The sequence below is a fragment of the Thalassospira profundimaris genome (assembly GCF_003326755.1).
Classification (GTDB): Bacteria; Pseudomonadota; Alphaproteobacteria; order Rhodospirillales; family Thalassospiraceae; genus Thalassospira; species Thalassospira profundimaris_B.
In genome coordinates this window covers 1-55931 of record NZ_JPWH01000008.1, presented here as the reverse complement: position 1 = coordinate 55931, position 55931 = coordinate 1, and the positions used below count along the sequence as shown (strand labels likewise).

Genomic DNA, 55931 nt, shown 5'->3' with positions numbered 1-55931 from the left:
ATTTTGCAACTCCAGAGAACCACCCCTTCAAATTAATTAAAATTATAGACCCAAAAGCCATTATAAAAAACCACAATAAAATCATGCCAATGGCCAAAGGCAACCACAATAAAGATAGATTCAAGAAATCCCATACAGACATCAGCGCCCACATCCCGCCTCCAATAGCATGAAAATAGAACCATTCATGCACAACTGACAGACAAAACGCGACTAAAGAAAAACCCAAAGAAATTTCAGAGATAGAACTTATCTTCATGCAGAGATCCCCACAGAAAACGATGTCTTTTTCATTTTACCTCAACCAGATATTCATCACATACTGATTTTCACGACCATAACACCGAGTTCACTCATGACTGTCATTCGCCCTGCCGCCATCGCCGGTCGTTTTTACCCCGCCGATGCCCAAACCCTGCGCAGCACCATTGCCAGCCTGATGGCACAGGCCGGGCAGCCGGGTGCGGATGCCGCCAGTCCCAAGGCGATTATCGTGCCCCATGCCGGGCTGGTTTATTCCGGGACCATCGCGGCCGATGGCTTTGCCACCATTCTGCCTGCGGCAGATAGCATTCGCCGCATCGTTATTATCGGCCCGGCGCACCGCATGGCGTTTCAGGGCATTGCCGTTGCCGATGCCACCGCCTTTGCCACCCCGCTGGGGAATGTGCCGGTGGATGAAGGGGCGATTAATGCCCTATTGGCCCTGCCACAGGTACAGCGACTGAATGCCGCGCATGTGCAGGAACACGGGCTGGAAATTGAACTGCCCTTTATCCAGCATATTTTTGCCCACCAGCCCGATGTCACCATCGTGCCCCTGCTGGTCAGCCGCTGTGCCGCGCATCAGGTGGAGGAAGTGGTTGAAAAATTGTGGGGCGGGCCGGAGACGCTGATTGTCATTTCATCGGATCTTTCGCATTTCCATGATGATGCCACCGCCCGCAAAATGGATGACCGCACACGGCAGTTGATCGAGAATTTCACCGCCGAAGAACTGGGTTTTGACGATGCCTGTGGGTGCCTGCCGATTGTCGGTTTGCTACGCGTCGCCCGCAAACGGGCAATGAAAGTGAAAACGCTTTCAATGCAAAATTCCAGCACTGCCAGCGGCGATACGTCTCGCGTGGTGGGCTATGGTGCCTGGGCGTTTTTTGACGGCAAAGCTGATGCTGCCCCACAAGACAGTCCGGAAGATGCCGCCGAAACAGATTTCGCCCACGGGACAGAGGCCATCATCAAACAACATGGGCGCGATATGCTGCGCCTTGCCAGTGCATCCATTCAGCATGGCCTTGCAAATAATGCGCCGCTGGCACCGGATATGGCGATGCTGCCGCCCGCGTTGCACAACGATGGGGCGTGTTTTGTCACGCTCAAACAGCAGGGCAATTTGCGCGGCTGCATTGGCTCCATCCTCGCCCATCGGCCCCTGGGGCAGGATATTTGTGAAAACGCTTTCAAGGCGGCCTTTGCTGATCCGCGTTTTGACAAAATCAGCGCGGCGGACCTGACAGGCGATCTTGCCATGTCGATTTCCGTGCTCTCCGCGCCCAAGCCCTTCCCGTTTCGCGACGAGGCCGATTTGATCGCCCGGCTGACCCCGTTTGAGGATGGCATTATATTAAGCGATGGCACCCGCCGGGGCCTGTTCTTACCGCAAGTGTGGGATCAATTACCCGACCCGCGCGACTTTTTGCGCCATCTAAAACGCAAGGCGGGGCTTTCGATGGATTACTGGTCCGATAGTTTACGCGCCCAGCGTTTTGTCACCCGTGGCATTGAAAGCAGCGATATTTTCCCCGGCGACAGCCTGTGGGCGCAATCCGGGCTGGAATAGGGGCTGGACCTTTGCCTGAAAATTGCCTAGGTCATCCCCATATATCCGCAAAGATCGTTGCCAAACCGCATGTCAGACAAAGGATTTCCCATGCCCCACGGCCTGCCCGCTGATGCCCAAGCCCTTGAAAACGGCCTGATCGAAATTGCCCGCAGGGCTGGCGCCGCGATCATGGAAATTTACAAAACCGAATTTGAAGTTCGCTCCAAGGACGATGCCTCGCCGGTGACAGAGGCAGATGAAGCTGCCGAAGCCATTATTCTGCCTGGTCTTCGTGCCCTGACACCCGATGTTAAAATCGTATCCGAGGAAAGCGTTGCGGCAGGCAATGTGCCCGATGTTTCCGCTGAGACGGATTTTTTCTGGCTGGTGGACCCGCTGGATGGCACCAAGGAATTTATCAAGCGTAATGGCGAATTCACCGTCAATATCGCGCTGATTGCCCAGGGTGTGCCGGTGATGGGCGTGGTCTATGCCCCGGCAATCGAAAAGCTGTATTTCGGCGGGCCGGATGGGGCCAGATTGATTGAAAATGACCTTGAACCGAAAATCACCGACATTTCCGTGCGCGACATACCCGATGCCGGGGTTGTGGTGGTGGGCTCCCGATCGCATGGCGACCCGGAGGCGATGAAGGCGTTCCTCGGCGATCTCAAGGTTCAGGAAATGCGCCCTGCGGGAAGCTCGCTTAAACTCTGCCTGGTCGCGCAAGGCGAGGCAGACCTTTACCCGCGCCTGGGTCGGACGATGGAATGGGATATTGGGGCCGGTCATGCCGTGCTGGCTGCGGCGGGCGGTGTGGTTGAAAACCTGGATGGCAGCCCGTTTGTCTATGGCAAGGATGGTTTCGCCAACCCGTTTTTCATCGCGCGCAGCCCGTCTGTACCCGTGACATATCAGGACTAGGCAACAAATTTTCATTTATTCGGCAGGGTGTTAACAATCCTGCCGAATAAAGGCCGATACGCGACAGCGCAAAAACATCAATCCGCCAGCAACCCGGCAACCATTTGGCGCAGCCATAGATGTGCCGGGTCGCTATCGCGCCTTTGATGCCAAATCTGGCGAAAGGCGAAGCTGGGAATATCAAAGGGTGGCGCAAAAACAAAAAGCCCGTCCAGATGATCCGGGGCTGGCACAATGCTGCGCGCCACGGTTAAAATCAAATCGGTCCCGCGCACCAGATCCACCGCAAGACTCCAGTGCGGAACAATCACCACATTACGACGAAATGCCCCCAATCGGCCCAGGGCGGCTTCAATTTCGTTCGCACTGGCACTATCGGCGTGCAAAGACACCAGAATATGGTCACAGGCCAAATAACGATCCAGGTTAATGTCCGCGCTCTCGGGAAAGTGGCCCTTGTCCGCCACACAAATGAATTCCTCGCGAAACAGCACCTGGTCACATATATCCACCCGCCTTTCGGGAAACACCCCGAGCGCCAGATCAATTTCGCCTTCAATAACCTGCGACTGCATGACCTCGCGCCCGGCCTGACCAACCACCAGGTCACAAAAAGGCGCATCCTTGCGCAACATCCTGATCAAGCGCGGCAATAAAAGGGTGGCCCCATAATCGGACATGGCAAGGCGGAAGGTACGGCGCGCTGTTGCCGGGTCAAAACCCGGAGTTTCCAACAGTTCCTGAAGCTGGCCCAAAATCGCGGCCAGTTCCGGTGCCAGGCTGCGGGCAAAGGGGGTGGCCTCCAGCCTTCCACCGCGCCGCACCAGCAACGGATCATCCAGCAACAGCCGCAACCGCCCCAGCGCGTGACTGACGGCAGGCTGGCTTTTATTGAGGCGCAGGGCCGCACGCGAAACATGCCGTTCCGCCAAAAGCGCATCAAGCACCACCAGAAGATTAAGATCAATCGCAGACAAGTTATTCATAAATCATATAATACAGGTTTGAAATACGAATTTCCATTCATCATTTGAATGATAGATAACATCCCGCATTGGCATTTCACCTTCGGGAGTTATCATCATGCAAAATATCTCGTCCGTTCTTTTGTTGGGATTTGCCCTTTTGGCCGGGGCTGTTGTGCCATTTCAGGCGGGGGCCAATGCGACCTTGGGCCGGATGCTGGGCCACCCGCTATGGGCGACACTGGTGTCACTTGCGGTCAGTATCGCCATTATCATTCCGGTGATGATGGGTTTTAAGGTCTCCGCCCCCACATTTTCCGGCACCTTCAAAGGGCCCTGGTGGATCTGGCTGGGCGGTGCGGCAGGCGTTATTTACATCACGGCTGCCTTGCTGCTGGCCCCCAAACTGGGCGCTACCAACTTCATTGTTGCCGTCATTGCCGGGCAAATGATTGCATCGCTTCTGATTGACCATTTTGGTCTGGTTGGCCTGCCGATAAAGCCGGTCAATCTGGCACGCATTTCCGGTGTGGTGATGATTTTACTGGGCCTGATCGTCACACAATGGGCAACGCAGCCTTCCCGTATATCTTCTCCGCCCTCAAAATCGATGTTCTCGCAATAAGGGTGCGGAAAAATTTTCACCTTCGACACGGCGCAAATATGCCGCATCGCAGCAAAACACCCGGATTCCATTTCACTATCATCACCCTATTCTGTTGGCGATGCACCATTTCGCGGGCAGATAAAAAGGCCATAGAACCCGCAGAAAACTTGACTTTTTGGCGGTTTTGTCGCACCATATAGTCATCGCCACACATTGTTGTAGGTGACGTAAACAGCCGCCGGAATCACGGCGACGCGGTTCGGGTCACTACCGCGGAGCGATACCGAACTAGAGCGTAAAAAGAGCCGTCCTTTAGGGGCGGCTCTGCGCTGTTTGGGTCACATTTTTGCCCGTTCTGTCATATGCCGTATCCACAGCAGCAATACCGACAGGCTGCCTGAAGACAAAACCAGCACCGGCAAGGCCCAACTGCCCATGATCACCAAAAGTGCTGTTCCCGCCGATGGGCCGACAATCGCACCCAGCGTATAACTTTGCGACACCAGCACCAAAACACCAACCTGATAACCTTCATTGCCGCGTCCGCTGGCCGCGATCAGCACCGCAGCGGTATAAAGGCCCGCCACCGCCATGCCGATGGCAAATTGTACCATTCCGGCAAAAACGCCATATCCCGACAGGGCCAAAGGCACAGCGCCCGCCAGCAACAGGGCAAAACACAGCCAGGCCAGTTTCACCGGCCCCGCTTTGTCAGACAGATAACCAATAACAGGCTGGCACACCGTGCCCCCAAAGACAAAAATTGCTGCCAACCACAGTCCGGCATCGGCAAGGCCGGTGTCGCGCTGCGCCTGCAGGGGCAAAACGGACAAAAAGCAAATCTCGATAAAGCCTGCAACAAAGGCGATTAACACCAGATCCCAATGATCAATCCAGCGCCGCAAGGTCGCCCCGGCCCCCTTTTTTGTTGAGGCCATTTCAAGGCGCGGAAAGGCAAAACCGCATAAAAGCGCAATAATCGCCGCCGCCAGCGCCAGGCCCGACATCATCCGAGCATCATCGCCAAACCAGCCAATCAGGATCGGTCCCAAAACAATGCCAAGGCCCATCAGGGTTTCATGAAAACCCACCACCCGACCGACTTTATTGGCCGGGGCCAATTGTACAATCAGGCCATCACACACCACCCAGCGCAAGATCAACCCCAACCCGGCAAACAGCGTTGCCGGAAGCACCCAAAGCGATTGCGGCGCAACCATCACCACCACGATCAGGGTAAAAAACGACACACCGCTGATCAAAAGCGGAATAACCGGGTGGGTTTTGCGCAAAATCGCCGCAACAAAAAAGCCGCCCATCAAATCGGCCAGCCAGTAAAGCGATAACATCATCCCGCCATGCCGCTCGCCCAACCCGGCATTGGTCAACGCCAGTGGCAACAGCGTATCGATCACGCCAATCTGAATGATTTGCGAGACAAACGACGCCAGATTAACCAGCGCCAATGGCAGGGCACCAGACGCCGAAAAGCTGAATTTCAAAAAATTAGACCCACGCACAGGCATCCGCGGCCCTCCTTGCGATGAATGACACCGTTGGGGGACCTGAGCGGGTGTTTGCAGCAGGCCAAAAAACAGGCAACACAGGCCTTCACACGCACCACGCGCGAACCATGATCAACCAGATGGTTCTTCCTGTGGCAAATACCTTAAATTGTAAGGATCATTCGATCAATTCAAACATCAATAAAGTCGGTTCCAGCTTGTCATTGCGGGCCATCATCGCTAGGTATTTCAGTATATTGCAATTTCATTGATGGTGGTGCCATGTCCCCCGCCCTGACCATACGTCCCTATTCCGAAGGTGCCCTGGCCCAGGCTGCGGGCAAATTGCGTGCGGGGGAGCTGGTGGCATTTCCCACCGAAACGGTTTACGGGCTGGGTGCGGATGCCACCAACAAGGATGCCGTTGCCGGTATTTTTGCCGCCAAGCAACGCCCGTCCTTTAACCCGCTGATCAGCCATTTCCCGGACCGTGACGCCGCCGCAAACCATGCGGTGTTTGATGAACGGGCCGATAAACTGGCGGCAGCCTTCTGGCCCGGTGCCCTGTCGCTGGTATTGCCCAAGCGCGATGACAGCACGATTTGCGAACTCACCACTGCTGGCTTGCCCAGCATTGCCGTGCGTGTGCCCGCCCACGATATGGCGCGTGCCCTTTTGCGCGCTGCCGGGCGCCCCATTGCCGCACCCTCGGCCAACCGCTCCGGGCGCATCAGCCCCACGACTGCCGGGCATGTTGCCGCATCGCTTGGAAATGCGGTTTCGATGATTCTGGATGGCGGACCGTGTGGCGTGGGCCTGGAAAGCACGGTGATTGACCTGACGACGGAGCGCGTTGTGATGTTGCGCCCCGGTGGCATCACCGCCGAGCAGATCAAGGCCGTGCTGGATTGCGATGTTGTGATGGCCGAAACCGACGACAACGCCCCCAAATCGCCAGGCATGATGACCAGCCATTATGCGCCGGGCCTGCCGGTGCGCCTGAATGCGACCGAACCCGATGCCGCGATTGGCGATGAAGCGTTGCTGGCCTTTGGCCCGGAATGCGCCACACGCGGCTTTGCCAAAATATTGTGGCTATCCAAAACCGGGGATGACCGCGAGGCCGCGGCCAACCTGTTTGCCCTGCTCCATCAGGCGGATCAAAGCCGGGTCAAGGGCATTGCCGTGGCCCCGATTCCCGATCACGGGCTGGGCATTGCCATTAATGACCGCATGAAACGCGCGGCTGCCCCGCGCATAGCAGCACAGGGCTAATCATCCGGCATTTGGCACTTGGCACTTGGCACTTGGCACTTAGTACATAGCCGTCCGTTACTGATTGCGCATATCCAAACACATATTCCACGATCACGGGGCTTTTCATGCCATCTTCGGTTCCGCCTAAGGGTTCCCATCCTGCCAGTTTCCTGCCCGCCGCACTTGTTAAACAGTTGCAGGCCGTTGTCGGGCCGCGCGGCTGGAGTATGGCCCCGGATGTGCTGGAAAAGCATAACAGCGAGGCACGCAATAAATTTACCGGGCAGGCAGAGCTTGTGCTTTATCCGGCCAGCACCCTTGAGGTCGCTAAATGTGTAAAGCTGTGCCACGACGCAGGCATTGCCCTGGTACCGCAGGGGGGCAATACCGGGCGTTGCGGCGGCGCGGTTGCCGATCAGGGGCAAATCCTGATCAATCTGGCGCGGATGGATAAAATCCTGGAAACCGATGCCCGCGACTTCACCATGACGGTGCAGTCTGGTGCCATCCTGCAAAACATCCAGCAGACCGCCGAAGAGCATGATCTGTTATTTCCGCTGAGCCTGGGCGCACAGGGCACCTGCCAGATTGGCGGTAATATTGCCACCAATGCGGGGGGGCTGAATGTTATTCGCTATGGCAATACCCGCGATCTGGTATTGGGGCTTGAGGTCGTGCTGGCCGATGGCACCATCTGGAACGGGCTTTCCAAGCTGCGCAAGGATAATACCGGCTATGACCTGCGCGACCTGTTTATCGGCGCAGAAGGCACGCTGGGCATTATTACCGCCTGCACCCTGAAACTGTTTCCGCGCCCGCGCCATCTTGCCACCGCCTGGGTAGCCCTGCCCAATGTGGAGGCCGCGCTGGACCTTTTGGCCCTGGCACGGCGCGATACCGGCGATGCCATTGCCGCCTTCGAGCTCATGAGCCAGTTTGCCCAGGATTTAGCTGTTCGCCATTTGCCAAATTGCGTCGCCCCGCTTCAAACCCGTGCCCCCTGGTATGCGATGATTGAAATAACATCCTCGCGCCCGAAAGATAATTTGCTGCCAGTACTGGAAAATGTTCTGGAATATGCGCTTGAGAGCGGATTTATTCTGGATGGAACGGTTGCACAATCGGAAAAACAGCGTACCAACCTGTGGGCCATCCGCGAAGGCATCCCGGAAGCCCAAACGCGCGAGGGCGGCAGCATCAAACATGATGTGTCCGTACCGGTTTCCGCCGTTCCCGCCCTGATTGAACGCGGCATTGAACAGGCGCAAAAGCGCATTCCCGGCATTCGTCCCTGCCCGTTTGGTCATGTGGGCGATGGCAATATCCATTTCAATTTCAGCCAGCCCGAAAACATGCCCAAGGCCGACTTTCTGACCCATTGGGATGCGCTTAACCGCGACATCCATGACATCGTGGCCGAACTGGGCGGATCGATCAGCGCGGAACATGGCATTGGCCGCCTGAAAGTCGCGGAACTGGAACATTATGCCGACATGGCCAAAATTCGCCTGCTAAAAACCCTTAAACAGGCGATTGACCCGGAAAACATCTTGAACCCCGGCAAGGTTGTCGCCCATAAGTAAATATGTGTTTTCACTAATATTTACCGGGTAAACATGTTTAAAATTGAAACCTATCAGCCACTGAATGTCTTAAAACCAATCGATGACACTATCTGGCTGGTAGATGGTCCGGTGATCGGTTTTCGCTATATGGGCGTAAGCCTGCCTTTTCCCACCCGAATGACGGTTATTCGCCAGAACAATGGCGATATATGGCTCCATTCACCCGTCAAAATCTCGCCGGAGCTCAAGACCCAAATTGATGCACTGGGGCCGGTGCGATACCTGATTGCTCCCAATACCATTCATTATGCCAGCATCCCGGAATGGATGCAGGCCTACCCGGCAGCAGAAAGTTTTGGCGTGGCAGGCATTGCCAAGCGCGCCAAAGATAACGGAATTAACATTCGCCTTGATCATATATTGGACGATGTCGCCGATCCTGGCTGGGCGGGCGAGATTGACCAGGTGGTGGTCAGTGGCAGTTATTTGACCGAGGCGGTGTTTTTTCACCGGGCATCGCGCACCCTGATTTTGACCGACCTGATCGAAAATTTCGAGGCCCACAAAATCAAAAGCCCGATCTGGCGGTTTCTGGTGCGCCTGTTTGGCACGATGGACCCGCATGGTGCCGCCCCGCGCGACATGCGCGCCACTTTCATGGGGTACAAACCTGCCCTGCGCCGGGCCGTGGACCAGATGATTGCCTGGCAGCCGGAACGCATTATTCTCGCGCATGGCCGCTGGTACGAAAACAACGCCGTTGCCGAACTGAAACGCGCTTTTTCGTGGGTATAAAACAGTCCGGTTTCTATTGCTCTCAATAAACAGGGGGCCGGACAAAATGTCCGCCCCCCTTAAAAGCCGACTTTAAAATCCTGCCTGATTATTTCGGACCGTTCCAGTCATTCAGGGCATCATATTTCATCTGGCGGCGTTCCTCGGGCGAAAGTTTCCAGTTATCGCCAAAAGCGGCCGATTCCCATGATCCATAGGTCGGGTTGGGCAGCATGAACCAGCGTTCGCCCCAATAGGCGGAATATTCGTCCATTTTGGCAAGACGGCCTTTAATATCGCCGCCCATATCATCAACAAAATCGCCAAAGTTATCGCCAAACATCATGATAATACGGTGATCGGCGGCAACGGCTTCGCGACGGGTGCCCTTCTCGGAGGTCCATTCTTTCTTCTCGCCACGCACCATCACATGGTCGGCATCGGCATAGGGGAAACCGTATTTTTTAAGGTTGGCAATGGTGGCGGCTTCTTCCGGGGCCTTGCGGTTGGTCACATAATAAACCGCCACACCTTTTTCCGCTGCGGCCTTGGTCAGTTCCAGCGCACCAGGTATTGGCGTGGAAATTTCGGCATTTACAAATTCTGCCCAGGTTTTGGAGCTGTAGGACGTATCAGCCGTCACCACCCAGGCCTGATAGGCCCCGTTATCCAGCACGGTTTCATCCACATCGAGAATAATCGCCGGGGGCTTGGACATGTAATCATCGCCCTGCTCCAGGGCAGCCGTCCAGCTATGGTCGCCAATCGCGGCACCGAGCAGGCGCTCTGCCCCGGCATAAACCGACCTTGCCGTGGTTTTATATTCAACCGAGGTCTGATACCACAAAGTCGCATTCAGGCCGTCATTCGGTTTTACATCCTGTGCCTGGGCTGCAAAAGAAACCAGAGTGGCAAGTGCGGTGACACCGGCCATTTTCGTCAATGCGTTCATCTTTTCATGCTCCCTGTTATCTGACAGCGGTTGACCGCGCGGTCAGGATCACAGGCAGGATGCCACGTTGTACGCCGTTGAAAACCCTTTTTTTGTCACAAATTAAAGAAAGCCCTGCAACGCACGCCCATAAAACCAATGGAATCGAAAACAAAAACGGCGCGATTATGCAAAACGCGCCGCACCAAAAACTCAGGGTTATGCTGACGATGCCATCGACTAAAGAGTGGAGCGTTTCTCAAAACCGGCAAATTCTTCAACAAGGGGAATCGCCTCTTCGTGCAGGCGGTCCACTCGTGCGGCTTCCGGGCCCTGACGTGCAGCCACCAGCATGGATTGCACCGCCGATGGCACCCCACAAAAGACAGCCTCTACCGTGCCATCCTGACGGTTGCGCACCCAGCCGTTCAAACCGCGTTTCCGCGCCTGTTCCACCGTCCAGGCGCGAAACCAAACGCCCTGAACCCGGCCTTCGATGCGCACCAGAACGGCAATATCGCCATTGCCGGTTTGCGGGTCGGGGTCGGTCTGTGCCATCTCATACCTTCCTTTCTGGTTGCGCCGTTCTGTGCACAGGCAGGCGGGGCCGGTATCAGGCACCATCAATCCTGTCTGGCCCGCCAATTAGTGTGCGTCGCGTATTATTTCGCGCCCGGAATCACTGCATGCAGATGGGCGTTTTCCTTGAACAGGCGCTTTTGTTCTTCGCTGGCCGGGGCCTGATAATTGTCTTTCCAGGCATCATAGGTCATCCCGTAGACGACTTCGCGGGCCTGGTCATAATCCATTGCCACATCATGTTCACGCGCAGCGGCCAGATACCATTTGGCCAGGCAATTGCGGCAAAAACCGGCCAGGTTCATCAGGTCGATATTCTGCACATCCTTGCGGTTTTGCAAATGCCCGACCAAACCGCGAAAGGCCGCTGCTTCCAGTTCCAGCCGGGTCTGGGCATCCAGGTCGGCAGCAACACCATTGCCGGTGGCAGCTTCGTTGCTCAGGGTTGATCCGGCACAATCAGACATTTTCCATCCTTTCACGGTCAAGCTCTTTGCTTAACGATGTAATCAGTTCGGGCACCTGCGCAATGTCGGCGGCCTCACAGAACAGATCATTTTCAATTTCGATCTGACCAACCATTTCATGCACCCACGTGATTTCATAGGGAATATGAATGGCAGCCCCCCCGCATTCGAGCACCGGCAAAATATCGGACTTCATCGAATTGCCAATCATCACGGCCTCACAAGGATCCACGCCATAACGCCCGAAAATGTTGCGATAGGTCAGCGGATCCTTTTCCGAAACGATCTCGATACCATCAAACAGCTTTTCCAGCCCGGAGCGTTCGATTTTAAGCTGCTGGGCGATCAAGTCGCCCTTGGTAATCAGGATTATTTTGCAATCGGGCTGTCGGGCGAAATGCTCCAGCACGGTGGTGGCCCCGTCAATCAGCCGGGTGGGTGCGCGCAGCATGGATTTGCCGATTTCAGCAAGCTCGTGAATTTCCGCCGCCGTGATTTGCTTGTCGGAAAGCTCGATGGCAGTTTCAATCATCGACAGGGTAAAGCCGGTAATTCCGTAACCGTAAATCGACAGATTTTCGAGTTCCGCCTTGTAAAGCCGTTCGTCTACGGTCTCGCTGTTACCGTATTTTTCCAGCATGGCACGCAAACGCACATGGGCATCGCGAAATAACGGTTCATTGTGCCAAAGCGTATCATCACCATCAAAGGCAATCAGCTTGAACATTCACACTCTCATATTTCATTATTATTGACCTGCCGCCCTTTTGGGCCGCTTGCGACAGGACGGCCGACCATAAGCCAGAGCAAACGCCCGGTAAAGTCCTGCATTATTTATAGTTAATGCGTTTTAAAGCAGTTACCAGACATCGAAGGCGCCTATTCGTGCGGATCCATCACTTTTGCGCGAAAAGTGGCAATGCGATTGCTTGTGGTTTTGTGCAATCTTTCGGGCAGAGTGTGTATTTTGCACTTCCCGTCTCCGTCTTAGTTTTTGTCAATCAGCTGATCGCAAAAACACACAACCTGATCCCCCGATCATGAACGGAGACTTTGATGTCCGACATTAAAAACAAGGTCGTTGCCATTACCGGTGCAAGCAGCGGAATAGGCGAAGCAACCGCACGCCTGCTGGCGAAAAAAGGTGCCTGCGTTCTTTTGGGTGCGCGGCGCACTGAACGGCTTGAAGCCCTGACGCATGAAATCAATACCAGTGGCGGCAAGGCGGCCTTCGCCAGGCTAGATGTTACCGATGCGCAAAACATGCAGGACTTTGTCGATTACGCGATAGAGCATTTTGACAAACTGGACGTGCTGTTCTCCAACGCCGGGATAATGCCGTTATCCATGCTGTCATCACGCAAAACCGACGAATGGAACCGCATGATTGATGTCAATATTCGCGGTGTTCTCAATGGCATCAATGCCGCCCTGCCATTTTTTGAAAAACAGGGATCGGGGCATTTCATCAATACCGCCTCGATCGGGGCGCATGTGGTGGTGCCAACGGGGGCTGTTTATTGTGCCACCAAATATGCCGTTTGGGCCATTTCCGAAGGGCTGCGCCAGGAATCCCAAACCACACGTGTCACCACCATCTGCCCCGGTGTGGTCGAAACCGAACTGGGCAATGACATTACCGAGGAAACATCAAAAAATGCGCTGAAGGAATTCCGCAAGGCCAGCCTCAGCCCCGATGCCATTGCACGCGGTGTCGCCTACGCCATCGAACAGCCCAAAGACGTGGATGTCAACGAACTGATCATTCGCCCGACCGTCAGCGCGTTCTAAGACCATAATGGCAAAGCCGCCGGGAATGCCCTGGCGGCTTTGCCTTTTTACCCGTCCTGCGCGGACAAAATAAAGCCGACAAATTAAAAAGGTACCTTCGCAAATTGGCGAAGGTACCCAAGCCGATAGAACAGCCCTTCGGGCTTTTGCGCCTCGCTCGCCCCGGCTTAACGCCGGACGGTTTTCAGGAAAATTTCGACCTGATCCATAAGCGAGGTTCCATTTTTGCCAAGCTCGGCTGCGGCTGTTAGCACCTCGTCGGCAGCCCCGCCGGTCTCGCCAGCAGCACGGGTGACATCATCGATGTTGGAGGACACATCTGCCGTGCCCGACGCCGCCTGAGAGATGTTGCGCGAAATTTCCTGTGTCGCCGCCGTTTGCTCCTGAATGGCAGACGCGATACCGGTCGATATGTCATTCACACTGCTAATGGTGTCGGAAATTTCCTTGATCGCAATGGCGGAACTGCCCGTGGCTTCCTGGATGGCCTTGATATGCCCGGCAATCTCGTCGGTGGCACGGGCGGTTTGGGTGGCAAGGGTTTTAACCTCGGAGGCAACAACGGCAAACCCCTTGCCCGCATCCCCCGCGCGGGCCGCCTCGATGGTGGCATTCAGCGCCAGAAGATTGGTTTTACCGGCAATATCATTGATCAGCAAAACAACCTCGTCAATTTTCTGGGCAGCCTCGTTCAACCCGCGCACTTTTGCGTTGGTATCAAGGGCCTGACGCACCGCAGATGCGATAATTTCGGTCGATTCCTCGACACGGGCGCCAATCTCGATAAAGGATGCCGAAAGTTCCTCGGTGGCGGAGGCAACGGTTTGCACATTTTTGGCCGTTTGTTCCGAGGCAGCCGCCACAACCACTGCCCGTTCGCTGGTGGTATTGGCCGTTTGCGACATGGACTTTGCCGTTGCCTGCAATTCCGTTGCCGCCATTGTCACGCCAGATACCAGCCCGCCAACCGATGATTCAAATTCGTCGGCCATTGAATTGAGGGCTTTGCGTCGATCTTCCTCGGCACGGGCCTGGTCCTCGGCACGCTGGGCAATATTGCGCTTTAAATCCTCCAGCATTTTGCCCAATGCCTGGGCCAGCACACCAACTTCGTCCTGTTGATCAATATGCAGGGTTTGGTCAAAATCATTGCGCGCAATGCCATTGGCAAAATCGGCACACTGGCGAATGGGCCGTGCGATCGAACGTGCCGCCAGCACAATCAGGATAATCGCGATTGCCGCAATGACCAGCCCCACAACAACAGACCAGAAAATGCTGTCGGATGTCCGCGAACTGATGGCATTTTCCAGGTCGTTGACAGTGGCCTGGACCACTTCACGCGGCACCGAAATCAGAATCGACCACGGCCGCTGGTTCGCCCCCGTCTCGATCGGGGCGAAAACTTCAATATCGGGGGAATTGGCATCGTCACGGATCAAGGCTTTACCCGCCTCGATCGCCTCAAAACCCGAATGCCAGCGATTATTGACCGTTGCAGTATCCTGGCCAATGGTTTGTGCATTGCCGCTATTGGCGATAATCAGGCCATTATTGCCCATGATAACCACATCGCCCTGACCTTCATAGAGCGACTGTTGCACCGATACGGCAAGTTTCTGAACAAATTCCAGATCATAGTCGGCACCGGCAACACCGGCAAATTTGCCATCGACCATCACCGGAACCGACATGGTGGCCAAAAACACCGATTTTCCCTGAACGATATAAGGCAACGGCCCGAGAATGTTTTCCTTGCCGGTGCGCGACGGGGAAATATACCAGTCGCCCTTTATCAGCCCGTTGGGGTGTTTTGCGCTGCTGTCATATTCCACCAGTGGCTGAATGGCGATGTCGCCACTGGCATTGCGGGTCCAGTAAGGTAGAAAACGGCCCGTGTCATCGGATCCCATATTCCGATTGCCCTTAAAAGCCGCATCATTACCGTCCAGTGCATTGGGTTCCCAGGCGGAATAGGTCCCGTTAAAGGCTTTGTTGTCTTCAAGAACACGTTCCAGAACCGCGTTGAACTGGCGACGCCGATCTGCTGGCGGTGTCCCAGCGGCTTTATCATCGGCCAGAACCGAAAAAGCCTGTGCCAGATTGCGTGCCGCATCAAACGCGGTATCGAGTTCCTCCTCGATTTTCTTTGCTTCAAACTGTGCCCGGTTTAACAGCGTTTCCTTAACCTGCGCATCGACAATTCCCATCACTTCCGACGTGATATAATCGTTGCTGATCCGGGTTGAGACAAGATTGTACCCGACAAGAGCAGCAATGGTCGCGATAAGGCACGCCCCGGAGACCATAGCAATCTTGAGTTGAATTGTTTTTATACGCGACAAAGAAAATAATGACATCGGCTTTCCCTTCCACTGCACCCGACCACGGATAAACCCAAACCTTCGTATGGTAAATATATACCATAGGAGGGGTTTACGTTGACTTGTGTCAAGTGTGGGGCGAAAATGCCTGCATCAAAAACACGCTACCCGGAAATCACCGATTACAGCCATAATTTAACAATCCCTAAAACAAACAAAGTACGATTATGTTAACAATGGATTTTTTCACAATCAGCCTGAGGTGTTGCTAAAAATTGGAACCAGGATGAAACATACTAAAGTATAATTAAAATTTTCACTGATTTCCTCTCTGGAAAACGTGCACAAAGCCCAATTCAAGATTGAAAAAAGGTCGGCAGTCACATTGACCACCGACCCGTCATATCGAGCATCATGCTTCGGCAAAACTGCCGTATTTTGAATTTATGCCATGCCTGCCCTGTCGATCAGTCCTTTTCAAACTCGATGATAATCGCGTCAACCGACAGGTTCGCCCCCTGCCTGGCATGGATGGTTTTGACAACCCCCTTGCTTTCGGCTTTCAGAACGTTTTCCATTTTCATGGCTTCAAGGATACACAATTCCTGACCGGGCTGGACGGTTTGACCTTCCTCGACCGAGACCTTGACCAAAAGGCCCGGCATCGGGGAAAGCAGGAAGTTGGACATGTCAGGCGGGGCCTTGAACGGCATCAGTTTTTGCAGTTCGGCAATGCGCGGGCGCAAAACCTTGATGGTTTTTTGTACGCCATTGGTGGCAAGACGATAGCCAGTGCCATCCACATCGACCTGCACACATAGCGGCACACCGTCAATTTCGCCATGAAACAGGCTGTCGCCAATTTTCCAGTCCGACACGATACCAAAGCTGCGATCGCCGATGGCGACAATGTAATCACCGTTAACGCCATCCACTTCAATATCAAACGGCGTGTGATCATCACCGGTGACAGCCACCCAGCTTTCATGCACCGGGGCGGCATTTTCACGGTACTGGCCGCTAATGCCGCCATTGCGTTCCGCCATGCGCTGATTGATATAGGCCGCCACCGTGATCAGGGTTTGCGGGTCATCATTGGGCAGGTCATCGGCCGAGAACCCATGCGGGTATTCTTCGGCAATGAAGTTGGTGGTGATATTGCCATCCTGAAAGCGTTTATTGGCCATAACGGCTGCCAGGAACGGAATATTGTGCGAAATGCCGCGGATGAAATAGGCATCCAGTGCGCTTCGCATATGATGAATGGCCTCTTCCCGGTCGGCACCATAGCTAACCAGCTTTGCCACCATCGGGTCATAAAACATGGAAATTTCACCGCCCTCGAACACGCCGGTATCCACACGGACATTATCGGTTTCCACAGGCGGCTGGTAATGGACAAGGCGGCCGGTGGAGGGCAGAAATTCGCGGAACGGGTCCTCGGCATAGATGCGGGTTTCCATCGCCCAGCCGGTCAGGGTGACGTCATCCTGATGCAGGGTCAGTTCCTCGCCATAGGCAATGCGGATCATCCATTCCACCAGGTCCTGCTTGGTGACAAGCTCCGTCACCGGATGTTCGACCTGCAGGCGGGTATTCATTTCAAGGAAATAGAAATTCTTGTTTTTATCAACAATGAATTCCACCGTCCCGGCGGAGCAATATTCCACCGCACGCGCCAGTGCGACGGCCTGTTCACCCATAGCCTTGCGGGTTTCAGGGTCAATAAAGGAAGACGGGGCTTCTTCCACCACCTTTTGATGGCGACGCTGGATGGAGCATTCGCGTTCGCCAAGGTAAATGGCATTGCCGTGTTTATCGGCCAGCACCTGAATTTCAATATGGCGCGGCTGTTCGACGAACTTTTCGATAAAAACGCGATCATCGCCAAAGCTGGATGCAGCTTCGGAGGTTGCACGCTCAAACCCCTCGCGGCATTCGGCATCATTATGCGCAATACGCATGCCCTTGCCACCACCGCCTGCCGATGCCTTGAGCATTACCGGATAACCGACCTCATTGGCGATTTTGATCGCTTCGTCGGTATCCTTGATCACGCCCATATAGCCCGGCACGGTGGACACCCCGGCATCCGCCGCGATTTTTTTCGAGGTGATTTTATCGCCCATGGCGGCAATCGCGCCGGTTGGCGGGCCGATAAATTCAATTTCCGCCTCGGCCAGGGCCTTGGCAAAGTTCTGGTTTTCCGACAGGAAACCATAACCGGGATGCACGGCCTGGGCCCCGGTTTGTTTGCAGGCCGCGATGATTTTATCAATCAGCAGATAGGACTGGTTGGACGGTGCCGCCCCAATATGCACGGCTTCATCGGCCATTTGCACATGCAGGGCGTTTTTATCGGCATCCGAATAAACCGCCACAGTGGCGATGCCCATTTTGCGGGCGGATTTAATGACACGGCAGGCAATTTCGCCGCGGTTGGCAATCAGGATTTTTTTGAACATTTCTGGGTGCTCCGGGCTTATAACGGGATATTGCCGTGTTTTTTGGCAGGGTTCTTGACGTCCTTGTTGCGCAGCATCGCAAGCGACTTGCACACCCGGCGCCGTGTACCATGCGGCATAATGACATCATCGATAAAGCCCTTGCGCCCCGCAACAAACGGGTTGGCAAATTTCTGGCGGTATTCTTCGGTGCGGGCCTCGATTTTCGCGGGGTCGTTCATATCGGCCCGGAAAATGATTTCCACCGCCCCTTTTGGCCCCATCACCGCAATTTCGGCACTGGGCCAGGCATAGTTGACATCACCACGCAGATGTTTGGACGCCATCACGTCATAGGCCCCGCCATAAGCCTTGCGGGTAATCACCGTCACCTTGGGCACTGTTGCCTCGGCATAGGCATAAAGCAGCTTGGCACCGTGTTTGATGATGCCGCCCAGTTCCTGTGCCGTGCCCGGCATAAAGCCCGGCACATCAACAAAGGTGACGATGGGAATGTTATAGGCATCACAGAAACGCACAAAGCGTGCCGCCTTTTTGGAGCTGGCAATATCCAGACAGCCCGCCAGAACCATCGGCTGGTTGGCAACAATGCCCACCGCGCGGCCATCCATGCGGGCCATGCCGATAATGATGTTTTTGGCGTAATCGGGCTGGATTTCGTAAAAGTCGCCTTCATCGACGGTTTTAAGGATCAGCTCCTTCATGTCGTAAGGCATGTTGGGGTTTTCGGGCACCAGGGTATCAAGCGAATAATCATCGCGATCCACCGGGTCCTCGCATGTGCGCGCAGGCGGCTGTTCCTTGTTCGATAACGGCAGGAAATCGATGAAACGGCGGGTTTGCAGCAGCAAATCGACATCGTTTTCAAAGGCCAGATCCGCCACGCCGGAAACGGCGGTGTGCGTCATCGCCCCGCCCAGTTCCTCGTGGGTAACTTCCTCGTGGGTAACGGTTTTCACCACATCCGGCCCGGTCACGAACATATAGGAGCTGTCCTTGACCATGAAAATAAAGTCCGTCATGGCCGGGCTGTACACCGCCCCGCCCGCACACGGCCCCATGATCAGCGAAATTTGCGGGATCACACCCGATGCCTCGACATTGCGTTGAAACACATCGGCATAGCCCGCCAGGCTTTCGACACCTTCCTGAATACGCGCCCCGCCGGAATCATTGAGGCCGATCACAGGCGCGCCAACCTTCATCGCCTGATCCATGATTTTGCAAATCTTGCGGGCATGCGCGCCAGAAAGCGCACCACCAAACACCGTGAAATCCTGGCTGAAGACAAAAACCAGACGGCCATTGATTGTGCCATGACCGGTTACAACACCATCCCCGGGAATGCGGTTTTCGGTCATGCCGAAATCAACGCAATCATGTTCGACAAACATGTCCCATTCCTCGAAACTGCCTTCGTCAAGCAGCACATCAAGGCGTTCGCGCGCGGTAAGTTTGCCTTTGGCGTGCTGTTTGTCGATGCGCGTCTGCCCGCCGCCCATTGCGGCATCGGCGCGCATTTCTTCGAGTCTGGTGATGATTTCCTGCATGCTGGCTGATCCTTGTCTGTGGCCCGGCCCAAATAAAAATTGCACCCCGACGGTATGGGGTCAAAAGTGAAATACCATTATTCGGTACTGGAATGCCAATTATTTTTACACGGCTGTTTTGAATACCGCAACCGGGCAAATGCCTGAATTCCCTAACGTCACAGGAAATACCAGATTCAATAGAACTAAAGTCTTGGATATGCCGTGCCGAAGCCACCCTCCCGCCACGGCAAAAAACAGGTCTGCCACCACCTTCACCGCCCAAACCGTTTATTGCGCCAAACGGGTTTGGCTATCGGTCAGGCTAATCAACCTCACGGACCTTACAAACCCGAAAAGTGTTGCGGCCGGCTTCTTTCGCCTGATAAAGGGCGCGATCCGCACATTGATAGAGCGTTTTGGGCAAGACCGCCTCGCACCCGGCACTGATGCCGATACTGACTCCCACCCGGATCTCCTGTCCCTCAACCTTTATGGGGCGGGCTGTTTCCTCAATCACACGCATGGCAGCTTTTTGGGCGATGGCGACATCTTCCACATTGGTCAGTAACACGGCAAATTCATCGCCGCCCAGACGGGCAATAAAATCACTTTCGCGAAACTGTTTTCTAATGCGCTCGGCCACATTCACCAACAGCGCATCCCCCGCCGGGTGCCCGAAGGTATCATTGACCATTTTGAACTGATCAATATCGAACAACAGCAAAATAACGTGCCGCCCACCCGCCCTGCATTGGGCAATGGCAGTTGATAGATATTCTTCAAACCTGCGGCGATTGGCTAGACCGGTCAAAGGGTCGGACAGGGCCATATGGCGCATCCGCTGCTCAAGCTCCTTGGACAGGGTAACGTCACTATGCGTGCCCGACAGGCGCAACGGTTTTCCGTCATCAGACCATTCAAACACCTTGCCCCGGTCCAGCACCCAGACCCAGCCCCCATTTTTGTGTTTTATGCGATATTCGCAGTCAAAATGATCGGTTTCATGATCGAAGTGACGGTTCAGCAGAGCATGAATTTTGTCAAGATCGTCGCGATGGCAAAGGCTGGTCCACTGGTCCACGCCAAAGGGCGTCAACTCTTCAAGCCTATACCCCCCGATTTCGGCCCACCGTTCATTCACCCGGATTTCACCGGTTCGGATGTTCCATTCCCAGGTTCCGGCATTGGTGGCACGAACGATTTCATCCAGGCGCTGGCGCTCAAGCTGAAGCTGCCGGTTGGCCTTGATCAGACGGCGTTCATATTCGTTACGCTCGGTCACATCAAAAACAATGGAATTGATATATTCCCGACCATTTAAAACAATTCGCCCCGCATGAACCCGCACATCGCGGATCACGCCACTCGCCAAGCGGTGCCGGAACGAATAACTTTCCGCCCCCTTGCGAACAATCTCGCGCACTGACTTGGCAACGGCATCCCCCTCGGAAACATTGATCTGCGCAATCACCATGCCGCACAAATCAACATGATCATAACCATAAAAATCACACGCCGCCCTATTGGCATCAACAATACGGCCCGTTCGCGGATCAATCAGCAATTTGACCGCCGGGCTGTGATCAAACATCTGGCGATAAAGGCTTTCACGTTCGGCGATCGCGCTTTCGGCATTTTTCAGATCGCTGACATTGGCAAAGGAAACCACTGCGCCGTCGGACTGGCCCGTATCAGGGGCAAACAATGGCTGGACATTCAGGCGCAGCCAAATCCGCGTATCATCCCCCCGCTTAACCCCCATAACAACACCGGATACCGGTTCACCCCCGCGCAAGGCACGCACGGCTGGAAAATCATCGGGCTTAAGGGGCTGCCCGTATTGATCAACAGCCTGCCACCGATTATCGGCCGCCTCCAGGCCGAAAAGCTGTTCCGCATTTAACCCCAGCATTTTTTGCGCGGCCACATTGCTATGCACGACTTTACCACGCGCATCATACACCATCACCCCATCGGGAATGGTTTCAAGCAAATGCCGTGACCGCCGATTGCTCTCCTGAAGAACGCCAGAGATTTTACGATAGATTGAAGGATTACGCAGTGTTCCAACAATGACGCCACCACCATTTTGCGCAACCGGCACCTTCATGGCCTGATCAATCACATCAAGCCATTCCCCATTTTCATGCTGAATGCGAAAACGCTGGGTTAGCGTTTTTCCCCACAACTCTGCCGGAAGGGTGGCAAGCGATGTCAGATTGCCAATGTCGTCAGGGTGAACCAGTGGCATCCACCAGTCTGCGGCAGGTGCGATGAAATCGGATATATCATATCCCAGCATTTGCGTGAAATTGGAACTGAAACGACTGTTTTCCGGGCAGGCAAGATCAATGAAATAAAGCAGGCTGTCGGCAGGCGGGATATTCTCGTCACAAGGCGCATTCGCTACCGTCAAACCTTTCAGAAGGTTGCGGACGTCTTCCAGATGTCTGCCTGTCTTGCTATCAGTTTTCATACACTGCCTCCGCTTCACCCGCACCCCGCGCAGATCACGATCACCCGCGCCGATTGCCGGGAAGGCACTAATGACTTTTCTAATATAACAAACATTCTAATACGTAAGTATATAATGTTTGCAAATTAAATCTGCAATTGAGACAGAAAAATGAAGAAAAAACCGCATCCGCATGAGATTTCTCACCTTTTCTGGTGAAAACCGCACCGATGGTCGCTGCTGGCAGAATACGGGATATAACAGCCAAAATAAAACGGGCCCCTTCGCTGGAAAGAAGCCCGTCTGTCAGTTCAAATGGAAAGGCGGCTGGCAAACAGAGGCAGCGAGGCGGGAAACCGGTCAGTCCCTGCGCAGCAGTGCCAAAAACTCGCCAGCAGCCAGAAGCTCGTTGCGCAGTCGTTCCCGGCGCGCGGTTGCCTCGGCATCCTCGCCCCAATTTTCGATGGCATAACTTTCATCGATCTGGGAAATATCAAAGGCCGCTTGCGCATCCAGGCGCCCCTGAAAAACAGCAAGGCCAATCACAACCGATCCCGAAACCGTAATCAGCGTATGCAGGGCGGCCAATTGATGGTCATCAAGCGGTTCGATCACATCCTGAATGGCCAGAAGGGCTGCATCTTCCTGCACGACAGGCATCACACCCTGTGTGACCTTAAGCGCGATTGAAAGTTCGCTGGCAGCCCAGTCCAGCAAAGGCTGCCACTGTTCGTTCTGCCGGGCGACCAGATCATCGGGATATTGCGCCCGATAACACAATAAATCACTGCGGCCATACCCTGTCAGTTCGGCAATGACGGCAGCACGATTGGGGGCAACGCGGTCAATCGCGGTTGCGGCAAGCTGCATATGCGGCATGGTTGCCGGAACAATATGCTCGCCCTGCGCATCCCATTCGGCGGCAATTTTTTCGGCAAGGGATTGAACCGGCAACAAAAACTCGGCCTTGGCCGGGGTTTTAACCGCCCGCCCGTCCAGATGCACGCGCCAGCCTGCCCCGCTTTGATCGGGGACTGCCGCCACGTTTTTATAAAACCGTTTGATCGATGAATTTACCATAAAGGCGATATGCCCAAATCCGTCAAAAGACGCAAGGGCTTTGATGCCAAAAGCGGCACTGACCGCTTATTGCTTAAAAATATGCACATTTTTTATACATAAAAATCCACCGCTTATATTTTAGACACTCCAGGACACCCCACAAACCCGCCGCAGGCAAAGAAGGCAGAAAAATGGCACGAGGCTTGCTGGTACCCAGCGGGTTTCTGGGCTTGAGGCAATGAAACATATCGCGCAAACGCGATGCAATCGGGAGATTTCGACAGATGGGTAAATTGGGTTTACGGATCGCGGCCATCGCTCTTGGGGCCGCCGCAATGGTTGCTGGCCATGCGGCCAAGGCGGAGACACCAGTCAAATTCTCGCTCGACTGGAAATTTGAAGGCCATACCGCCCCCTATATTCTGGCCAAGAAAAAGGGGTATTTTGCCGACGAAGGGCTGGATGTCACGATTGATTCAGGTAATGGGTCGGTGGGCGCGATCACACGGGTCGCCAGCGGGGCCTATGACATTTCCCTCGCCGACATCAATTCGCTGGTCGAATTCAATGCCTCCCATCCCGACCAGGCCATGAAGTCCGTTTTCATGGTCTATGACCGTCCGCCCTTTTCGCTGTTCATGCTGAAAAAAAGCGGCATCACCAAACCCGAAGACCTAAAAGGCAAAACGCTTGGCGCACCGGTTTTTGATGCCTCGCGCAAGCTGTTTCCGGCCTTTGCCAAAGCAACCGGTCTGTCACTTGATGACGTAACATGGAAAAGCATGGATCCGCCCCTGCGTGAACCAATGCTGGTGCGCGGCGATGTCGATGCCATTTCCGGCCACTATTTCACCTCGGTTCTGAACCTTGAAAACCAGGGCGTAAAAAGAGAGGACATGGTTGTCTTCAAATATGCCGATTATGGCCTGGATTTTTATGGCAACGGCATTCTGGCATCCAGGGACATGATGGAAAATCATGGCGACCAGTTGCGCGGTTTCCTGCGTGCGCTGGTCAAGGGCTGGCGCGACGCCATTGCCAACCCGGATGAAGCGATTGCCGCCCTGAAAGAAGTGGACCCGCTGATCGATACCGACCTTGAAACCAAACGCCTGAACATGGTGATCGAGGATAACGTCATTACCGACGAAGTGCTGGCACATGGCATGGGCCCGATTTCAAATGATCGCATGGCAAAGGCCATCGAACAGGTCAGCCTGGCCTTTGGCCTGCAAAACCCGCCCGAGGTTGCCGATATTTTCACCAGCATTTACATGCCCGGCGAAGCGGACCGCAAAATAAAATAACAACGACGCCAGACAACGGAACAGGCAGGGAGAATAAGGCTGTGTCGAGCAGTTTTGTCGAATTAAACAATGTCACGCTGCGTTATAGCGAGGGGGATGACCTGGCACTTGACACAACGGACATGAAGATCCGCAAGGGTGAATTCATTGCCGTTGTCGGCCCTTCCGGATGCGGCAAATCCTCCCTGCTGAAACTGGTATCCGGGTTGATGCCACCCAGCAATGGCACAGTGATTGTCGATGCCAAGGAAGTCGCCGGACCGTTAAAAATTGTCGGCATGGCCTTTCAAAACCCCACCCTGCTGCCGTGGCGGACAACACTGGATAACGTGTTGCTGCCCCTGGAAATTGTGAAACCGCATCGCAACCGCCTGCGCAAACACAAACAGGAATATATCGAACGCGCCAGAGACCTTTTGGCAACGGTCGGCCTCGCCGGGCACGAAAACAAATACCCGTGGGAGCTTTCGGGCGGGATGCAGCAACGTGCATCGCTTTGTCGCGCCCTGATCCACGAGCCCGATCTTCTGATGCTTGACGAGCCCTTTGGCGCGCTGGATGCGTTTACCCGCGAGGAATTGTGGGACATTCTGCAAAACCTTTGGCTGAAACGGCCCTTTACCGTCATTCTGGTCACGCATGATCTGCGCGAGGCGGCCTATCTCGCCGATACGGTTTATGTGATGTCCAAGCGGCCGGGCAAAATACTGGTGGCACGTGACAACACCCTGCCCCGCCCGCGTGATCAGGAAACCACCTTTACCCAACCCTTTACCGATCTGGTCCATGAATTGCGCAGCCACATCCGCGATGTGCGGGCAGCCTGAAGCGATTTGAGGCGAAAGGACCGATAAAATGACCAAACGCTCCCTTCAAAGCCGGGCAACACCTTGGATCAGCGCGATTGTTCTTTTCCTGTTATGGGAAGGCATTGTGCGGCTGTTTCATATCCCGGATTATGTTTTGCCCACACCATCCGCCAGCCTTGAAGCTGCCTGGAAATTCCGCAGTGCGATCTGGATGCACGCGGCACAAACGCTTTATACAACCCTGTTTGGCTTTGCCATTGCCGTTGTTTTTGGCGTTTTTCTGGGCGCGCTGGTGGGCTCCAGCCGGGCAATTTACAATGCCGCCAATCCGCTTTTGGTAGGGTTCAATTCCGTGCCCAAGGTCGCCCTGGTGCCCGTACTGGTCATGTGGTTTGGCATTGGCACGGTGCCTGCCGTGATTACCGCCTTCATCATTTCGTTTTTTCCGATTGTGGTCAATGTGGCCACCGGCCTTGCCACGCTGGAGCCCGAATTACGCGATGTACTGCGATCCCTGGGGGCGACACGCACCGATATTCTGGTCAAGGTCGGCTTTCCCCGGGCGCTGCCCTATTTCTTTGCCTCCCTTAAGGTTGCCATCACGCTGGCCTTTGTCGGCTCCGTCATTTCCGAAACCGTGGCCTCCAATGTCGGGGTTGGCTATTTGATGCTGTCGGCCTCGTCAAAATTCAACATGCCGCTGGTTTTTGCCGGGCTTTTGGTGATCGCGGCGATGGGCATCATCATGTATGAGTTTTTCAACATTGTGGAACGCCGTTCGACCCGCTGGGCCAACCGCGCCAATCCCACCGGCTGATGATGCCTCCATACCAATCAAAAAGGGCCTGCACCAAAACCGTGCAGGCCCAAATTCCTTTCACCTTTGCTCAGGCAAGGTGTTCCTTGAAAAAACCAAGGGTCCGTTCCCAGGCCAGTTTTGCATCTGCCGCGTCATAACGCCCGCCCGTCGGGTTGGCAAAGGCGTGGTTGGCCTCGTACCAGAAAATCTGGTAATCGGTTTTGCCAGCCGCCTTCAGCGATTTTTCAAACCCGTCCACCATCGCCTTGTTGATGTTCTGATCCAGGGTGCCAAAATGCCCCATCACGGGTGCCTTCAGGGTTGCCAATTGCTCAGGTGTTTTCGCAACATTGCCATAATAAATCACACAGGCATCAACATTGGTGGCAAGGGCCGTATTGAGCGACCAGCCGCCGCCAAAACACCAGCCCACAACGCCCACCTTGCCGGTACAATCCTTGTGATCCTTCAGATAGGCAACCGATGCCTTAAGCTTTGACGTTGCCGCCACCGGATCCACCTCTGACATCAGCGATTTTGCCCCGGCCGGTGTGGTGGCAGCAGGTTTGCCATATAAATCAACCGCCAGCGCGATAAAGCCCTGGTTGGCATATTCCGCTGCCGTGGCGCGGATCTGGTCATTCAGGCCCCACCATTCATGGATCAGCAAAACAGCCGGTGCAGGCAATGTGGCGGGCAAAATCACCTCGGCAATCATTGTTTCGCCGGTTGGGGCGGTGATTGTCACCTTTTTCAGGGTTTCGGCGGCGGCATGGGCCAAAATCGGATCGGCCAGAACCACGGCCAGCGGCAAAACCGCCAAACCTTTCAAAAACAGGCGCCGTTCCTGATCCGTTGCCTTGGGCGGCGGCCCCAAATGATCGTTTGATCCACATCCGTCCAGTGTGCACATCCTCGCCTCCTGATTTTCCGATTTTTACATTAAAGGGCGATGGTGGCAAAATGCCACCCGGCCTGATTACAACCTGCCCGGTAAATTTACCTTCAGGTAAAATCCTTTACGAGCCTTCGCCAAATGGCAAGTCAAACTCCTGTCATAGAGCACTCGTCCGGCAGGACATCACACGATAACCTTTTGAAAAAAATGGAATCATGCGAAAAACACATTCACAAGAGCACAATGGGGATGTGAACATTTTCACCCACGCCGTCACAATGCGCCGTCAAAATAATGATACGAAGGCGGCAAACATGCCCCGTCACGAACTGGCAACTGTAAAACCAAAAGCAGGAAAAAATGCAGGAAATAGAAACCGTACTGTTTGATCTGGGTGGCGTGCTGGTAGATTGGGACCCGCGCCACCTGTATCGCAAGATTTTTAGCGATACCGCCGAAATGGAATATTTCCTGAGCGAAGTCTGCCATCCGCACTGGAATTTCCTGCATGACAAAGCGGCCCTGGAATTTGAAACCTCCATTCCCGAGCAACAGCACCGCCACCCGGAATATCACGATGCAATTGCCGCGTGGCGGGACCGCTGGCCGGAAATGCTGGCGGGGTCCATTATTGGCACCGAACGGCTGCTTGAGGAATTGAAACGCAAAAACACCGTGCGCCTTTTTGCGCTGACCAACTGGTCGCATCAGACATGGCCCCATGCCCTGGAGAAATTTGCATTCCTGAAAAATTTTGAGGGCATCCTGGTTTCCGGGCAGGAAAAGCTGGCGAAACCCGACCCGCGCATTTTCGAGCTCACCGCCAATCGCTTTGGCCTTGATCCCAAAACCACGCTGTTTATTGATGATTCCGAAAAGAACATCCAGCAGGCCCGTGAAATGGGCTTTGCCACCCACTGGTTCCGCGACCCGATCCGCCTGCGCAAGGATTTGACGGAACGTGGCGTGCTGTAAGACACCTTTCTGATCACAACTGAAAACAGGCCGGTGGATGCCATGCCACCGGCCTGTTGCAAAAAATAATGGGATTTGTCGGTTATTTATTGCTCTGGCGTAAATAGGTGGCAAAGACCTCGCCAAAAACCTGCTGCCAGCCGGTGACATAGCCATCGCGCACGGCAGTGGCGATTTCGCCCAGATTTTCCCATTCCCAGTGCACCAGCTTGATCACGCAATGACCAAAGGCATTTTGATCAAAGCTGACACTGACCCGGGTATAATCACCCGAATCCCACCCCGGATGCCAGGTGAAAGCCACCTGCTCACCAGGCAGCCAGATTTCGATTTTGCCCCAGATTTGCGGTTCGCGCCCGCGCGCGGTCTCGATAATCTCGCCGCCCAGTCCGGGTTGCATGCGAATGCCGGTACATTCCTCGCGGGCAATTGTGTGCGTTGCACGCGGCCACCATTCGCCAAAACCTTCGGTAAAGGCAATAAAGGCCGCATCCGGATCACGCGGGACCGTAATTTCAACGGTTACAGGGTCCAAAAGGGTCATGTCGCGCCCGTTATCAGGGATCAAATCTTCATCAGTCATACAGTTATCAGTGCCTCAGGCCGGGTGTCGGGCAGTGTGCCACAACCCATCGAGCACATCGGGCAGTTGATCAAAATGATCAATCACGGCATGTGCCCCGGCTTTTTCCAGTGTTTCACGTTCATGATATCCCCAGGCCACACCAATTGACAGCATCCCCGCTGCCCGGCCCATTTCAATATCAAATGTGGTATCACCAATCATCGCGCAGTTGCGCGGGTCTGTGCCGGTTTCGCTCATCGCGGCTTCCAGCATCGAAGGATGTGGCTTTGACGGGTGATTATCGCAAGTCTGAAGCGTCACAAAACGACGCGAAAGGTTATTGCGTTCCAGCACCGCATCCAGGCCCCGCCGTGCCTTGCCGGTTGCCACCCCGGACAGCCAGCCGCGCTGGTCCAGGGTTTCAATAACCTCAAGAACACCCGGAAACAGGGGTTCAAAAAAATCCGGGCTTTGACGCAAGGTAAAAAAGGCGGACTTGTAACTGTTGGTCACAGCGTCGATCAGGGAGGCGTCCAACACCGCAGGCCGGGCCAGCCGGGCAATGGCTTCGGGCAGGCTCAGGCCGATAATGGTCCGCGTCTTTTCCAGCCCGGGACAGTCCAGGCCATGTTCGGCAAAGGCATGATCCATGCAATGGGCAATGGCGTGCTGGCTGTCTACCAGCGTGCCATCACAATCAAAGATCACAAGTCGCAGCAAATCGGTCGTCATTCAAAAAACCTGTTCATGTGCCGCCATGCCGTTACATGACGCCGGGTCATTACGTTCCTTTTGTCCAGTACAGGTAGCCTGCCTGCCCGCATTGGTCCAGCCAAAAGCGGATTTGACGCCGAGTCTCCGTCCCGGAAGACACGAAAAACGGATGGCCCGGACAAGCCTTTCAACCTAAACGGAAATTTCCTGCACTGTAATTTATCAGAAATATTTAATATACTAGCTTGTGGCCCCCGGAGCGAGGGGAGGAAACCATGTTAACCCTCAAGGACTGCTTTGACTTTAGCGACCTGACCGAAGACGAAATCTGCGCGATTGCCGAATGTGAGCACATTCCGATCATCAGTGCGCTGGAAGAAGGCGAGAGCCTGATTCACAGCAGACATGGACGCCAACAGATTGCCGCCATGCTGCTGAAACGTGCCCGGGAATGCGAATTATCCGGTATGGAGGTTCATGCCAGCCATCTGCGCTGCATTCACAAGGCATTCATTACCCGGTTCGCACCTTAAACCTTTCGGGCCAAGGCACGGATCACGGGTAAACCAAACCCACCGGCAGGGCCGCATGACTGCCCCTGCCGGTGGGCCTGTTTTACCGGCAAACACAAACAGCGTTAGCGCCGGGACGTGGCACGACGCGCCGGTTTCTTTTCTTTTTCCCGGTGAATTTCGGGCGTCAAAAACTTGGTCGGTGTTTTCGCATCGAAATTCAGTGTTTTCAGGCTGTCGGCAAAATGCGGCGGCACCGGGGCCTCGATCACCACACGATGCCCGGTCACAGGATGGGGAAAATCAATGGCACGGGCATGAAGGTGCATTTGATTTGCCAGGCCATCGCGGAACGCTTTGGCCCCGCCATATTTACCATCGCCAATAATCGGGCAGCCTATCGCCTCGGTATGGGCGCGAAGCTGGTGGGTACGCCCGGTCAAGGGTGACAGCGCAAGCCAGGCCGCCTTGTGCCCGGCACGGGCAAGCTGGCGGTAAACCGTTTGCGCGGTTTTGCCCTGCTTTTCGTCGATCACCATTTTTTCGCCGCCCTTGCCACCCTGCTTGGCCAGGGGGGCATCGATCAAACCTTCGCGTTCTGCCGGTGCACCGGCAACCAGCGCCCAATAAAGCTTGCGGGTGGTTTTATCCTTGAACGCGCGCGTCAGCGCCGCCGCCGCCGAGGCCGAACGGGCCAGCAACAACACACCACTGGTATCTTTATCAAGGCGGTGCACCAGTTTGGGCCGTTCCTTGCTATCAAGCTTTAAGGCGTCAAGCATGCCATCAATATGAAGGGCGGTGTTGGTGCCGCCCTGCACGGCCAGTCCTGCCGGTTTGTTGATTGCCAGCACAACTTCGTCATAAAACAGCACGGAATCGCGCAGTGCCTGCAAATCTTCCTCGCTGGCATCCACACGCGACGGGCCGGTTTTCGCCCGCGGTTCGTAATTGCCTTCCTGCCAGGGGGCCTCGCCCCCGCCCGACATCACAGGCACCGGCGGCACACGAATTTCCTGGCCCGGTTCCAGGCGCTGGTTGGCCTTGGCCCGTTTGCCATCCACGCGGATCTGCCCGCCACGCAGAAATTTCTGCACCTGACCAAAGGTAAATTCCGGGCAATTGCGCTTAAACCAGCGATCCAGGCGTGTTTCCGCCTCGTCCGCCTTGACCCGACGCAGGGTAACACCGCTCATTGGAAGGCTCCTCTTACCAATGCCATTGCCCCAAACAGGGCAGAAATGCCGACAAACACCGAAACCGTGACATAAAGGGCCGCCAGCGCAAAATTGCCGCGCTCATATAATGTCGCCACATCCAGGGAAAAGGTCGAAAAGGTCGTAAACGCCCCTAAAAACCCGGTAATGATGATGGCGCGAATTTCCGGCCCGATGGAAAATTTAAGCGCGCCCAGTTCAATCACCAGCCCCATAATGAACGAACCGACAATATTGACAGCAAAGGTTCCCCAAGGGAAACCGTGCCCCATCAGTGAATTCACCCAATCGGAAACAACATAGCGCGACATGGCCCCCAACGCCCCGCCAAGGGCGACACAGGCAAAAATGATCGGTGAAAACTGCATGGCGGGAAGCTAGTCCTTCATTGTTCAAATGTCACATGCGAAAACCGCACGGGCGATACGCGCCTTCGCACGGATCATTTGAAATGAAATTGCCGTCCCGCCCCTGCCCGAATTTTGCCCGGCAGAGCGTACGACATCATAAAATGATCGGCTCCGGAAATAACAGAGGACAGCTTTTCAGGCAATATTGTCGTGCTTGGTCGCGCCTGAATGGGCACTATAGCAAACGCGCAACATTATGATTAAAAATATTTGACGAAAAACCGCCCGTTACTGCCGGATAGACATGCCACGGGTCAATGCGTCAAGCCGGGCAAGCAGCTTTTCCAGGCGCTTTTCATTGGCCCCGAAATCATCACCGCCATAAACCGACCGGCTATAGGCCAAAAGCTGGCTGCTATTGTCTTCAACCGGGGAAGCCTGCAAATCAACCCAGTCAGGAAAGCGAAAAATCGTGCTGCGCACGACAAAGCGAATATGCAGGGTTTCGCCATTACGATAGGTCACCTTACCGCCCATTGTCGGCACCAGTTCCTCGATCCGGCTAAAAAGCTGGGTCGCGCTGACCGGGAAAACCGGGCTTTCGATTTTGCGAATGGCAGGCGGACAATGCCCGCCCCCGCACACCAGATAGAAATTGGGCTGGGTGGGCAATGGCATTTCCGGGGAAAAGCGGGTGACTTCGGGCTCGCCTGCGGGCAGCATCGAGTCCAGCAGCCCGCTAAATCGCACGCCCGCAAATGTCAGGCCTGCAACCGCTACCAGCCACATGATCAGCATCACACACCGTGACACGCATTTCCCCTTATCTATCTTGATCTATCTTAAAACATTCGATGGCACGCCACTCGCTGCCAGACCGCCAACTATATACATAGAATATTAAACGACTGTAATTGCAAATTGGCATAGAAAACGATCCCTAAGGATCACGTCCCCGCCACCCCCCCTGCAAGCGGGGCCGCGCCGAGCGTACAAACAATAACCCCCTGCCAGGTCACATCAGGCAGGGGCTTATTTTTAATCGGTATTTTATCGTTCTGCCAATAGCTTACGCAAGGCATCGGAAAACAGGCGAATGGCATTGCGATTCCCCGATGATGGCAAACTGACCGCCCAGATATCAAAGCGGATATCGGCGTCAAGGTCGATGCAAACAATACCGGTTTGCTGTAGGGAACGGGCGGTGAATTCATCGACAATGGCACAACGTTTCAGGGTTTGTGCCATGGGGGGCACGGCCTCCAGCGAATTGCAGGTTACCGCCCCTGCCATGCCAAGCCCCCGCAGGCGAAGGGCTTCTTCCAGCACGTTGCCAATCGGTCCGCGTGCCGTGGTATCGACCATTGGATAAACAAAAACCTGTTCAAGCGTCACCTGCCGCTTTTGCGCAAGCGGGTTATCACGCGGCACCACCGCCATTAATTTTCCACGCCCCAGCAGCGTAAATTCCTCGTCCCGCACGGGGACACGACCGGCCATAATCCCCAGATCAATCAATCCGGCATGAAGCAATTCCAGTTGATGGGCTGACTTGCTGATATCCACGATCAGACGCAGTTGCGGCATTTTCTGCATCAGGCTGGCACAGGCCTGCGGCACAAAATGGTTCATCAGCAGGCCAATCGACATAACCGATAGCTTGCCACCCACACCTTTTTTAAGGGCTTCGATCCGCCCTTCAAGCTGGCCGATACCATCCTGCAGAAACCGGCTTTCGCTATAAATCGCATCGGCATCTGCTGTTTGCAGGATACGGCCACGTTCAAGGACAAACAATGTCAGACCGGATGCGGCTTCAAAGTCACGCAAATGCTTGCTGACCGTGGGCTGGGAAAGGCCCAGCGCACGGGCAGCGGCACTAATCGAATTCCGCTCGTAAACCTCGCAAAACACCTGCAATCGCTGAAGCGTTATTCCGCGCATGAAGCCCCCCATTGCTGCTTTGGCACCCTTTCATCCATAGCATATTACTATGGATGAAATAAAAGTTTTCTATTTTCCTGTCTGTGCAATCGGCTCACTCTTGCTGACAATAAAAAACACACAGGGGAATTAGGATGCAGGCGGTATTTCTGTTTATCCTGATCGGAGCGGGGCTTTTATCTGGCGCGGCGATTGCGTATGTCATCGGTGCCGCTTCCATCTTGACTTTCATCCTGGGCGACCAGGCAAACTTCATGGCGGCCCTGCCGCAACGTCTGTTCAGCCAGCTTGACGTATTTGCCTTTCTGGCGATGCCACTATTCATTTTTGCTGGCGATTTAATGAACCGGGGTGGCATTGCATCGGCATTGATCGATTTTTCCATGTCGCTGTTAGGGCGCCTGCGCGGCGGGCTGGGACATGTCAATATTCTGACCAGCGTGTTCTTTGCCGGGGTTTCAGGATCGGCTGTTTCCGATGCGGCAGCCCTTGGCAATTCGCTGGTGCCGGAAATGCAAAGGCGTGGCTATTCACTTGATTATGCCGTTGCGATCACCGGTGCATCATCGATTATCGGGCCGATTATCCCGCCATCAAGCATCCTTATTTTTTACGGTGCACTGATGAATACATCGGTCGCGGCCCTGTTTGCAGCCGGTGTTGTCCCTGGCCTTTTGCTGGCCGCCATGCTGATGGTGATGAATGCCTTTTACGCCTGGCGCGACGATCATCCTGGCGGCACGGGAAGTCAGGCCGATATTCCGCCCATTGGCAAATCCTTTATGCGCGCCCTGCCTGCCATGACCCTGCCAATCATTATTCTGGGCGGCACCCTGTTTGGTGTGATGACCCCGGCAGAAGCCGCAGCCGTTGCCGTTGCTGCCGCGCTGGTTATCGGCCTGGCCTATCGCGAGCTGGACCGCGAAGCCATTCGCCAAAGCGCGATCCGCACGGCGGTCATGTTAGGCGCGCTTTTTATTATTTTATGTGCGATTTCAACGTTTTCCTATATCGCCGCACTTGAGCGCCTGCCCCAGGCAATTGCAGTACAAATCACGGCATTGGGCCTTGGCCCCTTACAATATCTGATGCTCGTCAATGTCGTATTTTTGATCGCGGGCATGGCGATGGATGTTAAGGCCGCCGTGGCCCTGTTTGCCCCCATCTTTGTGCCCGTGGCACTGGCAATGGGGATTGATCCCGTTCATCTGGGCATCGTCATCTGCTTCAACATTTCAACCGGGCTTCTGTCACCCCCAATTGGTGGTGTCCTGCTGATCCTGGCAACGACCTGCAACATCAATTACTGGCGCCTGATCCGGGCAACGCTGCCGTTCTTCTTTGCCGAGGTCGCACTTTTAATCGTGCTGACATTCTTCCCGGCCATCTCACTGGCTTTGCCGCACGCCCTGGGGCTTAGCTGATAACAAACAAAAGGGCACCACAGAGGAGTTCACGTAACATGACGCTATCGAAGTCGGGCAGAAAACTTGCCTCCCTTGCCATTCTGTTATCCACATCCGTTATCACGCCGGCCTTTGCCACCGACGTCAAAATCGCCATGAACGGCACCGATGACCCGGTCACCAATGCCGAAGCCGCCTTTGTTCACGGCTTTGCCGATGCGCTTGAAGGCACCGATTTCAAGGCAGTTGTGTTCCCGTCCGATACGCTGGGCAGCGAAAAGGAACGGTTTGATGCCACAGCACAGGGCCTGATAGAAATTGACCTTGCAACCGTTTCAACCGGCGTGGGTATGAGCCCGCTTTTGAAAGGTGTTTTGTTACCGTTCCTGTTTAAAGACAGCGACGAATTCGACGCCGTTATTGCCAAAAGCGACCTGCTTGAAGAAATGAACAAGCCGTTGCTTGAAAATGGCGTTCGCCTTGCGGGCTTTAACTATATCGGCGTTGGCATTGGCATTCATAACAGCCAGCATGCCGTTACCAAGATGGCCGACCTGAAAGGATTGCGCCTGCGCGCGCTTAACCCCGAACAGTTAGAATATGAAGAGGCCCTTGGTGCCAGCGGCACCATTATTGCCTGGTCGGAAGTTGCCAATGCGATACAGGTCGGCATTGCCGATGGGTACCTTAACCCGCCAAATTCATCGCTGCGCACCGGGCACACGGCATTTCTGGTGCATTTCACCCCTGCCAATATTTCGCCTTCGACCCGTGCCGTTTTTGTTGCCAATGACTGGTACGAAACCCTTTCGGCCGATGAAAAAGCCCAGATTGACAAGGCACTCGATGCTGGCTTTGCCGCCAACCGTGCCTGGCTGGCCGACTGGAGCACCAAGGTCATGGCCCGCATGACAGAGGCCGGCGTCACCATTTCCCAATTGGAACCCGGTGAACGCGAAAAGATGGTCGAAGCCACCGCGCCGACATGGAAAACCATCATGGCACCGGATGCTTTGCAAAAATATCTCGACGCACTCAAGACCGTAAACAACTAGGCAGGAGACGGCGACGGTGAACACGATCCGAAAAACAGCCCTGAATATCAGCCATGGTCTGGACCGGATGGCGGGATTTATTGCCATCATCGCGCTTGCAGTGCTGGTAGGGGCCGTTCTGTTGCAGGTTGTGGCGCGTTATCTGTTTGCCTCGCCGCCATCCTGGACAGAAGAACTGGCCCGTTATGCCATGATCTGGGCCGGGTTGATTGGCGCCACCATGAGCTTCAAGCGACGCTTTGACCCGGCCCTTTTCGCCAGTGATGGTAACAGCAGCAAATTGATGGCCGTCCTTACGGGCGCCATCCAGTCTGCTGTCGTCATCATTTATCTGACACCCATTTTATGGTTCTGCTTTTTGGGGCCGGGCAACAACCCGGCACGCGGTTTTTTGTTGCGCCACAGCCGAACCATGACCGACACCCTTGGTTTTTCAACAATCTGGGTCGCCATCGCCGTGCCGATCATGATCGTGATTATCCTGATCCACGTTCTTGCGCGATGGGCAGGTGATGGCAGCGAAACCGGGACAACCACAACACCTGCGACACCTGCGACACCTGCCAAAGCTGACACTTAAACCAGGGCCGAACAAACTGGCATCTCATGGGATCTGCCCATTACGGGCACCTGCAGGCATGCCTGAACAACAATAAAAACCACAAGACTTCTGGAGTTTCCACCGATGCAAGCTGACGTTATTTTTCGCAATGCCAATATAATCGATGGCACCGGCAACCCGGCCTTTACGGGTGATGTTGCCATTGTGGATGACCGGATTACCGGCATTGGTGATTTGGGCACCGAGCATGGCGGTCGCGAGATTGATTGCCAGGGCCTTACGCTTGCACCCGGTTTTATTGACCCCCATGTTCATCACGACGAGGCCCTGTTAACCGACCCTGGCATGGATTGTATGCTAAGCCAGGGTGTTACAACGATCATTGCGGGGAATTGCGGTTTTTCCATTGCCCCGCTTACGGCAACCATGAAGGATTTGCCGCAACCCCTGGGCATGATCCTGACATCCAGCCGCCCGCGATTTGCCCGCTTTGCCGATTACCGCAATCAACTGCGCCAAACCCCGGCTGCGGTAAATTCCGCCTGCCTGATCGGACATGGTACTTTGCGGATCAACGAAGTTGCCGATCTTGGCCGCCCGGCAAACGCAGGCGAGCTTAAGGCAATGCAAACTTCGCTGGATCAGGCCCTTGATGAAGGCGGCATAGGTGTTTCCACCGGCCTGTTTTACCCGCCCGCGCGCGCAGCCACCACCGAAGAAGCCATTGCAATGGCCCGCATTGCCAAATCACATGGCAAACTTTACGTCACCCATATGCGTGACGAAGGCGACCACGGCATTGACGCCTTAAAAGAAACCTTTGAAATCGGGCAGGAATCCTGTTGTGGCGTCCATGTCAGCCATCATAAATGTGCGGGCCTTGCCAATCATGGGCAGTCGGAAATAACGCTTTCGATGTTTCGCGATGCAATGCGCCAGCAGGATGTCAGCCTTGACACAACACCCTGGACGGCATCCTCGACCATGCTGAATTCCGGCCGCCATCGGCAGGCCACACGGGTAATTGTTGCTGATTCCATACCATATCCGCAAATGGCTGGAAGGGACCTGGCCGATATCGCCCGGGAATGGAATACCGACCTTGATACGGCGATGGAACGTTTGCTGCCCGCTACCGGCATTTTCTTTATCATGGATGAAAGTGACGTCAGGCGCATTCTGTCGTTTGAGCATACCATCATCTGTTCGGATGGCATTGCGCGCGGCGATCATTCCCATCCGCGTGTCTGGGGGACCTTCCCGCGGGTTTTGGGCCATTATGTGCGCGATGTCGGGTTATTTTCGCTGGAAGAAGCCATCAAACGCATGACATCGATGCCCGCGCAACGATTTGGCCTTAAGGATCGCGGGCATATCCGCAAAGGCGCATTCGCCGATCTGGTGCTGTTTGACCCGGCAACAATTCAATCCGGTGCGACCTATGAAAAACCCAAAACACCTGCCTATGGCATCAAAAGTGTTTGGGTAAATGGCCGCGAAAGCTGGGCTGATGGCAAAAATATCGGGAACCGTGCGGGCATGCTGCTGGACCGGGATGTTAACTAATTTGCATATCGGCATAGGGGCCGATCCCAGACCTGCTTACGGTGGGAATTGCACCCTCGAGAATGGACCATGCAGAGCGTACCAAACAAAAGACCGGCATGCGCAAACATACCGGTCTTTTTATATGCCATTCACCGTCCAATAGGCCGGAGATGCACTATTTCATCTACAGTCAGGCTGCTTTGGGCAGTTCGGCAGCTTCAACAGCGGCCAGACCAGCGGCCATTGCCTGTTCTGCATCAACGGCAAAACCGGCTGCCTCGATCACGGTGACATCGGTAATGCCCAGGAATGCCAGGAACTGCTTCATGTAGGGCGTGGCAAAGTCAGCCGGGCTGTTGACGGGAACGCCACCGGTGGAAACAACCAGATAAGCCTTTTTACCAGCAAGCGCGCCAATCGGGCCGTTTTCGGTATAATTAAAGGTCACACCAACGCGCGCAACCATGTCGTTCCAGGCCTTCAGCGTGGACGGAACAGCAAAATTGTACATCGGAACCCCGATCACCACGGCGTCAGCAGCCTGCAATTCGGCGACCAGCGCATCGGATGTCGCCAAAAGAGCCTTCTGCGCGTCGCTGCGGCTGTCAGCCGGGGTATAATAAGCGCCAACAACATCGCCATTGATGGCCGGTGCAACATTGGCATCCAGCACGCGCGAAGTCACCGTTGCTGACGGATCCGCTGCTTTCATGCGCTCGATCAGTTTCAGCGCAAGCTGGCGGCTTTTGGAATTCTCACCGTTTACGGACGGATCGATATGCAAAATGGTGCTCATGAAAGAGTCTCCAGTCTGGGTAAATTGATATGACCGCAAAATATCAATTTCCAGCCTTGGGACTATCCATTGATAGTGCACATATTTGTTTCCAGAAAGTGCCTAATCACTCATCCGGTGTGCGTTTTTGCCGCTCCCGGCGCAGTTTGGCGAAATAATCCACCCTTTTACGCAAATCGCGCTCAAAGCCGCGTTCCACCGGATCGTAAAACTGCTGGCGGCGCATGCCATCGGGAAAATAGTTCTGACCGGAAAAACCGTCTTCCTGGTCATGGTCATAGGCATATCCCTGCCCGTAACCAATATCCTTCATAAGTTTTGTTGGCGCATTCAAAATATGGGCCGGTGGCGCTAACGACCCGGTATCGCGTGCGACACGGGCAGAATGATTATAGGCATTATACCCGGCATTGGATTTGGGGGCCAATGCCAGATAAATCACGGCCTGGGCCAGGGCAAGTTCACCTTCGGGGCTGCCCAGCCGTTCGTAAGTTTGCCAGGCCCCCAGGCAAATTTGCTGCGCCTGCGGGTCGGCAAGGCCAATATCCTCAATCGCCATGCGCAACAAACGCCGCGCGACATATTTGGGGTCCTCGCCGCCCATCAGCATCCGGTTATACCAGTACAATGCCGCATCCGGGTCCGATCCACGTACCGATTTATGCAGCGCACTGATCAGGTTGTAATGGCTGTCATCGCCCTTGTCGTAAATCGGCATCCGCTTTTGGATCACGCGCGAAAGTTCTGCCACACCCAGCGGGCCGTCATCGCTGGCGGGCAGCATAAACAGCTCTTCGGCCATGTTCAGCAAATAACGCCCGTCGCCATCGGCCATCGCGCGAAGGGTCGTGCGGGCCTCCGCCGTTACCGGCAGATCAAACCCCATCTCGCTTTCGCTGCGTTTCAAAAGCTCTTCTAGCGCCGGATCATCCAGCCGTTTGAGCACAAGCACCTGACAGCGCGACAACAGGGCGGCATTCAGCTCAAAGGAAGGGTTTTCGGTGGTTGCCCCAATCAGCGTGATGGTGCCGTCTTCAACATAGGGCAGGAAACTGTCCTGCTGGGCCTTATTGAAACGATGGATTTCATCCACAAACAGCAGCGTACTGGCCCCGGTGGCGCGACGGCCCCGCGCCCGGTCAAACACCTTGCGCAAGTCCGCCACGCCGGAAAAAATGGCCGAGAGCGGCTCGAACGCCATATCGGCAATATCCGCCATCAACCGGGCCAGCGTGGTTTTGCCACATCCCGGTGGGCCCCACAGAATAACCGAGGGGACACGCCCGGTTTGCGTCATGCGGGTCAAGGGCCCGTCATCGCCAAAAAGATGATCCTGCCCGACGATTTCGGTCAGTTTGCGGGGGCGCAAACGATCTGCCAGCGGGCGGGCAACCTGACTTTCAAATAATGATACCATGCCTGCCTTATACCCTTTCGCACCCACCATCTGCAATTCCCGCAGAAAAACGGGTATTCCGACAGCAAAAAGCGCCGGAATACCCAGATTATTTCATCAGAGGGTGTAATCCGCGGTCAGGATTTTGCCATCCCGTTTTACCGCAACAGACCAGTTGCGGCCCTTTTCCCCCTTGCGCAGAACGGACATCAAATCTGCCACACTGCCAATACGGGTTTTATTAACCTCGGTAATCAGATCACCCGGTTTCAGATTGGCCTGGCGTGCCAAACTATTGGACGCAACGTCCAGTACAATCACCCCGCTTGTCAGCGTATCAATGCCCAACTCGTCGGCCAGGGCCGGATTCACATTGGCAACCTTGGCACCGGCAAAGGGGCTACGGGTTTTGATCACTGTTTCATCGCGGGCCGGCACTTCAGGCGCAACTTCCAACGGCACGGAGACGTCCTGCTTGCTGCCACTGCGGATAATCGTCAACACCGCCTGTCCTTTGGGTTCCAGGGTTGCAATGCGGAACCGCAGGCTATTGGGGTCATCAACCTCCAGCCCGTTTACCGCCACCACAACATCGCCCGCCTTCAACCCGGCGCGACGGGCAGGACTGTCTGGATGAATCGCATTGATCAACACGCCGCCCGGACGCTCCAGTTCCAGCGAACGGGCCAAATCGGCGGTAACGGTTTGCCCCGATGCGCCAAGCCACGGGCGACGCAAATCACCACTGATCAGCCCGCGCATCACCACCTTGACCATATTAACCGGAATGGCGAAACCAATGCCGTTCGACCCGCCCGATTTGGTAAAAATCGCGGAATTTACGCCGATCAGATCGCCATTCATGTCAATCAGCGCACCACCGGAATTGCCCGGGTTAATAGCGGCATCGGTCTGGATAAAGGACTGGTAATCCTGCCCGGTCACACCGGCCCGTGCCAGGGCGGAAACAATGCCGCTGGTCACGGTTTGCCCCACCCCAAACGGGTTGCCAATGGCCAGCACCAAATCACCAACTTCAACGTCGTCCGAATTGCCAAGTTTGATGGTTGGCAAAGCATCGTGCACATCCTGCAACTTCAGCACTGCAAGGTCGGTCCGTTCGTCCGCCCCGACCAGCTTGGCGTCAAATTCGCGGCGGTCATGCAGCACCACACGAATTTCGCTTGCACCGTCAATCACATGGCGGTTGGTGACGATTGTGCCATCAGACGACACAATCACCCCGGATCCGAGCGACCGTTCCACCCGCTGGCGCGGCGCACCAAAAGCGCCACCAAACCGGTTGCCAAAAAACTGGTTGAAAAACGGATCATTCATAAAAGGATTGGCCGGACGTGACGTCACAACCTTTTTGGTAAAGATATTGACCACCGTTGGCGCTGTCTGCTTGACCAAAGGTGAAAACGACATCTTTATTTCGGCATCGCTTGTGGGCAATCGCCGCTCTGATGCCAATGCCTGATGATGAAGCCCCCCGGCCAGCACTGCCATCCCCATTGACAGTGCCAGTACGAACATTCCGATCTTTTTTGCCTGCACGTTTCTCTCTTCCATGCTTGTGATGGGTGGCTTTCCCCCGCGCTGCCGATTTTACCGGTTATATGCACTGCAAGACAGCAAGTTTATCGGCGGGCACGCCATACATGCAAAAACAGGTATGACGTCAATGAACAAACCGGAAGACATGCGCGGATGGTGAAACCCCTGGGACATACCAGATTTAGGACCAAATGCCCGTCCCTGCAACCATCGTCCTGTCTGTTCCACCCCAATCTATTGATATGCAATCACCCGGCCCATCACATACAGCCCGGCGCGCCACCTTCAGGCCCGCCACCAATGCAAAAGCCAAAAAAAACGGGCGATGCCAAGGCACCACCCGTCTTTGTTTCTTCGGCCAAGGGTCTGGACTTATTCATCCGAACCTTCAGCTTCGCCCTCTGCTTCGAGGCGGGCACGGTCAGCCGCACCTTTTGCTTCCGGATCACGATCGACAAGTTCGATCAGTGCAACCGGAGCCGCATCGCCGTAACGGAAGCCGGCTTTAAGAACGCGGGTGTAACCACCACTGCGTTCCTTGTAGCGTTCGGCAACTTCACCGAACAACTTGGCAACAGCCGCTTCATCACGCAGGGTCGAAAGTGCCTGACGGCGTGCATGCAGGTCGCCCCGCTTGCCCAGCGTAATCAGTTTTTCGACATACGGGCGAAGATCTTTGGCCTTCGGAAGAGTCGTCTTGATCTGTTCGTGAGTGATCAACGAAACAGCCATGTTGGCAAACATTGCCTTACGATGGGACTTCGTCCGATTGAGTTTACGGCCTTGCATACCGTGACGCATGGATACTCTCCTTCTGGCTTGGCTTCGCGCGCGAAACCGATTGTGAAACCGTAACGCCACCCTGAAACCAGGTCATGCACGTACGGTGTGGGCAACTCTGCCCGGCAGGATGATTATTCACCCTGCATGCTGGACCGCAGAACGCGTTCCATATCGACCCGCAGGCCGAAGCCCCGTCTTAGAACGGGTCTTCAAACTTGCGTGCCAGATCTTCGATATTTTCGGGCGGCCAACCGCCAACTTCCATCCCGAGATGCAGGCCCATCTGAGCGAGCACGTCTTTGATTTCGTTGAGCGATTTACGACCAAAGTTCGGGGTGCGGAGCATTTCTGCTTCGGACTTCTGAACAAGATCCCCGATATAGATGATGTTGTCGTTCTTCAGGCAGTTTGCCGAACGAACAGACAGTTCAAGTTCATCAACCTTGCGCAGCAGGTTTTTGTTAAACGGCAGTTCGTCTTCTTTCTTCTCTTCGACAACCGCTTCGGGTTCTTCAAAGTTAACGAACAGCGACAACTGGTCCTGCAGAATGCGCGCAGCAAGGGCGACCGAGTCTTCCGGCGTTACCGAACCGTTGGTTTCAACGGTGATCGACAGTTTGTCGAAATCGGTATCCTGGCCAACACGGGTGTTTTCAACCTTGTAGGCGACCTTGCGGATCGGGCTGAAAATCGCATCGATCGGGATCAGGCCAATCGGTGCATCGGCAGAGCGGTGCGCAGTCGCAGCAACATAGCCCTTGCCGTTTTCAACGGTAAATTCGATGTTGAGCGTGGCACCATCATCAAGATGGCACAGCTCAAGACCCGGATTGAGGATTTCAATATCCGCACCGGTTTCGATCTGACCTGCGGTGACGGCACCGGGGCCAGTCGCCTTCAGGGTCATTTTCTTGGGACCTTCAGCGTGCATACGCACACCCAGAGTCTTGATGTTCAGGATGATGTCGGTAACATCTTCCCGGACCCCGGGAATCGACGAGAATTCGTGCAAAACGCCATCGATCTGGATTGCAGTCACTGCCGAACCCTGGAGTGACGACAGCAGAATGCGACGCAGCGCGTTGCCCAGGGTCTGACCAAAACCGCGCTCCAGCGGTTCAGCCACGATCGTACCGACGCGGCTGGCGTCCGTACCCGGGGTAACATCAAGCTTCGTCGGCTTAATCAGTTCCTGCCAGTTCTTCTGAATCACGAGACCCACCTTCGCAACTGGAGCCTAGGGTAATGTGGGGTGAAGCGCACCCCAACGAGAAACGCGAACAGGCCCGGTTGCCCGGGCCTATACGCGGGTCGTCCGCAGATCGGCGCGATTAGACGCGACGACGCTTGCGCGGACGGCAACCATTGTGCGGAATCGGCGTTACGTCTTTGATCGACGTAACGGTAAAGCCGACTGCCTGCAATGCGCGCAAAGCCGACTCACGCCCTGAACCCGGGCCCTTGACTTCGACTTCAAGCGTTTTCATGCCGTGTTCGGCGGCTTTTTTACCAGCATCTTCAGCAGCGATCTGTGCTGCATAAGGCGTGGATTTACGCGAACCACGGAAACCCATGCCACCAGCGGTCGACCAGGCAATGGTGTTGCCCTGAACGTCGGTGATGGTGATCATGGTGTTGTTGAACGTTGCATTCACATGCGCAATGCCGTTCGTAATATTCTTACGCTCGCGGCGACGCACACGAGTCTGAGGTGCTTTTGCCATTGTCGTTCCCCTACCTTACTTCTTCTTGCCAGCAATCGGCTTAGCCGGGCCCTTACGGGTGCGGGCATTGGTGTGGGTACGCTGACCGCGCACCGGGAGACCACGACGATGACGCAGGCCACGATAGCAGCCCAGATCCATCAGACGTTTGATGTTCATAGCGGTTTCACGACGCAGGTCACCTTCAACGACATAATCGGCGTCGATGACTTCGCGAACACGAAGAACCTGATCGTCGCTCAGCTGGTGAACGCGGGTTTGCGCTTCGATACCAACTTTCGAGCAAATTTCTTTAGCTTTCGCCGGACCAATACCGGTGATGTAGGTAAGCGCAATCTCGACGCGCTTCGCGGTCGGGATATTTACGCCAGCAATACGAGCCACTGTGTGAGACTCCTGTTTCCTGTTAACAAACCCTCGGGCAGATCCTTTGGGGCCAATCGCAGATGCAAAGCGGGCCAGCAAGTGCCAACCCGCCAAACAATAAACGACCAGCCCGGGAAATTACCCCAGGATGGCTTCAATCTCGCGCGTAACTTCGTCGATTTCAGCCATGCCGTCAACTGTTTTCAGCTTACCTTCCTTCTCGTAGTAAGGAATGATAGGCGCTGTCTGCCTGTGATAGGCTTCCAGTCGCGACGTGACCGTTTCGGCGTTGTCGTCTGCGCGACGCTTAAATTCGGTGCTGCCACATGCGTCGCAAACACCTTCGACCTTGGGCTTCTGGAATTCGTCATGATAGCCCTGACCGCATTTGGCACAGGTATAACGGCCAACAATACGACGCACAAGGGCGGCATCATCGACGCGCAATTCAATCACGTAATCCAACTCAAGGCCTTTTTGTTCCAGCATCTTGTCCAGGGCTTCCGCCTGGGCTGTGGTGCGTGGAAAACCGTCCAGGATAAAACCACCCTTGGTATCATCCTGGTCGAGACGTTCGGAAATCAGACCGATCATCAGATCATCGGAAACGAGATTGCCCGCATCCATGACCTTCTGGGCCTGTTTTCCAAGTTCGGTTCCGGCGGCAACTGCGGCACGCAGCATGTCGCCGGTTGAAAGCTGTATCATCCCGCGACCCGTTTCAAGCCGCTTGGCCTGGGTCCCTTTGCCGGCACCGGGCGGGCCAAGAAGGATAATGTTCATCGTTACCCCCTGATAGTCGCGCGGCACCAGTCTTAGCGGCGGCGTCCGCGCAGTTTCGATTTCTTGATCAGGCCTTCATACTGATGGGCCAGCATGTGTGACTGAATCTGTGCAACAGTATCCATCGTTACCGTGACAACGATCAGCAGGCTAGTCCCACCAAAGTAGAATGGCACCGACCATTCCGCGATCAGCAATTCTGGCAGAATACACACAAAAGCCAGATACGCGGCACCCAAAACCGTCAGGCGGGTCAGAATAAAATCAAGATGGGCAGCGGTATTCTTGCCGGGACGAATGCCGGGAATAAAGCCGCCATGCTTCTTCAGATTGTCCGCCGTATCATCCGGGTTAAAGACCACAGCGGTATAGAAGAACGAGAAAAACACGATCAGGGCAATATAAAGCGCAATATAAAGCGGCTGTCCCCGACCCAGCACGGCCGTCACACTCGTCAACCATGCCGGGGCATCCGCACCAGCGGTGAACTGGGCAACCGACAGCGGCATCAACAGCAGCGAGCTTGCGAAAATCGGCGGGATCACACCGGCGGTGTTGATCTTGAGCGGCAGATGGGAACTCTGCCCTTCCATCACCTTCATGCCAACCTGGCGTTTCGGATACTGGATCAGCACCCGGCGCTGGGCGCGTTCCATGAACACGATAAAGGCAATGACCGCAACCGCCATCACGACAATGGCGACAATGACCAGCGCAGAGAGCGCACCGGTACGTCCCAGTTCCAGCGTTCCGGCAATGGCACGCGGCAGGTTGGCAACAATACCGGTGAAAATGATCAGGGAAATACCATTCCCGATACCGCGCTGTGTGACCTGCTCGCCCAGCCACATCAGGAACATGGTACCGCCAACCAGCGTAACAACAGCAATCAGCCGGAAGAACATACCCGGTTCATGAACCGCAGCCCCCATCGAGCCTGACATGCTTTCAAGGCCAACGGCAATGCCCCAGGCCTGAACCGTTGCAATCACAACCGTCAAATAGCGGGTATATTGATTAATCTTTTTGCGACCCTGCTCACCCTCTTTTTTATATTGCTCAAGAGTCGGTGAAACGGTGGTCATCAACTGAATAATAATTGAAGCCGAGATGTAGGGCATGATGTTCAGAGCAAAGATCGTCATGCGGCTTAATGCGCCACCTGCGAACATGTCGAACATGCCAAGGACACCACCCGCATTCTGCTTGAAAATATCAGCAAGAATGGACGGATCCACGCCAGGAACGGGAATATAGGTTCCCAGACGATAAACAATAAGCGCCCCCAAAGTGAACCAGATACGCTTTTTAAGCTCTGTCGCCTTGGAAAAAGACGACCAGTTCAGGTTCGCGGCAAGCTGCTCGGCGGCCGATGCCATGCACTCATCTCCCAATACACTAAAACCGGAGGGTCCGGGCCCATGCAAGATGGAACCGGACCCTCGCGTCGTTACAGAGGCTTACTCTGCGGTTTCTGCTTCGGCCGCAGCCGGAGCCAGAACCGTTACCGACCCACCGGCTTTCTCGACGGCTTCGATAGCCGACTTGGAAGCACCGGTGATCTCGATGGCGAGTTTCGCCTTGAGTTCGCCCTTACCGAGCAGACGCAGGCCGTCTTTCTGCGGACGGGCCAGGCCTTTTTCCACAAGAACAGCAATGGTGACATTTGCACCTTCTTCAAGAACGCCGTTATCAACAGCGGTCTGAAGGGTACCAAGATTCACCACGCCATATTCCTTGCGGAACGGGTTTTTAAAGCCACGCTTCGGAAGGCGGCGATAAATCGGCATCTGCCCGCCTTCAAAACCGTAAATCGCTACGCCGGAACGGGACTTCTGACCCTTCTGACCTGCGCCAGAAGTTTTGCCTTTGCCCGAACCAATGCCGCGACCAACACGGGTACGCGCTTTGCGGGCACCCGGGTTATCAGCAAGTTCGTTGAGTTTCATCAATCAACACCTTTTCGATCTGGGCCAATCAGGCCTCGTCCACACGGACGAGGTGCTTGACCTTGGCGATCATTCCGCGAACAGCCGGAGTATCTTCCAGCTCACGAGTCCGGTGCATCTTGTTGAGACCAAGACCGACCAGCGTTGCACGCTGGTCTGCCGGACGTCCAATCGGCGACCCGGTCTGGGTAACACGAACGGTCGCTTTTTTGCCAGCAGCCATATCGAATTACTCCTTTTCGAGGGCGGCAGATGCAGCATTGGCTGCAGCCGAACCGCTGTCGCGACGGGCAACGATATCGCCAACCTTCAGACCGCGCTTGGCCGCGACCTGGCGCGGGGAAGCGCCATTGACCAGAGCGTCGAGGGTTGCACGGATGACGTTGTGCGGGTTGTTCGTCCCGGTGCACTTGGCAACCACGTCCTGAACACCCATCGTTTCAAACACTGCGCGCATTGCACCACCGGCAATAATACCGGTACCGGCCGGAGCCGAACGAAGGAGAACGCGACCTGCACCGAAATGACCATTGATGTCATGATGCAGGGTACGACCTTCGCGCAACGGAACGCGGATCATGTTGCGCTTGGCTGCTTCGGTGGCCTTGCGGATGGCTTCGGGAACTTCACGGGCTTTACCCGTGCCGTAACCGACGCGACCGCGCTGATCACCAACAACAACCATTGCGGAGAAAGCAAAGCGACGACCGCCTTTGACCACTTTCGCGACGCGGTTGATACCAACCAGCTTGTCGACGAGTTCGGTCTCTTCACGGTTTTTCGGCGCCTGCTGCGGCTGATTTTGATTACGTGCCATGGTCGTGCTCCTTAGAAGTCCAGACCGCCCTCACGGGCGGCATCGGCCAGAGCTTTCACCCGGCCATGGAACAAATACCCGCCACGATCGAAAACGACCGTTTTTACACCAGCGGCAACAGCACGTTCGGCAATGGCTTTACCGACAAGCGCAGCAGCTTCGGCGTTACCGCCCTTCGCACCATTCTCTGCTGACGACGCGTAGGCAATGGTTTTGCCAGCGAGATCGTCGATGATCTGAGCATAGATATGTGCGTTGGAACGGTGCACGCTGAGGCGCGGGCGACCGGCCGCTTTCTGGCGGATCGCAAAACGAACGCGGCGTTTGCGACGTTCGAAAAGTTTTCTCGCGTTGTTCATCGTGCCAGTCCTTACTTCTTCTTGCCTTCTTTGCGCAAGATATACTCGCCTTCGTAACGGACACCCTTGCCTTTGTAAGGCTCCGGACCGCGCCAGCCGCGGGCATTTGCCGCAAACTGACCAACGAGCTGTTTATCTGCGCCAGAAATGGCGATAAGGGTCGGCTTTTCGGCAACGACGGAAAGACCGGACGGAATGTCCATTTCCACATCATGCGAAAAACCAAGCTGCAGAACCAGTTTGTTGCCCTGGACCTGCGCACGATAACCGACACCGGTAATTTCCAGCTTCTTGGTGAAACCTTCCGAGACACCAGCCACAAGATTGGCGATGTTGGCACGGGTGGTTCCCCAAAGCGCGCGGGCGCGCTTGCCGTCATTGTTCGGCTTTACCCAGATCTGATTGTCTTCCTGGGTAACGGTTACGTCCGAGGTCAGGTTCAGGCTGAGCTCACCGAGCTTGCCCTTTGCACTGATTGCTGCTTCGGTCAGGTTGATGGTTACGCCGTTAGGCACAGCCACCGGATTTTTTCCTACTCGCGACATCGTTGGCCCTCTCCTTAGAATACCTTGCAGAGGATTTCGCCGCCGACATTTTGCTCGCGAGCTTCCTGATCCGAAAGAACACCCTTCGGAGTCGAAAGAACTGCGATACCGAGACCGTTATATACCTTCGGAAGATCTTTGATCTTCGAATATACACGACGACCCGGGGTCGAGACGCGGTCGATCTGCTTGATTACGCCATTGCCTTCAAAATATTTGAGTTCAATGGCAATCTCGCTGACGCCCTTGCGAATTTCACTGACAGAATAGCCACGAATAAAACCTTCGCGCTGGAGCACGTCCAGAACGCCAAGACGCAGCTTGGAAGCCGGCGAGACAACGCTGGACTTGCCAACGCGCTGACCGTTGCGGATACGCGTGAGCATATCGCCTACGGGATCAGTCATAGACATGTGATGTCCTCCTTACCAGCTGGACTTCACCATGCCCGGAATCTGACCGCGCGAAGCAAGCTCACGCAGGGCGATACGGGACAGGCGGAATTTACGATAGACCCCACGCGGGCGACCGGAAACCGCGCAGCGAATACGCTGACGGTTCCGTGCCGAATTGCGCGGCAGCTGGGCAAGTTTCATCACGGCTACAACACGATCTTCAAAGGAAGTCTCGCGATCGGCGATGATCGATTTCAGGGCAGCACGCTTTTTGGCATACTGCTTTGCCAGACGCTCACGTTTAAGTTCGCGCTGAACAGCACTTTTCTTGGCCATTGGCCAACCTCCGTTAGTTTCCGAACGGAAGATCAAAACCCTTGAGAAGGGCCAGAGCTTCGTTGTCGGACTTAGCCGTGGTACAAATGATAATGTCCATCCCGCGGACCGAATCGACTTTGTCGTATTCGACTTCAGGAAAAACAAACTGCTCCTTGAGGCCCATGGCAAAATTGCCGCGACCATCAAAGGATTTCTTGTTCAGACCGCGGAAGTCACGAACGCGCGGCAGCGCGATCGTCACCAGACGATCCAAAAATTCAAACATGCGGTCGCGACGCAGGGTCACTTTACAACCGATGTTCATGCCTTCACGCAGCTTGAAAGCCGCAACCGACTTTTTCGCCTTGGTGAAGACCGGCTTCTGACCGGTGATGGCTGCGAGGTCCGCAGCTGCACCTTCCAGCTTTTTGCGATCCTGGGTGGCGTCGCCGACACCCATATTGATCACGATCTTTTCGAGGCGCGGAATCTCCATGACATTCTCGTAAGAGAATTCTTTCTGGAGTGCATCACGCACCACTGAGTTATAATGTTCGCGCAGGCGCGTCATTTTTCCGTCCCTCAGTTGTCGATGACTTCGCCGCTGAGCTTCGCAACGCGAACCTTGCGACCATCATCGAGGGTCTTGAAACCGACGCGGGTCGGCTTGTTTTCTTTAGGATCAACAATCGCGACGTTGGAAACGGCAATTTTCGCTTCCTTCTCGACGATGCCGCCGGTATCGGCGCCAGACGCACGCTGGTGACGTTTCACCATGTTTACGCCCTGGACCACAACCTTGTCTTCGGCCGGGAAAGCGGCGATGACTTCGCCGGTTTTACCCTTGTCTTTGCCCGTCAGAACAATAACGCGATCACCCTTTTTAATCTTGGCAGCCATTACAGCACCTCCGGAGCGAGCGAAATGATCTTCATGTAGCCACGCGAACGCAGTTCACGGGTTACCGGGCCAAAAATACGCGTACCGATCGGCTCGCCATTGTTGTTGATCAACACGGCAGCGTTACGGTCGAAACGGATCGCAGACCCGTCAGAGCGGCGAATTTCCTTTGCGGTCCGAACGATAACAGCCTTGTGGACTGCACCCTTCTTAACACGACCGCGCGGGATGGCTTCCTTGACGGAAACCACGATAACATCACCAACATTGGCGGTTTTACGCTTCGAGCCGCCCAGCACCTTGATGCACTGGACACGGCGAGCGCCGCTGTTGTCGGCGACGTCCAGATTGGACTGCATCTGGATCATGGGTTTACCCCTTGACTATAATTGGGCTGAGGACTCACTCCTCGACCACTACTTCCCAGGACTTCAATTTCGAGATCGGCCGGCATTCGCGAATACGAACGACGTCACCCGTCTTGAAGCGGTTCTCTTCATCATGCGCGTGGAATTTCTTCGACTTGCGCACGTACTTTTTATACAGCGGGTGCATGACCTGGCGTTCCACACGGACCACCACAGTCTTGTCGTTTTTGGTCGAAACGACTGTCCCCTGCAATACACGCCTCGGCATGTGTCTTAACTCCTATGCGTGTCCTGTTAGGCCGCGCTCGCACCCTTCTCGTTTCCGAGAAGGGTTTTGATGCGGGCAATATCACGACGGACCTGACGGACCCGCGCAGTATTTTCGAACTGCCCGGTCGCCTGCTGGAACCGCATGTTAAACGACTCCTTGCGCAGGTCGAGCAGCATTTCCTTAAGCTCATCGGCGCTTTTAGCGCGGAGATCAGCAACTTTCATCACCAATTACTCCCCTTCACCAAGACGCGTGACAAACTTGGTCTTGATCGGCAACTTGGCCGAAGCGAGCTCGAAAGCCCGACGTGCAAGATCCAGCGGAACACCGTCAAGTTCAAACATAATCCGGCCGGGTTTGACGCGGGCTGCCCAATATTCGACAGAACCCTTACCTTTACCCTGACGAACCTCAGCAGGCTTTTGCGAAACCGGCAGATCCGGAAAGACGCGGATCCACACCCGGCCCTGACGGCGGATGTGACGGGTGATCGCGCGGCGGGCCGCTTCGATCTGACGCGCCGTTATACGCTCCGGTTCCAACGCTTTCAAGCCATAAGCGCCGAAATTAAGATCCGTACCGCCTTTTGCTTCGCCTTTAAGGCGTCCCTTGTGGGCTTTACGGAACTTTGTGCGTTTCGGAGAAAGCATCTTTCTATCTCCTTACTTACGGCCCGAACCAGCCGACTCGAGCGCACGACGCTCGGAAGCCAACGGATCATGAGCCATGATTTCGCCTTTGAAGATCCAGACCTTCAGACCGCAAACACCATAGGTGGTGTGAGCTTCCGAAGTGCCATAATCGATATCCGCACGCAGGGTATGCAGCGGAACCCGACCTTCACGATACCATTCGGTACGAGCAATTTCAGCCCCACCGAGGCGTCCTGCTGCGTTGATCCGAACCCCACCCGCGCCAAGGCGCATGGCATTCTGGACCGACCGCTTCATGGCGCGACGGAAGGAAACGCGGCGCTCAAGCTGCTGGGCAATGTTGTCAGCGACCAGCTTGGCATCAATTTCCGGCTTGCGGATTTCGATGATGTTAACCTGCACTTCGGCATTTGCCAGCTTCTGCAGATCATTCTTGAGCTTCTCGATGTCCTGGCCCTTCTTGCCGATCACAACACCCGGACGGGCGCTGTGGATCGAAATCCGGGCTTTCTTCGCAGGACGTTCGATAACCACCTTGGCAACACCTGCTTGTTTCAGGCGCTCCATGATGAATTTGCGGATTGCCAGGTCTTCGTGAAGAAGACCGGCAAAATCAGCCTTGTTGGCGTACCAGCGGGAATCCCAGGTACGGTTGATGCCAACGCGCAGGCCGATCGGATTAACTTTCTGACCCATTACTCGGCCCCCTCACGTTCGCAAACAACGATGCGGATGTTGGAGAACGGCTTGATGATCTTGCCAACGCGGCCACGCGCACGGGCCCGCCAGCGTTTCATCACAAATGCCTTACCAACAGTCGCTTCCTTGACGTACAGACGGTCAACATCAAGCTGATGGTTGTTTTCGGCATTCGCAATTGCCGATTCCAACAACTTCTTGACGTCATTCGAAATACGCTTGTTGGAGAAGGTCAGCTCTGCCAAAGCAGTTTCTGCCTTCTTGCCACGAATCGACTCGGCGACGAGGTTGAGCTTACGCGGGGAAATGCGTACTGCCCGGAGCGAAGCCGCAGCCTCGTTATCCGCCAGCCGACGGATGTCAGCTTTCTTACCCATCGTTACTTCCTCTTCGCCTTTTTGTCGGCCGCATGACCATAATAGGTCCGGGTCGGCGAGAATTCACCGAACTTGTGACCAATCATGTCTTCGGTCACGAGTACCGGAAGAAACTTCTGGCCATTGTAAACCCCAAAAGTGAGGCCCACAAACTGCGGCAGAATCGTCGAGCGCCGCGACCAGGTCTTAATTACCTCATTCCGGCCAGAGGCACGGACTGTATCGGCTTTCTTAAGAAGGTATCCGTCTACAAACGGGCCCTTCCAAACGGAACGCGCCATTGTCTAGCCTCCTCCGTTAGCTCTTGTGACGACGGCGCATGATGAGCGCGTCAGTCTTCTTGTTCGAGCGGGTGCGTTTACCCTTGGTCGGCTTGCCCCAAGGCGTAACCGGGTGACGACCACCCGAGGTACGACCTTCACCACCACCATGCGGGTGATCGATCGGGTTCATGGCAACACCACGAACCGACGGACGCTTGCCAAGCCAGCGATTACGGCCAGCTTTACCAAGATTCGTATTTTGCTGGTCCTGGTTGGACACGGCACCAATCGTTGCCATGCACTCACCACGAACCAAACGCACTTCACCAGAGGACAGCTTCAGCTGGGCGTAACCCTGGTCCTTACCGACGAGCTGCACATAAGCACCTGCCGACCGTGCGACCTGACCACCTTTACCGGCTTTCAGTTCGACGTTATGGACGATGGTACCGACCGGAATATTCTTCAGCGGTGCGGCATTACCCGGCTTGATGTCCACGCGGTCGGAAGCGACAATCTGGTCGCCGACTGCGAGACGCTGCGGTGCGAGGATGTAGGCCAGTTCGTCGTCGGAATAACGAACCAGGGCGATAAACGCCGTACGGTTCGGATCGTATTCCAGACGTTCGACCGTACCGACAACATCAAACTTGTTCCGTTTGAAGTCGATAATACGGTAACGACGCTTGTGACCACCACCGATACGACGGGCAGTGATACGACCAGCGTTGTTACGGCCGCCTTTCTTGCGCAGACCTTCGGTCAGCGCCTTGATCGGCTTGCCCTTGTGGAGATCGGAGCGATCGACAAGAACCAGCTGACGGCGACCAGGAGATGTTGGTTTAAACTTCTTCAAAGCCATTGTCTTAGATTCCCGTCGTCACATCGATGGATTGGCCCTCTTCGAGCGTCACCATCGCTTTCTTGAAATCACTCCGACGGCCGGCAGTACCACGAAAACGCTTGGTCTTGCCTTTCACCACTGAGGTGTTAACCGCCTTGACCTTCACCCCGAACAGACCTTCCACAGCAGCCTTGATCTCTGGCTTGGTGGCGTCGATTGCGACTTTGAACGCAACGGCGTTGTGTTCAGAAATCAGCGTCGACTTTTCAGTAATATGCGGGGCGCGGATGACTTCGTACATCCGCTCTTTGCTGATGATCGTCATTTGAGACGTGCCTCCAACGCTTCGACCGCACCCTTGGTCAGCACCAGGGTGTCACGGCGCAGGATGTCATAGACGTTGGCACCAACCTGCGGCAGAACGTCGATCTGCGGGATGTTGCGCGCTGCGCGGGCAAAACCCTCATTGACCGAAGCACCGTCGATGATAAGTGCCGATTTCCAGCCGAGCTTGTCAAAAGCAACAGCCAGAGCCTTGGTTTTCGATTCCGAGAAATCCGCGCTATCGAGAACGACAAGCTTGCCGTCTTTCGCCTTGGCCGACAAAGCGGTTTTCAGCGCAAGTTTGCGGAATTTCTTGGTCAGATCATGCGAATGGTCACGAACGCGCGGACCATGCGCCACACCACCACCACGGAACTGAACGGCCTTGCGGGAACCGTGACGTGCACCGCCACTGCCCTTCTGGCGAACGAACTTTTTCGTGGTCGCAGAGATTTCGCTTTTTTCTTTGACCTTATGGGTACCGGCACGGCGCTTTGCCAACTGCCAGGTCACCATACGGTGAAGAATGTCGCGACGAACTTCCAAGCCGAAGATCTCTTCTGCAAGATCAATGTTGCCGGCGCTGGAAGCGTCCAGTTTCAATACGTCGAGCTTCATGATGCTTATTCCTTATCCTCGGCGGCAGCTTCTGCAACCGGGGCAGCACCCTTCAGCGCGGCCGGGAAAGGCAAACCTTCCGGCGCGGCACGCTTCACGGCATCCTTGACCAGGACATAGGCGCCCTGATGACCCGGAACAGCACCGTGAACCAGAACCAGACCTTTGTCGGCGTCGGTCGCAACGACCTTCAGGCTCTGAACGGTGACGCGGGCAGCACCGAGATGACCGGCCATTTTCTTGCCTTTAAAGACACGGCCCGGATCCTGGCACTGACCAGTGGAACCATGCGAACGGTGCGAAACAGACACACCGTGCGACGCACGCAGACCACCGAAGTTGTGACGCTTCATCGCACCGGCAAAACCCTTACCGATCGAGGTCCCGATCACGTCAACGAACTGACCTTCGACAAAGTGGGCGGCCGAAAGCTCGGCACCAACTTCAATCAGGCCATCTTCGCTCACACGGAACTCGGCAAGCTTGGCTTTCGGTTCGACTTTTGCTTTGGCAAAGTGACCGCGCATCGGCTTCGATACGTTTTTCACTTTTGCCTTGCCGTAACCCAGCTGTACGGCGACGTAACCGTCGACATCATTGGTACGGTTTGCGACGACCTGAAGATTATCAACCTTCAGAACGGTCACAGGAATATGCACACCCTCATCGGTGAAGATGCGGGTCATGCCGACTTTCTGGGTAATAAGTCCACTACGCATTGCGGCTTACTCCCGATTAAAGCTTGATCTCGACATCAACACCGGCCGCAAGGTCGAGCTTCATCAGAGCATCAACGGTTTGCGGAGTCGGGTCGACAATGTCGAGAAGACGCTTGTGCGTACGGATTTCGAACTGTTCACGTGACTTTTTGTCAATGTGCGGAGACCGCAGAACAGTGTATTTCTCAATGCGGGTCGGCAGCGGAATCGGGCCGCGGACCTCTGCGCCAGTGCGCTTCGCCGTATTGACGATCTCGCGCGTGGACTGATCCAGCACGCGATGGTCAAACGCCTTCAGGCGAATGCGAATGTTCTGACTATCCATGTAATTATGTACCGGAGCCCTCAAAAGGACACCGGCCCCTCAACTGGAGTTGACGATTGCCGCAAAAAGTATCGCGGGCGGCCTATGTAGCCG

At 55.0% G+C, this 55931-nt stretch carries 65 protein-coding genes (1 of these 65 running past the window's edge); 16 read left to right on the top strand and 49 right to left on the bottom strand.

Going from position 1 to position 55931, the window contains the following annotated elements:
- A protein-coding gene (locus tag TH25_RS10975) for a hypothetical protein (RefSeq protein WP_147253009.1) crosses the window boundary here: on the bottom strand, positions 1-259 show its 5' end (the start). 491 nt of this gene lie to the left of the window's left edge; the window shows 259 of its 750 coding nt (coding positions 1-259); the start codon lies at positions 257-259; its stop codon lies beyond the left edge, outside the window.
- A 96-nt stretch (positions 260-355) separates the two neighbouring features.
- On the opposite strand from TH25_RS10975, the gene amrB reads away from it, so the two are divergent.
- Together amrB and cysQ are read left to right on the top strand one after the other, a co-directional pair.
- Complete coding sequence (gene amrB, locus TH25_RS10970; RefSeq protein ID WP_114088467.1) at positions 356-1840, top strand: AmmeMemoRadiSam system protein B; 1485 nt, start codon at positions 356-358, stop codon at positions 1838-1840.
- 90 nt (positions 1841-1930) lie between these two features.
- Positions 1931-2746, top strand: a complete 816-nt coding sequence (cysQ, locus tag TH25_RS10965) for a 3'(2'),5'-bisphosphate nucleotidase CysQ (protein WP_114088466.1) — start codon at positions 1931-1933, stop codon at positions 2744-2746.
- A 77-nt stretch (positions 2747-2823) separates the two neighbouring features.
- On the opposite strand, the gene TH25_RS10960 is transcribed toward cysQ, so the two are convergent.
- A complete protein-coding gene (locus TH25_RS10960; RefSeq protein ID WP_114088465.1) occupies positions 2824-3732 on the bottom strand; it encodes a LysR substrate-binding domain-containing protein in 909 nt (302 codons plus the stop codon).
- A gap of 97 nt (positions 3733-3829) precedes the next feature.
- Here TH25_RS10960 and TH25_RS10955 point away from each other — a divergent pair, with 97 nt between their 5' ends.
- On the top strand, positions 3830-4336 hold the full coding sequence (locus TH25_RS10955; RefSeq protein ID WP_114088464.1) for a DMT family transporter: 507 nt from the start codon (positions 3830-3832) through the stop codon (positions 4334-4336).
- Between the two features lie 320 nt (positions 4337-4656).
- Here TH25_RS10955 and TH25_RS10950 read toward each other — a convergent pair whose 3' ends face one another.
- A complete protein-coding gene (locus tag TH25_RS10950) occupies positions 4657-5844 on the bottom strand; it encodes an MFS transporter (RefSeq protein WP_114088463.1) in 1188 nt (395 codons plus the stop codon).
- 261 nt (positions 5845-6105) lie between these two features.
- Here TH25_RS10950 and TH25_RS10945 point away from each other — a divergent pair, with 261 nt between their 5' ends.
- The 3 genes from TH25_RS10945 to TH25_RS10935 all read left to right on the top strand — a co-directional run bounded on the left by TH25_RS10945 (position 6106) and on the right by TH25_RS10935 (position 9440).
- Positions 6106-7098: an L-threonylcarbamoyladenylate synthase gene (locus TH25_RS10945; protein ID WP_181847559.1), complete on the top strand. Its 993-nt coding sequence runs from the start codon at positions 6106-6108 to the stop codon at positions 7096-7098.
- 107 nt (positions 7099-7205) lie between these two features.
- On the top strand, positions 7206-8663 hold the full coding sequence (locus tag TH25_RS10940; RefSeq protein ID WP_114088462.1) for an FAD-binding oxidoreductase: 1458 nt from the start codon (positions 7206-7208) through the stop codon (positions 8661-8663).
- Between the two features lie 33 nt (positions 8664-8696).
- Positions 8697-9440 (top strand): DUF4336 domain-containing protein, encoded by a 744-nt coding sequence (locus tag TH25_RS10935; RefSeq protein ID WP_114088461.1) that lies wholly within the window; start codon positions 8697-8699, stop codon positions 9438-9440.
- Between the two features lie 88 nt (positions 9441-9528).
- Here the strand turns inward: TH25_RS10935 and TH25_RS10930 are convergent, their stop codons facing one another.
- The 4 genes from TH25_RS10930 to TH25_RS10915 all read right to left on the bottom strand — a co-directional run bounded on the left by TH25_RS10930 (position 9529) and on the right by TH25_RS10915 (position 12123).
- On the bottom strand, positions 9529-10371 hold the full coding sequence (locus TH25_RS10930) for a 5'-nucleotidase, lipoprotein e(P4) family (protein WP_114088460.1): 843 nt from the start codon (positions 10369-10371) through the stop codon (positions 9529-9531).
- A gap of 219 nt (positions 10372-10590) precedes the next feature.
- Positions 10591-10908 (bottom strand): acylphosphatase, encoded by a 318-nt coding sequence (locus TH25_RS10925; RefSeq protein ID WP_114088459.1) that lies wholly within the window; start codon positions 10906-10908, stop codon positions 10591-10593.
- A 104-nt stretch (positions 10909-11012) separates the two neighbouring features.
- The gene (locus tag TH25_RS10920) at positions 11013-11396 is read right to left on the bottom strand and encodes a DUF1244 domain-containing protein (protein ID WP_114088458.1); all 384 of its coding nucleotides are present in this window, start codon (positions 11394-11396) and stop codon (positions 11013-11015) included.
- Positions 11389-12123, bottom strand: a complete 735-nt coding sequence (locus tag TH25_RS10915) for an HAD family hydrolase (protein ID WP_114088457.1) — start codon at positions 12121-12123, stop codon at positions 11389-11391. Before TH25_RS10915 ends, TH25_RS10920 begins: the two co-directional genes overlap by 8 nt.
- A 329-nt stretch (positions 12124-12452) precedes the next feature.
- Here TH25_RS10915 and TH25_RS10910 point away from each other — a divergent pair, with 329 nt between their 5' ends.
- Positions 12453-13187, top strand: coding sequence for an SDR family oxidoreductase (locus TH25_RS10910; protein WP_114088456.1), 735 nt, complete (start codon positions 12453-12455; stop codon positions 13185-13187).
- Between the two features lie 167 nt (positions 13188-13354).
- Here TH25_RS10910 and TH25_RS10905 read toward each other — a convergent pair whose 3' ends face one another.
- The 5 genes from TH25_RS10905 to TH25_RS10885 form a co-directional block, all read right to left on the bottom strand.
- Complete coding sequence (locus tag TH25_RS10905) at positions 13355-15547, bottom strand: methyl-accepting chemotaxis protein (RefSeq protein ID WP_181847557.1); 2193 nt, start codon at positions 15545-15547, stop codon at positions 13355-13357.
- A gap of 431 nt (positions 15548-15978) precedes the next feature.
- Positions 15979-17976, bottom strand: coding sequence for an acetyl-CoA carboxylase biotin carboxylase subunit (locus TH25_RS10900; protein ID WP_114088455.1), 1998 nt, complete (start codon positions 17974-17976; stop codon positions 15979-15981).
- A gap of 17 nt (positions 17977-17993) precedes the next feature.
- A complete protein-coding gene (locus TH25_RS10895) occupies positions 17994-19526 on the bottom strand; it encodes an acyl-CoA carboxylase subunit beta (protein ID WP_114088454.1) in 1533 nt (510 codons plus the stop codon).
- 304 nt (positions 19527-19830) lie between these two features.
- Positions 19831-21984 (bottom strand): diguanylate cyclase domain-containing protein, encoded by a 2154-nt coding sequence (locus TH25_RS10890; protein ID WP_114088453.1) that lies wholly within the window; start codon positions 21982-21984, stop codon positions 19831-19833.
- Between the two features lie 339 nt (positions 21985-22323).
- On the bottom strand, positions 22324-23043 hold the full coding sequence (locus tag TH25_RS10885) for an ATP12 family chaperone protein (RefSeq protein ID WP_181847555.1): 720 nt from the start codon (positions 23041-23043) through the stop codon (positions 22324-22326).
- 266 nt (positions 23044-23309) lie between these two features.
- On the opposite strand from TH25_RS10885, the gene TH25_RS10880 reads away from it, so the two are divergent.
- The 3 genes from TH25_RS10880 to TH25_RS10870 are packed head-to-tail and all read left to right on the top strand — an operon-like array spanning position 23310 to position 25958.
- Positions 23310-24332: an ABC transporter substrate-binding protein gene (locus tag TH25_RS10880; protein WP_114088452.1), complete on the top strand. Its 1023-nt coding sequence runs from the start codon at positions 23310-23312 to the stop codon at positions 24330-24332.
- A 41-nt stretch (positions 24333-24373) separates the two neighbouring features.
- Positions 24374-25159 (top strand): ABC transporter ATP-binding protein, encoded by a 786-nt coding sequence (locus TH25_RS10875; protein WP_114088451.1) that lies wholly within the window; start codon positions 24374-24376, stop codon positions 25157-25159.
- A 28-nt stretch (positions 25160-25187) separates the two neighbouring features.
- Positions 25188-25958 (top strand): ABC transporter permease, encoded by a 771-nt coding sequence (locus TH25_RS10870; RefSeq protein ID WP_114088450.1) that lies wholly within the window; start codon positions 25188-25190, stop codon positions 25956-25958.
- A 70-nt stretch (positions 25959-26028) separates the two neighbouring features.
- On the opposite strand, the gene TH25_RS10865 is transcribed toward TH25_RS10870, so the two are convergent.
- Positions 26029-26853 (bottom strand): dienelactone hydrolase family protein, encoded by an 825-nt coding sequence (locus TH25_RS10865; protein ID WP_114088449.1) that lies wholly within the window; start codon positions 26851-26853, stop codon positions 26029-26031.
- Between the two features lie 345 nt (positions 26854-27198).
- Here TH25_RS10865 and TH25_RS10860 point away from each other — a divergent pair, with 345 nt between their 5' ends.
- Complete coding sequence (locus TH25_RS10860; RefSeq protein WP_114088448.1) at positions 27199-27813, top strand: HAD family hydrolase; 615 nt, start codon at positions 27199-27201, stop codon at positions 27811-27813.
- Between the two features lie 82 nt (positions 27814-27895).
- On the opposite strand, the gene TH25_RS10855 is transcribed toward TH25_RS10860, so the two are convergent.
- Positions 27896-28396, bottom strand: a complete 501-nt coding sequence (locus TH25_RS10855) for an SRPBCC family protein (protein ID WP_258549115.1) — start codon at positions 28394-28396, stop codon at positions 27896-27898.
- A gap of 15 nt (positions 28397-28411) precedes the next feature.
- Positions 28412-29110, bottom strand: coding sequence for an HAD-IA family hydrolase (locus tag TH25_RS10850; RefSeq protein ID WP_114088447.1), 699 nt, complete (start codon positions 29108-29110; stop codon positions 28412-28414).
- 257 nt (positions 29111-29367) lie between these two features.
- Here TH25_RS10850 and TH25_RS10845 point away from each other — a divergent pair, with 257 nt between their 5' ends.
- Positions 29368-29625: a hypothetical protein gene (locus TH25_RS10845; RefSeq protein WP_114088446.1), complete on the top strand. Its 258-nt coding sequence runs from the start codon at positions 29368-29370 to the stop codon at positions 29623-29625.
- 104 nt (positions 29626-29729) lie between these two features.
- On the opposite strand, the gene TH25_RS10840 is transcribed toward TH25_RS10845, so the two are convergent.
- From TH25_RS10840 to TH25_RS10825, 4 genes are all read right to left on the bottom strand, one after another.
- Positions 29730-30800 carry an RluA family pseudouridine synthase gene (locus tag TH25_RS10840; protein WP_114088445.1) on the bottom strand — a complete coding sequence of 357 codons (1071 nt, stop codon included), beginning with the start codon at positions 30798-30800 and terminating at the stop codon, positions 29730-29732.
- Positions 30797-31189, bottom strand: a complete 393-nt coding sequence (crcB, locus tag TH25_RS10835) for a fluoride efflux transporter CrcB (RefSeq protein ID WP_114088444.1) — start codon at positions 31187-31189, stop codon at positions 30797-30799. The genes TH25_RS10840 and crcB overlap by 4 nt, the downstream gene beginning before the upstream one ends.
- 270 nt (positions 31190-31459) lie before the next feature.
- Entirely contained in the window at positions 31460-31984 is a 525-nt protein-coding gene (locus TH25_RS10830) for a DUF1499 domain-containing protein (protein WP_147253008.1), read from the bottom strand.
- Positions 31985-32221: 237 nt separating this feature from the next.
- Positions 32222-33115, bottom strand: a complete 894-nt coding sequence (locus TH25_RS10825) for a LysR family transcriptional regulator (RefSeq protein ID WP_181847553.1) — start codon at positions 33113-33115, stop codon at positions 32222-32224.
- A 134-nt stretch (positions 33116-33249) separates the two neighbouring features.
- Here TH25_RS10825 and TH25_RS10820 point away from each other — a divergent pair, with 134 nt between their 5' ends.
- From TH25_RS10820 to TH25_RS10805, 4 genes are all read left to right on the top strand, one after another.
- On the top strand, positions 33250-34539 hold the full coding sequence (locus TH25_RS10820) for a TRAP transporter large permease (RefSeq protein WP_114088441.1): 1290 nt from the start codon (positions 33250-33252) through the stop codon (positions 34537-34539).
- A 38-nt stretch (positions 34540-34577) separates the two neighbouring features.
- Entirely contained in the window at positions 34578-35576 is a 999-nt protein-coding gene (locus tag TH25_RS10815) for a TRAP transporter substrate-binding protein (RefSeq protein WP_114088440.1), read from the top strand.
- 16 nt (positions 35577-35592) lie between these two features.
- The gene (locus TH25_RS10810) at positions 35593-36156 is read left to right on the top strand and encodes a TRAP transporter small permease (RefSeq protein WP_220151396.1); all 564 of its coding nucleotides are present in this window, start codon (positions 35593-35595) and stop codon (positions 36154-36156) included.
- 105 nt (positions 36157-36261) lie between these two features.
- Positions 36262-37704, top strand: coding sequence for an N-acyl-D-amino-acid deacylase family protein (locus TH25_RS10805; protein ID WP_114088439.1), 1443 nt, complete (start codon positions 36262-36264; stop codon positions 37702-37704).
- 172 nt (positions 37705-37876) lie between these two features.
- On the opposite strand, the gene TH25_RS10800 is transcribed toward TH25_RS10805, so the two are convergent.
- From TH25_RS10800 to rpsJ, 30 genes are all read right to left on the bottom strand, one after another.
- The gene (locus tag TH25_RS10800) at positions 37877-38482 is read right to left on the bottom strand and encodes an FMN-dependent NADH-azoreductase (protein ID WP_114088438.1); all 606 of its coding nucleotides are present in this window, start codon (positions 38480-38482) and stop codon (positions 37877-37879) included.
- A 106-nt stretch (positions 38483-38588) separates the two neighbouring features.
- A complete protein-coding gene (locus TH25_RS10795) occupies positions 38589-39899 on the bottom strand; it encodes a replication-associated recombination protein A (protein ID WP_114088593.1) in 1311 nt (436 codons plus the stop codon).
- A gap of 96 nt (positions 39900-39995) precedes the next feature.
- A complete protein-coding gene (locus TH25_RS10790; protein WP_258549114.1) occupies positions 39996-41438 on the bottom strand; it encodes a DegQ family serine endoprotease in 1443 nt (480 codons plus the stop codon).
- Positions 41439-41810: 372 nt separating this feature from the next.
- The gene (gene rplQ, locus TH25_RS10785) at positions 41811-42239 is read right to left on the bottom strand and encodes a 50S ribosomal protein L17 (RefSeq protein WP_114088436.1); all 429 of its coding nucleotides are present in this window, start codon (positions 42237-42239) and stop codon (positions 41811-41813) included.
- Between the two features lie 178 nt (positions 42240-42417).
- Entirely contained in the window at positions 42418-43434 is a 1017-nt protein-coding gene (locus TH25_RS10780; protein ID WP_073953872.1) for a DNA-directed RNA polymerase subunit alpha, read from the bottom strand.
- A gap of 118 nt (positions 43435-43552) precedes the next feature.
- Positions 43553-43945, bottom strand: coding sequence for a 30S ribosomal protein S11 (gene rpsK, locus TH25_RS10775; protein WP_073953871.1), 393 nt, complete (start codon positions 43943-43945; stop codon positions 43553-43555).
- A 15-nt stretch (positions 43946-43960) separates the two neighbouring features.
- The gene (gene rpsM / locus TH25_RS10770) at positions 43961-44329 is read right to left on the bottom strand and encodes a 30S ribosomal protein S13 (protein ID WP_073953870.1); all 369 of its coding nucleotides are present in this window, start codon (positions 44327-44329) and stop codon (positions 43961-43963) included.
- A gap of 120 nt (positions 44330-44449) precedes the next feature.
- Entirely contained in the window at positions 44450-45094 is a 645-nt protein-coding gene (locus TH25_RS10765) for an adenylate kinase (protein ID WP_114088435.1), read from the bottom strand.
- A 32-nt stretch (positions 45095-45126) separates the two neighbouring features.
- On the bottom strand, positions 45127-46473 hold the full coding sequence (gene secY / locus TH25_RS10760; RefSeq protein WP_114088434.1) for a preprotein translocase subunit SecY: 1347 nt from the start codon (positions 46471-46473) through the stop codon (positions 45127-45129).
- An 81-nt stretch (positions 46474-46554) separates the two neighbouring features.
- Positions 46555-47043: a 50S ribosomal protein L15 gene (rplO, locus tag TH25_RS10755; protein WP_114088433.1), complete on the bottom strand. Its 489-nt coding sequence runs from the start codon at positions 47041-47043 to the stop codon at positions 46555-46557.
- A gap of 28 nt (positions 47044-47071) precedes the next feature.
- Positions 47072-47266, bottom strand: coding sequence for a 50S ribosomal protein L30 (rpmD, locus tag TH25_RS10750; protein ID WP_114088432.1), 195 nt, complete (start codon positions 47264-47266; stop codon positions 47072-47074).
- A 6-nt stretch (positions 47267-47272) separates the two neighbouring features.
- On the bottom strand, positions 47273-47860 hold the full coding sequence (gene rpsE, locus TH25_RS10745) for a 30S ribosomal protein S5 (protein ID WP_114088431.1): 588 nt from the start codon (positions 47858-47860) through the stop codon (positions 47273-47275).
- An 11-nt stretch (positions 47861-47871) separates the two neighbouring features.
- Complete coding sequence (gene rplR / locus TH25_RS10740; RefSeq protein WP_114088430.1) at positions 47872-48219, bottom strand: 50S ribosomal protein L18; 348 nt, start codon at positions 48217-48219, stop codon at positions 47872-47874.
- A gap of 11 nt (positions 48220-48230) precedes the next feature.
- A complete protein-coding gene (gene rplF, locus TH25_RS10735) occupies positions 48231-48764 on the bottom strand; it encodes a 50S ribosomal protein L6 (protein WP_114088429.1) in 534 nt (177 codons plus the stop codon).
- A gap of 14 nt (positions 48765-48778) precedes the next feature.
- On the bottom strand, positions 48779-49177 hold the full coding sequence (gene rpsH / locus TH25_RS10730; RefSeq protein ID WP_114088428.1) for a 30S ribosomal protein S8: 399 nt from the start codon (positions 49175-49177) through the stop codon (positions 48779-48781).
- Positions 49178-49189: 12 nt separating this feature from the next.
- Positions 49190-49495 carry a 30S ribosomal protein S14 gene (rpsN, locus tag TH25_RS10725; protein ID WP_073953861.1) on the bottom strand — a complete coding sequence of 102 codons (306 nt, stop codon included), beginning with the start codon at positions 49493-49495 and terminating at the stop codon, positions 49190-49192.
- A 13-nt stretch (positions 49496-49508) separates the two neighbouring features.
- The gene (gene rplE, locus TH25_RS10720) at positions 49509-50048 is read right to left on the bottom strand and encodes a 50S ribosomal protein L5 (RefSeq protein ID WP_073953860.1); all 540 of its coding nucleotides are present in this window, start codon (positions 50046-50048) and stop codon (positions 49509-49511) included.
- A gap of 11 nt (positions 50049-50059) precedes the next feature.
- Entirely contained in the window at positions 50060-50377 is a 318-nt protein-coding gene (gene rplX, locus TH25_RS10715; protein WP_114088427.1) for a 50S ribosomal protein L24, read from the bottom strand.
- Positions 50377-50745, bottom strand: coding sequence for a 50S ribosomal protein L14 (gene rplN, locus TH25_RS10710; RefSeq protein ID WP_085585086.1), 369 nt, complete (start codon positions 50743-50745; stop codon positions 50377-50379). The genes rplX and rplN overlap by 1 nt, the downstream gene beginning before the upstream one ends.
- A gap of 34 nt (positions 50746-50779) precedes the next feature.
- Positions 50780-51013 (bottom strand): 30S ribosomal protein S17, encoded by a 234-nt coding sequence (gene rpsQ, locus TH25_RS10705; RefSeq protein WP_007091498.1) that lies wholly within the window; start codon positions 51011-51013, stop codon positions 50780-50782.
- A 26-nt stretch (positions 51014-51039) separates the two neighbouring features.
- Positions 51040-51240 (bottom strand): 50S ribosomal protein L29, encoded by a 201-nt coding sequence (rpmC, locus tag TH25_RS10700; protein WP_073953857.1) that lies wholly within the window; start codon positions 51238-51240, stop codon positions 51040-51042.
- Positions 51241-51246: 6 nt separating this feature from the next.
- The gene (rplP, locus tag TH25_RS10695; RefSeq protein WP_073953856.1) at positions 51247-51666 is read right to left on the bottom strand and encodes a 50S ribosomal protein L16; all 420 of its coding nucleotides are present in this window, start codon (positions 51664-51666) and stop codon (positions 51247-51249) included.
- A gap of 12 nt (positions 51667-51678) precedes the next feature.
- Complete coding sequence (rpsC, locus tag TH25_RS10690; protein WP_101269351.1) at positions 51679-52365, bottom strand: 30S ribosomal protein S3; 687 nt, start codon at positions 52363-52365, stop codon at positions 51679-51681.
- A complete protein-coding gene (gene rplV / locus TH25_RS10685) occupies positions 52365-52745 on the bottom strand; it encodes a 50S ribosomal protein L22 (protein ID WP_073953854.1) in 381 nt (126 codons plus the stop codon). The genes rpsC and rplV overlap by 1 nt, the downstream gene beginning before the upstream one ends.
- Before the next feature lie 2 nt (positions 52746-52747).
- Positions 52748-53026, bottom strand: coding sequence for a 30S ribosomal protein S19 (gene rpsS / locus TH25_RS10680; protein ID WP_008892178.1), 279 nt, complete (start codon positions 53024-53026; stop codon positions 52748-52750).
- Positions 53027-53042: 16 nt separating this feature from the next.
- On the bottom strand, positions 53043-53870 hold the full coding sequence (rplB, locus tag TH25_RS10675; protein ID WP_101269349.1) for a 50S ribosomal protein L2: 828 nt from the start codon (positions 53868-53870) through the stop codon (positions 53043-53045).
- 4 nt (positions 53871-53874) lie between these two features.
- Complete coding sequence (locus tag TH25_RS10670; protein WP_073953852.1) at positions 53875-54177, bottom strand: 50S ribosomal protein L23; 303 nt, start codon at positions 54175-54177, stop codon at positions 53875-53877.
- Positions 54174-54794, bottom strand: a complete 621-nt coding sequence (gene rplD, locus TH25_RS10665; RefSeq protein WP_114088426.1) for a 50S ribosomal protein L4 — start codon at positions 54792-54794, stop codon at positions 54174-54176. The genes TH25_RS10670 and rplD overlap by 4 nt, the downstream gene beginning before the upstream one ends.
- Positions 54795-54799: 5 nt before the next feature.
- Positions 54800-55513 carry a 50S ribosomal protein L3 gene (rplC, locus tag TH25_RS10660; protein ID WP_114088425.1) on the bottom strand — a complete coding sequence of 238 codons (714 nt, stop codon included), beginning with the start codon at positions 55511-55513 and terminating at the stop codon, positions 54800-54802.
- Between the two features lie 16 nt (positions 55514-55529).
- Positions 55530-55838, bottom strand: a complete 309-nt coding sequence (rpsJ, locus tag TH25_RS10655; protein ID WP_007091508.1) for a 30S ribosomal protein S10 — start codon at positions 55836-55838, stop codon at positions 55530-55532.
- Positions 55839-55931: the final 93 nt, after the last annotated feature.

Coding starts and splice junctions, on each gene's coding strand:
- TH25_RS10765 (WP_114088435.1), bottom strand. CDS start 45,094: ATGAACATTATCCTTCTTGGCCCGCCCGGTGCCGGCAAAGGGACCCAG.
- rpsH (WP_114088428.1), bottom strand. CDS start 49,177: ATGTCTATGACTGATCCCGTAGGCGATATGCTCACGCGTATCCGCAAC.
- TH25_RS10955 (WP_114088464.1), top strand. CDS start 3,830: ATGCAAAATATCTCGTCCGTTCTTTTGTTGGGATTTGCCCTTTTGGCC.
- TH25_RS10800 (WP_114088438.1), bottom strand. CDS start 38,482: ATGAGCACCATTTTGCATATCGATCCGTCCGTAAACGGTGAGAATTCC.
- TH25_RS10895 (WP_114088454.1), bottom strand. CDS start 19,526: ATGCAGGAAATCATCACCAGACTCGAAGAAATGCGCGCCGATGCCGCA.
- rpsK (WP_073953871.1), bottom strand. CDS start 43,945: ATGGCAAAAGCACCTCAGACTCGTGTGCGTCGCCGCGAGCGTAAGAAT.
- rplX (WP_114088427.1), bottom strand. CDS start 50,377: ATGGCTGCCAAGATTAAAAAGGGTGATCGCGTTATTGTTCTGACGGGC.
- TH25_RS10915 (WP_114088457.1), bottom strand. CDS start 12,123: ATGTTCAAGCTGATTGCCTTTGATGGTGATGATACGCTTTGGCACAAT.
- TH25_RS10670 (WP_073953852.1), bottom strand. CDS start 54,177: ATGACGATCATCAGCAAAGAGCGGATGTACGAAGTCATCCGCGCCCCG.
- TH25_RS10935 (WP_114088461.1), top strand. CDS start 8,697: ATGTTTAAAATTGAAACCTATCAGCCACTGAATGTCTTAAAACCAATC.
- TH25_RS10890 (WP_114088453.1), bottom strand. CDS start 21,984: ATGAAAACTGATAGCAAGACAGGCAGACATCTGGAAGACGTCCGCAAC.
- TH25_RS10820 (WP_114088441.1), top strand. CDS start 33,250: ATGCAGGCGGTATTTCTGTTTATCCTGATCGGAGCGGGGCTTTTATCT.
- rplE (WP_073953860.1), bottom strand. CDS start 50,048: ATGACGCGCCTGCGCGAACATTATAACTCAGTGGTGCGTGATGCACTC.
- TH25_RS10885 (WP_181847555.1), bottom strand. CDS start 23,043: ATGGTAAATTCATCGATCAAACGGTTTTATAAAAACGTGGCGGCAGTC.
- rplB (WP_101269349.1), bottom strand. CDS start 53,870: ATGGCTTTGAAGAAGTTTAAACCAACATCTCCTGGTCGCCGTCAGCTG.
- TH25_RS10880 (WP_114088452.1), top strand. CDS start 23,310: ATGGGTAAATTGGGTTTACGGATCGCGGCCATCGCTCTTGGGGCCGCC.
- TH25_RS10920 (WP_114088458.1), bottom strand. CDS start 11,396: ATGTCTGATTGTGCCGGATCAACCCTGAGCAACGAAGCTGCCACCGGC.
- TH25_RS10960 (WP_114088465.1), bottom strand. CDS start 3,732: ATGAATAACTTGTCTGCGATTGATCTTAATCTTCTGGTGGTGCTTGAT.
- rplN (WP_085585086.1), bottom strand. CDS start 50,745: ATGATCCAGATGCAGTCCAATCTGGACGTCGCCGACAACAGCGGCGCT.
- TH25_RS10870 (WP_114088450.1), top strand. CDS start 25,188: ATGACCAAACGCTCCCTTCAAAGCCGGGCAACACCTTGGATCAGCGCG.
- rpsJ (WP_007091508.1), bottom strand. CDS start 55,838: ATGGATAGTCAGAACATTCGCATTCGCCTGAAGGCGTTTGACCATCGC.
- rpmD (WP_114088432.1), bottom strand. CDS start 47,266: ATGGCTGCTGGCAAAAAAGCGACCGTTCGTGTTACCCAGACCGGGTCG.
- cysQ (WP_114088466.1), top strand. CDS start 1,931: ATGCCCCACGGCCTGCCCGCTGATGCCCAAGCCCTTGAAAACGGCCTG.
- rpsN (WP_073953861.1), bottom strand. CDS start 49,495: ATGGCCAAGAAAAGTGCTGTTCAGCGCGAACTTAAACGTGAGCGTCTG.
- crcB (WP_114088444.1), bottom strand. CDS start 31,189: ATGCAGTTTTCACCGATCATTTTTGCCTGTGTCGCCCTTGGCGGGGCG.
- rplD (WP_114088426.1), bottom strand. CDS start 54,794: ATGAAGCTCGACGTATTGAAACTGGACGCTTCCAGCGCCGGCAACATT.
- rplQ (WP_114088436.1), bottom strand. CDS start 42,239: ATGCGTCACGGTATGCAAGGCCGTAAACTCAATCGGACGAAGTCCCAT.
- TH25_RS10950 (WP_114088463.1), bottom strand. CDS start 5,844: ATGCCTGTGCGTGGGTCTAATTTTTTGAAATTCAGCTTTTCGGCGTCT.
- TH25_RS10855 (WP_258549115.1), bottom strand. CDS start 28,396: ATGACTGATGAAGATTTGATCCCTGATAACGGGCGCGACATGACCCTT.
- TH25_RS10845 (WP_114088446.1), top strand. CDS start 29,368: ATGTTAACCCTCAAGGACTGCTTTGACTTTAGCGACCTGACCGAAGAC.
- TH25_RS10850 (WP_114088447.1), bottom strand. CDS start 29,110: ATGACGACCGATTTGCTGCGACTTGTGATCTTTGATTGTGATGGCACG.
- rplF (WP_114088429.1), bottom strand. CDS start 48,764: ATGTCGCGAGTAGGAAAAAATCCGGTGGCTGTGCCTAACGGCGTAACC.
- rpsQ (WP_007091498.1), bottom strand. CDS start 51,013: ATGCCGAGGCGTGTATTGCAGGGGACAGTCGTTTCGACCAAAAACGAC.
- TH25_RS10840 (WP_114088445.1), bottom strand. CDS start 30,800: ATGAGCGGTGTTACCCTGCGTCGGGTCAAGGCGGACGAGGCGGAAACA.
- rplC (WP_114088425.1), bottom strand. CDS start 55,513: ATGCGTAGTGGACTTATTACCCAGAAAGTCGGCATGACCCGCATCTTC.
- rplV (WP_073953854.1), bottom strand. CDS start 52,745: ATGGGTAAGAAAGCTGACATCCGTCGGCTGGCGGATAACGAGGCTGCG.
- TH25_RS10910 (WP_114088456.1), top strand. CDS start 12,453: ATGTCCGACATTAAAAACAAGGTCGTTGCCATTACCGGTGCAAGCAGC.
- TH25_RS10795 (WP_114088593.1), bottom strand. CDS start 39,899: ATGGTATCATTATTTGAAAGTCAGGTTGCCCGCCCGCTGGCAGATCGT.
- amrB (WP_114088467.1), top strand. CDS start 356: ATGACTGTCATTCGCCCTGCCGCCATCGCCGGTCGTTTTTACCCCGCC.
- secY (WP_114088434.1), bottom strand. CDS start 46,473: ATGGCATCGGCCGCCGAGCAGCTTGCCGCGAACCTGAACTGGTCGTCT.
- TH25_RS10930 (WP_114088460.1), bottom strand. CDS start 10,371: ATGAACGCATTGACGAAAATGGCCGGTGTCACCGCACTTGCCACTCTG.
- TH25_RS10805 (WP_114088439.1), top strand. CDS start 36,262: ATGCAAGCTGACGTTATTTTTCGCAATGCCAATATAATCGATGGCACC.
- rplP (WP_073953856.1), bottom strand. CDS start 51,666: ATGCTTTCTCCGAAACGCACAAAGTTCCGTAAAGCCCACAAGGGACGC.
- rpsC (WP_101269351.1), bottom strand. CDS start 52,365: ATGGGTCAGAAAGTTAATCCGATCGGCCTGCGCGTTGGCATCAACCGT.
- rplO (WP_114088433.1), bottom strand. CDS start 47,043: ATGAAACTCAACGAACTTGCTGATAACCCGGGTGCCCGCAAAGCGCGT.
- TH25_RS10900 (WP_114088455.1), bottom strand. CDS start 17,976: ATGTTCAAAAAAATCCTGATTGCCAACCGCGGCGAAATTGCCTGCCGT.
- TH25_RS10860 (WP_114088448.1), top strand. CDS start 27,199: ATGCAGGAAATAGAAACCGTACTGTTTGATCTGGGTGGCGTGCTGGTA.
- TH25_RS10825 (WP_181847553.1), bottom strand. CDS start 33,115: ATGCGCGGAATAACGCTTCAGCGATTGCAGGTGTTTTGCGAGGTTTAC.
- rpsS (WP_008892178.1), bottom strand. CDS start 53,026: ATGGCGCGTTCCGTTTGGAAGGGCCCGTTTGTAGACGGATACCTTCTT.
- TH25_RS10940 (WP_114088462.1), top strand. CDS start 7,206: ATGCCATCTTCGGTTCCGCCTAAGGGTTCCCATCCTGCCAGTTTCCTG.
- TH25_RS10945 (WP_181847559.1), top strand. CDS start 6,106: ATGTCCCCCGCCCTGACCATACGTCCCTATTCCGAAGGTGCCCTGGCC.
- TH25_RS10815 (WP_114088440.1), top strand. CDS start 34,578: ATGACGCTATCGAAGTCGGGCAGAAAACTTGCCTCCCTTGCCATTCTG.
- TH25_RS10865 (WP_114088449.1), bottom strand. CDS start 26,853: ATGTGCACACTGGACGGATGTGGATCAAACGATCATTTGGGGCCGCCG.
- rpsE (WP_114088431.1), bottom strand. CDS start 47,860: ATGGCACGTAATCAAAATCAGCCGCAGCAGGCGCCGAAAAACCGTGAA.
- TH25_RS10925 (WP_114088459.1), bottom strand. CDS start 10,908: ATGGCACAGACCGACCCCGACCCGCAAACCGGCAATGGCGATATTGCC.
- rplR (WP_114088430.1), bottom strand. CDS start 48,219: ATGAACAACGCGAGAAAACTTTTCGAACGTCGCAAACGCCGCGTTCGT.
- rpmC (WP_073953857.1), bottom strand. CDS start 51,240: ATGAAAGTTGCTGATCTCCGCGCTAAAAGCGCCGATGAGCTTAAGGAA.
- TH25_RS10905 (WP_181847557.1), bottom strand. CDS start 15,547: ATGTCATTATTTTCTTTGTCGCGTATAAAAACAATTCAACTCAAGATT.